Origin of the sequence: Rhizobium beringeri (assembly GCF_004306515.1) — a bacterium.
Taxonomy (GTDB): Bacteria; Pseudomonadota; Alphaproteobacteria; order Rhizobiales; family Rhizobiaceae; genus Rhizobium; species Rhizobium beringeri.
Map to the genome: position 1 here is coordinate 3,866,645 of NZ_SILG01000001.1, position 55,898 is coordinate 3,922,542.

General features: G+C 61.6%; 54 protein-coding genes and 1 tRNA gene. 26 read left to right on the top strand and 29 right to left on the bottom strand.

Annotated features, from left to right (window positions below):
- The first annotated feature begins 568 nt into the window (after positions 1-568).
- Entirely contained in the window at positions 569-2,509 is a 1,941-nt protein-coding gene (locus ELH03_RS19305; protein ID WP_128403908.1) for a M23 family metallopeptidase, read from the top strand.
- Between the two features lie 97 nt (positions 2,510-2,606).
- On the opposite strand, the gene clpB is transcribed toward ELH03_RS19305, so the two are convergent.
- From clpB to ELH03_RS19335, 6 genes are all read right to left on the bottom strand, one after another.
- On the bottom strand, positions 2,607-5,207 hold the full coding sequence (gene clpB / locus ELH03_RS19310; protein WP_128403907.1) for an ATP-dependent chaperone ClpB: 2,601 nt from the start codon (positions 5,205-5,207) through the stop codon (positions 2,607-2,609).
- A 252-nt stretch (positions 5,208-5,459) separates the two neighbouring features.
- On the bottom strand, positions 5,460-6,230 hold the full coding sequence (locus ELH03_RS19315; protein ID WP_128403906.1) for a DUF4167 domain-containing protein: 771 nt from the start codon (positions 6,228-6,230) through the stop codon (positions 5,460-5,462).
- A 341-nt stretch (positions 6,231-6,571) separates the two neighbouring features.
- On the bottom strand, positions 6,572-7,432 hold the full coding sequence (prmC, locus tag ELH03_RS19320) for a peptide chain release factor N(5)-glutamine methyltransferase (RefSeq protein ID WP_128403905.1): 861 nt from the start codon (positions 7,430-7,432) through the stop codon (positions 6,572-6,574).
- Positions 7,429-8,508 (bottom strand): peptide chain release factor 1, encoded by a 1,080-nt coding sequence (gene prfA, locus ELH03_RS19325; protein ID WP_097622052.1) that lies wholly within the window; start codon positions 8,506-8,508, stop codon positions 7,429-7,431. Before prfA ends, prmC begins: the two co-directional genes overlap by 4 nt.
- A 29-nt stretch (positions 8,509-8,537) precedes the next feature.
- Positions 8,538-10,805, bottom strand: coding sequence for a phosphoenolpyruvate--protein phosphotransferase (gene ptsP / locus ELH03_RS19330; RefSeq protein WP_128403904.1), 2,268 nt, complete (start codon positions 10,803-10,805; stop codon positions 8,538-8,540).
- Positions 10,806-10,894: 89 nt separating this feature from the next.
- Positions 10,895-12,169 (bottom strand): aspartate kinase, encoded by a 1,275-nt coding sequence (locus ELH03_RS19335; RefSeq protein WP_011653679.1) that lies wholly within the window; start codon positions 12,167-12,169, stop codon positions 10,895-10,897.
- A 294-nt stretch (positions 12,170-12,463) separates the two neighbouring features.
- Between ELH03_RS19335 and ubiG the strand changes: the two genes are divergently transcribed.
- Entirely contained in the window at positions 12,464-13,210 is a 747-nt protein-coding gene (gene ubiG, locus ELH03_RS19340) for a bifunctional 2-polyprenyl-6-hydroxyphenol methylase/3-demethylubiquinol 3-O-methyltransferase UbiG (protein ID WP_128403903.1), read from the top strand.
- 85 nt (positions 13,211-13,295) lie between these two features.
- On the opposite strand, the gene ELH03_RS19345 is transcribed toward ubiG, so the two are convergent.
- Genes ELH03_RS19345 through ELH03_RS19360 form a run of 4 tightly spaced genes read right to left on the bottom strand, consistent with a single transcriptional unit; the run spans position 13,296 to position 15,654 of the window.
- Positions 13,296-13,724 (bottom strand): DUF1178 family protein, encoded by a 429-nt coding sequence (locus tag ELH03_RS19345; protein WP_128403902.1) that lies wholly within the window; start codon positions 13,722-13,724, stop codon positions 13,296-13,298.
- A complete protein-coding gene (locus tag ELH03_RS19350) occupies positions 13,721-14,578 on the bottom strand; it encodes a carbon-nitrogen hydrolase family protein (protein WP_128403901.1) in 858 nt (285 codons plus the stop codon). The genes ELH03_RS19345 and ELH03_RS19350 overlap by 4 nt, the downstream gene beginning before the upstream one ends.
- Before the next feature lie 10 nt (positions 14,579-14,588).
- Positions 14,589-14,846, bottom strand: coding sequence for a glutaredoxin 3 (grxC, locus tag ELH03_RS19355; protein ID WP_011653683.1), 258 nt, complete (start codon positions 14,844-14,846; stop codon positions 14,589-14,591).
- Between the two features lie 31 nt (positions 14,847-14,877).
- Positions 14,878-15,654 (bottom strand): ComF family protein, encoded by a 777-nt coding sequence (locus ELH03_RS19360; RefSeq protein ID WP_128403900.1) that lies wholly within the window; start codon positions 15,652-15,654, stop codon positions 14,878-14,880.
- 77 nt (positions 15,655-15,731) lie between these two features.
- Here ELH03_RS19360 and ELH03_RS19365 point away from each other — a divergent pair, with 77 nt between their 5' ends.
- Entirely contained in the window at positions 15,732-16,616 is an 885-nt protein-coding gene (locus tag ELH03_RS19365; RefSeq protein ID WP_128410911.1) for a methyltransferase domain-containing protein, read from the top strand.
- Positions 16,617-16,631: 15 nt separating this feature from the next.
- Here ELH03_RS19365 and ELH03_RS19370 read toward each other — a convergent pair whose 3' ends face one another.
- From ELH03_RS19370 to argJ, 5 genes are all read right to left on the bottom strand, one after another.
- Positions 16,632-16,799 carry a Flp family type IVb pilin gene (locus tag ELH03_RS19370; RefSeq protein ID WP_105007493.1) on the bottom strand — a complete coding sequence of 56 codons (168 nt, stop codon included), beginning with the start codon at positions 16,797-16,799 and terminating at the stop codon, positions 16,632-16,634.
- A 74-nt stretch (positions 16,800-16,873) separates the two neighbouring features.
- Positions 16,874-17,191 carry a hypothetical protein gene (locus ELH03_RS19375; protein ID WP_128403898.1) on the bottom strand — a complete coding sequence of 106 codons (318 nt, stop codon included), beginning with the start codon at positions 17,189-17,191 and terminating at the stop codon, positions 16,874-16,876.
- A gap of 126 nt (positions 17,192-17,317) precedes the next feature.
- On the bottom strand, positions 17,318-17,731 hold the full coding sequence (gene mutT / locus ELH03_RS19380) for an 8-oxo-dGTP diphosphatase MutT (RefSeq protein WP_128403897.1): 414 nt from the start codon (positions 17,729-17,731) through the stop codon (positions 17,318-17,320).
- On the bottom strand, positions 17,728-18,534 hold the full coding sequence (locus ELH03_RS19385; RefSeq protein WP_128403896.1) for a GNAT family N-acetyltransferase: 807 nt from the start codon (positions 18,532-18,534) through the stop codon (positions 17,728-17,730). Before ELH03_RS19385 ends, mutT begins: the two co-directional genes overlap by 4 nt.
- On the bottom strand, positions 18,515-19,756 hold the full coding sequence (gene argJ / locus ELH03_RS19390) for a bifunctional glutamate N-acetyltransferase/amino-acid acetyltransferase ArgJ (RefSeq protein ID WP_128403895.1): 1,242 nt from the start codon (positions 19,754-19,756) through the stop codon (positions 18,515-18,517). The genes ELH03_RS19385 and argJ overlap by 20 nt, the downstream gene beginning before the upstream one ends.
- On the opposite strand from argJ, the gene ELH03_RS19395 reads away from it, so the two are divergent.
- Positions 19,686-19,946 carry a hypothetical protein gene (locus ELH03_RS19395; protein WP_233941668.1) on the top strand — a complete coding sequence of 87 codons (261 nt, stop codon included), beginning with the start codon at positions 19,686-19,688 and terminating at the stop codon, positions 19,944-19,946. The two genes, argJ and ELH03_RS19395, sit on opposite strands and share 71 nt — an antisense overlap.
- Positions 19,947-19,982: 36 nt before the next feature.
- Here the strand turns inward: ELH03_RS19395 and ELH03_RS19400 are convergent, their stop codons facing one another.
- Positions 19,983-20,864, bottom strand: a complete 882-nt coding sequence (locus tag ELH03_RS19400; RefSeq protein ID WP_128403893.1) for a peptidylprolyl isomerase — start codon at positions 20,862-20,864, stop codon at positions 19,983-19,985.
- Between the two features lie 246 nt (positions 20,865-21,110).
- Between ELH03_RS19400 and secA the strand changes: the two genes are divergently transcribed.
- From secA to ELH03_RS19415, 3 genes are all read left to right on the top strand, one after another.
- Positions 21,111-23,828, top strand: coding sequence for a preprotein translocase subunit SecA (secA, locus tag ELH03_RS19405; RefSeq protein ID WP_128410912.1), 2,718 nt, complete (start codon positions 21,111-21,113; stop codon positions 23,826-23,828).
- Between the two features lie 180 nt (positions 23,829-24,008).
- The gene (locus ELH03_RS19410) at positions 24,009-25,424 is read left to right on the top strand and encodes a lipopolysaccharide biosynthesis protein (protein WP_128410913.1); all 1,416 of its coding nucleotides are present in this window, start codon (positions 24,009-24,011) and stop codon (positions 25,422-25,424) included.
- On the top strand, positions 25,425-26,702 hold the full coding sequence (locus ELH03_RS19415; RefSeq protein ID WP_128403890.1) for a GNAT family N-acetyltransferase: 1,278 nt from the start codon (positions 25,425-25,427) through the stop codon (positions 26,700-26,702).
- Between the two features lie 46 nt (positions 26,703-26,748).
- On the opposite strand, the gene ELH03_RS19420 is transcribed toward ELH03_RS19415, so the two are convergent.
- Entirely contained in the window at positions 26,749-28,380 is a 1,632-nt protein-coding gene (locus ELH03_RS19420; protein ID WP_128403889.1) for an AMP-binding protein, read from the bottom strand.
- Positions 28,381-28,602: 222 nt separating this feature from the next.
- Here ELH03_RS19420 and ELH03_RS19425 point away from each other — a divergent pair, with 222 nt between their 5' ends.
- Positions 28,603-29,583 carry an aldo/keto reductase gene (locus tag ELH03_RS19425; RefSeq protein WP_128403888.1) on the top strand — a complete coding sequence of 327 codons (981 nt, stop codon included), beginning with the start codon at positions 28,603-28,605 and terminating at the stop codon, positions 29,581-29,583.
- 97 nt (positions 29,584-29,680) lie between these two features.
- Here ELH03_RS19425 and ELH03_RS19430 read toward each other — a convergent pair whose 3' ends face one another.
- Positions 29,681-30,259: a TetR/AcrR family transcriptional regulator gene (locus tag ELH03_RS19430; protein WP_128403887.1), complete on the bottom strand. Its 579-nt coding sequence runs from the start codon at positions 30,257-30,259 to the stop codon at positions 29,681-29,683.
- A gap of 128 nt (positions 30,260-30,387) precedes the next feature.
- Here ELH03_RS19430 and ELH03_RS19435 point away from each other — a divergent pair, with 128 nt between their 5' ends.
- Both ELH03_RS19435 and ELH03_RS19440 read left to right on the top strand, forming a co-directional pair.
- Positions 30,388-31,683 carry an MFS transporter gene (locus ELH03_RS19435; RefSeq protein ID WP_018243762.1) on the top strand — a complete coding sequence of 432 codons (1,296 nt, stop codon included), beginning with the start codon at positions 30,388-30,390 and terminating at the stop codon, positions 31,681-31,683.
- Positions 31,684-31,808: 125 nt separating this feature from the next.
- A tRNA-Leu gene (locus ELH03_RS19440) sits at positions 31,809-31,893 on the top strand.
- A 123-nt stretch (positions 31,894-32,016) separates the two neighbouring features.
- On the opposite strand, the gene ELH03_RS19445 is transcribed toward ELH03_RS19440, so the two are convergent.
- On the bottom strand, positions 32,017-32,475 hold the full coding sequence (locus tag ELH03_RS19445; protein ID WP_018069222.1) for a DUF3237 domain-containing protein: 459 nt from the start codon (positions 32,473-32,475) through the stop codon (positions 32,017-32,019).
- Positions 32,476-32,585: 110 nt separating this feature from the next.
- Between ELH03_RS19445 and ELH03_RS19450 the strand changes: the two genes are divergently transcribed.
- A complete protein-coding gene (locus ELH03_RS19450) occupies positions 32,586-33,443 on the top strand; it encodes a LysR family transcriptional regulator (protein ID WP_128410915.1) in 858 nt (285 codons plus the stop codon).
- Between the two features lie 239 nt (positions 33,444-33,682).
- Here the strand turns inward: ELH03_RS19450 and ELH03_RS19455 are convergent, their stop codons facing one another.
- Positions 33,683-33,970: a hypothetical protein gene (locus ELH03_RS19455; protein ID WP_012759154.1), complete on the bottom strand. Its 288-nt coding sequence runs from the start codon at positions 33,968-33,970 to the stop codon at positions 33,683-33,685.
- Between the two features lie 169 nt (positions 33,971-34,139).
- Entirely contained in the window at positions 34,140-34,424 is a 285-nt protein-coding gene (locus ELH03_RS19460; protein WP_105007503.1) for a hypothetical protein, read from the bottom strand.
- Between the two features lie 282 nt (positions 34,425-34,706).
- On the opposite strand from ELH03_RS19460, the gene ELH03_RS19465 reads away from it, so the two are divergent.
- Entirely contained in the window at positions 34,707-36,455 is a 1,749-nt protein-coding gene (locus ELH03_RS19465) for a cation:proton antiporter domain-containing protein (protein WP_128403885.1), read from the top strand.
- 47 nt (positions 36,456-36,502) lie between these two features.
- Here ELH03_RS19465 and ELH03_RS19470 read toward each other — a convergent pair whose 3' ends face one another.
- Entirely contained in the window at positions 36,503-36,787 is a 285-nt protein-coding gene (locus tag ELH03_RS19470; protein ID WP_128403884.1) for a hypothetical protein, read from the bottom strand.
- A 202-nt stretch (positions 36,788-36,989) separates the two neighbouring features.
- Between ELH03_RS19470 and ELH03_RS19475 the strand changes: the two genes are divergently transcribed.
- Positions 36,990-37,580: a YqaA family protein gene (locus ELH03_RS19475; protein ID WP_128403883.1), complete on the top strand. Its 591-nt coding sequence runs from the start codon at positions 36,990-36,992 to the stop codon at positions 37,578-37,580.
- 78 nt (positions 37,581-37,658) lie between these two features.
- Entirely contained in the window at positions 37,659-38,177 is a 519-nt protein-coding gene (locus tag ELH03_RS19480; RefSeq protein WP_018448094.1) for a disulfide bond formation protein B, read from the top strand.
- Positions 38,178-38,251: 74 nt separating this feature from the next.
- On the opposite strand, the gene ELH03_RS19485 is transcribed toward ELH03_RS19480, so the two are convergent.
- The gene (locus ELH03_RS19485) at positions 38,252-38,809 is read right to left on the bottom strand and encodes an HNH endonuclease (protein ID WP_011653702.1); all 558 of its coding nucleotides are present in this window, start codon (positions 38,807-38,809) and stop codon (positions 38,252-38,254) included.
- Between the two features lie 111 nt (positions 38,810-38,920).
- Positions 38,921-39,613, bottom strand: coding sequence for a DNA-3-methyladenine glycosylase family protein (locus ELH03_RS19490; protein WP_128403909.1), 693 nt, complete (start codon positions 39,611-39,613; stop codon positions 38,921-38,923).
- Here ELH03_RS19490 and gluQRS point away from each other — a divergent pair.
- Positions 39,612-40,493, top strand: a complete 882-nt coding sequence (gluQRS, locus tag ELH03_RS19495) for a tRNA glutamyl-Q(34) synthetase GluQRS (protein WP_128410914.1) — start codon at positions 39,612-39,614, stop codon at positions 40,491-40,493. The two genes, ELH03_RS19490 and gluQRS, sit on opposite strands and share 2 nt — an antisense overlap.
- Here the strand turns inward: gluQRS and ELH03_RS19500 are convergent.
- Positions 40,458-41,381 (bottom strand): YihY/virulence factor BrkB family protein, encoded by a 924-nt coding sequence (locus tag ELH03_RS19500; RefSeq protein ID WP_027682666.1) that lies wholly within the window; start codon positions 41,379-41,381, stop codon positions 40,458-40,460. The two genes, gluQRS and ELH03_RS19500, sit on opposite strands and share 36 nt — an antisense overlap.
- 76 nt (positions 41,382-41,457) lie before the next feature.
- Here ELH03_RS19500 and ELH03_RS19505 point away from each other — a divergent pair, with 76 nt between their 5' ends.
- The 7 genes from ELH03_RS19505 (at position 41,458) to ELH03_RS19540 (ending at position 46,852) form a co-directional block, all read left to right on the top strand.
- The gene (locus ELH03_RS19505; protein WP_128403881.1) at positions 41,458-42,291 is read left to right on the top strand and encodes an SDR family oxidoreductase; all 834 of its coding nucleotides are present in this window, start codon (positions 41,458-41,460) and stop codon (positions 42,289-42,291) included.
- Positions 42,292-42,309: 18 nt separating this feature from the next.
- The gene (locus ELH03_RS19510; protein WP_018243774.1) at positions 42,310-42,513 is read left to right on the top strand and encodes a twin transmembrane helix small protein; all 204 of its coding nucleotides are present in this window, start codon (positions 42,310-42,312) and stop codon (positions 42,511-42,513) included.
- Between the two features lie 21 nt (positions 42,514-42,534).
- Positions 42,535-43,113: a cob(I)yrinic acid a,c-diamide adenosyltransferase gene (locus ELH03_RS19515; protein ID WP_130766590.1), complete on the top strand. Its 579-nt coding sequence runs from the start codon at positions 42,535-42,537 to the stop codon at positions 43,111-43,113.
- A gap of 33 nt (positions 43,114-43,146) precedes the next feature.
- Entirely contained in the window at positions 43,147-43,932 is a 786-nt protein-coding gene (locus tag ELH03_RS19520) for a rhomboid family intramembrane serine protease (RefSeq protein ID WP_128403879.1), read from the top strand.
- 185 nt (positions 43,933-44,117) lie between these two features.
- On the top strand, positions 44,118-44,867 hold the full coding sequence (locus tag ELH03_RS19530) for an electron transfer flavoprotein subunit beta/FixA family protein (RefSeq protein WP_028734415.1): 750 nt from the start codon (positions 44,118-44,120) through the stop codon (positions 44,865-44,867).
- Positions 44,868-44,892: 25 nt separating this feature from the next.
- Positions 44,893-45,822 (top strand): electron transfer flavoprotein subunit alpha/FixB family protein, encoded by a 930-nt coding sequence (locus tag ELH03_RS19535; RefSeq protein ID WP_130766591.1) that lies wholly within the window; start codon positions 44,893-44,895, stop codon positions 45,820-45,822.
- A gap of 148 nt (positions 45,823-45,970) precedes the next feature.
- Entirely contained in the window at positions 45,971-46,852 is an 882-nt protein-coding gene (locus ELH03_RS19540) for a 3-hydroxybutyryl-CoA dehydrogenase (RefSeq protein ID WP_003543296.1), read from the top strand.
- Between the two features lie 53 nt (positions 46,853-46,905).
- On the opposite strand, the gene tlpA is transcribed toward ELH03_RS19540, so the two are convergent.
- Positions 46,906-47,568, bottom strand: a complete 663-nt coding sequence (gene tlpA, locus ELH03_RS19545) for a thiol:disulfide interchange protein TlpA (protein ID WP_128404931.1) — start codon at positions 47,566-47,568, stop codon at positions 46,906-46,908.
- A gap of 40 nt (positions 47,569-47,608) precedes the next feature.
- On the opposite strand from tlpA, the gene argH reads away from it, so the two are divergent.
- From argH to ELH03_RS19565, 4 genes are all read left to right on the top strand, one after another.
- Positions 47,609-49,012 carry an argininosuccinate lyase gene (gene argH / locus ELH03_RS19550; protein ID WP_128404932.1) on the top strand — a complete coding sequence of 468 codons (1,404 nt, stop codon included), beginning with the start codon at positions 47,609-47,611 and terminating at the stop codon, positions 49,010-49,012.
- A 153-nt stretch (positions 49,013-49,165) separates the two neighbouring features.
- Entirely contained in the window at positions 49,166-49,360 is a 195-nt protein-coding gene (gene lptM, locus ELH03_RS19555) for an LPS translocon maturation chaperone LptM (RefSeq protein WP_128404933.1), read from the top strand.
- A gap of 11 nt (positions 49,361-49,371) precedes the next feature.
- Entirely contained in the window at positions 49,372-50,640 is a 1,269-nt protein-coding gene (gene lysA, locus ELH03_RS19560) for a diaminopimelate decarboxylase (RefSeq protein WP_128404934.1), read from the top strand.
- A 369-nt stretch (positions 50,641-51,009) separates the two neighbouring features.
- Positions 51,010-53,664 (top strand): TIGR02302 family protein, encoded by a 2,655-nt coding sequence (locus ELH03_RS19565; protein WP_128410679.1) that lies wholly within the window; start codon positions 51,010-51,012, stop codon positions 53,662-53,664.
- Between the two features lie 145 nt (positions 53,665-53,809).
- On the opposite strand, the gene ELH03_RS19570 is transcribed toward ELH03_RS19565, so the two are convergent.
- The 3 genes from ELH03_RS19570 to ELH03_RS19580 form a co-directional block, all read right to left on the bottom strand.
- Positions 53,810-54,169 carry a response regulator gene (locus ELH03_RS19570; RefSeq protein ID WP_003543311.1) on the bottom strand — a complete coding sequence of 120 codons (360 nt, stop codon included), beginning with the start codon at positions 54,167-54,169 and terminating at the stop codon, positions 53,810-53,812.
- Between the two features lie 220 nt (positions 54,170-54,389).
- Entirely contained in the window at positions 54,390-54,932 is a 543-nt protein-coding gene (gene hpt, locus ELH03_RS19575) for a hypoxanthine phosphoribosyltransferase (RefSeq protein ID WP_130806777.1), read from the bottom strand.
- A gap of 132 nt (positions 54,933-55,064) precedes the next feature.
- On the bottom strand, positions 55,065-55,718 hold the full coding sequence (locus tag ELH03_RS19580) for a hypothetical protein (RefSeq protein ID WP_128404969.1): 654 nt from the start codon (positions 55,716-55,718) through the stop codon (positions 55,065-55,067).
- Positions 55,719-55,898: the final 180 nt, after the last annotated feature.

A 55,898-nucleotide genomic window follows, 5' to 3' on the forward strand; every position in this document is an offset into this window, starting at 1 on the left:
CCACGTTTCTCTTTCTTCACAATATTCAATTGTCAAATAACAGACAGCCTCTTCAGCCGTCGACAAAACCCGTTCCAAACTCGCGCCCAGAACACAAACCAGCAATCCGCTAATCCGCTTGAGTTTCTTCAGAACGAAAGACTTCGTCGCCAGCAGCGCCGCCGCCCTCGTTCAGTGAGTGGGCTTATAGAACTAACCCATTAGAACAGTCAACAGGGCTTTTTGAAAAAATTGATTTTTCTTTCAGGTCATTGTTTTTCCAGACAAAATTTCGGGCGACGCTCAAATGCGGTCATTTCCCGGATTCCGACCGGCCTTACACGGCCAGGAAAGTTGAACGTCTTTCGGCTTTTCGTGGAAACAACGCTCTTTTGTCTCCTGCGCCCCGACATCATCACAATCTGCTGGTCTTAAGAGACACATGATTCACACAGGCAAATGCAGGCAAACTGCCTTTTCCTGAGTGATTTGACTTCCATGCCCAAAATATGCACATCTTTTGCCCCAGCCAGGATGGCCGATACATGCTCCCACAGACGCCTGATGTAAGGACGCGGACCCGACTGCCATGATGACGGAGAAAATGATGATCCGCTCGTTGGGCAACGAGCCTCCGCTTCTGGCCGACGGCAGGCGCGCGCCCGACCGCCGCGAGGTTTCCTTGCGCTGGCTCTCGGGCACGTTCCTCACCGGCATTACATCATCCGTCCTGATGGGTGTCGCCCTTTTTGCCGCCCTTGATGGCCGCCAGCAACTGGCGATCCCCGCCGAAGCCTATGCCAGCGTTGCGGCGGACGCGCATGAGGATACGACGGTGGTCCGTGGCGGCCGACTGGTCGCGCCCGCCATTGCCGCAAAACCGTCCGACCGTGCCATCATGGAAGTTTCAACCGTCGTCCACGACGGCGAAAAGGAAGTGGTGCGCCGCCAGCCCTTCGCGCATGTGAAGATGACGCTGGCCGCCAATCATGTGGCGACGGAGGACTATCCCGACTTCGATCCCCTGGCGATCTTTTCCGCCGACGAACCGCAGCCCGCGCCGCAAAGCCGCACCGGCGCGCTTTACGGCTCCGATGTCGAATCCGAAGTCAGCCTGAAGACCATTCCGTTCCCGACCGGCAAGACCAGCATGCAGATGGCATCCGGCCTGTCGCTCGAAGAGGTCGAAGAGAATGTGCGCTCCAACGGCTCGGTGCTGACCGACGGCAATACTCAGCTCGCAGCGCTTTATTACGTCGATCCGCGTCGTTTCTCCAACGAGGATGCCGATGTCGATCTGACCGCCGGTCTGTCCGCCCGCGTGCTCGAACAGAACATGACGGTCTCCGCATCGGAATCGATCACGCCGCAGACCGAAGAATTCGCCGACGACATCCTTCCCGTGCGCGTCGACACGCCGATCGCCAAGGCGCTGACGGATTCAGGCTATCCGCAGCAATATGCCGATGGCATTGCCGGCTATATCGCGCAGCAACTGGGTTCCAGTGATCTCGACAAGGGCGACGTGCTGCGCATCGGCATCATTCAGAAGGGCGAACAGGCAAAAATCATCCGAGCCAGCGTCTATCGTGGCACGCGCCATCTCGTCACCGTGGCCGTCGACGATAAGGGCAGATATGTGCCCGGCAGCGAGCCGCCGATGCTGGATGCCATCGCCACCGCCTTCGATGACAATTCCTTCGCACCGCCCCCCGGCCAGAACCTGCCGCGCGTCTATGACGGGATCTATCGTGCTGCCCTTTCCTACGGCATGACCAAGGATATGACGGCGCTGATCATCAAGCTGCTCGCCAGCAATGTCGATTTCCAGGCGCAGCTGAGGCCGACCGACAGTCTCGAGGCTTTCTTCTCCGTCGCCGACAGCGCCGGTCAGGCGACCGAGGATTCCGAACTGCTCTATGTCAACGCCCGTTTCGGCGACACGCAGACGCGCTTCTACCGCTTCCAGGACCCCGACGACGGCACGGTCGATTATTTCGACGAGAACGGCAAGAGTATCCGCCAATTCCTGCTGCGCAACCCGGTGCCGAACGGCATCTTCAAATCGGGCTTCGGCATGCGCCGCCACCCCATCCTCGGTTTTGCCCGCATGCACACCGGCGTCGATTGGGCAGCGCCGCGCGGCACGGCGATCATCGCCGCCGGCAATGGCACGGTCGAAAAAGCCGGCTGGGATTCCGGCGGTTACGGCAATCAGACGATCGTCCGCCATGCCAATGGCTATGAATCCTCCTACAATCACCAGAGCGCCATCGCCAAGGGCGTCGTCCCCGGCGCCAAGATCCGCCAGGGCCAGGTGATTGGCTGGGTCGGCACGACGGGCGAATCCACCGGCCCGCACCTGCATTACGAGCTGATCGTCAACGGCACCAAGGTCGATCCGCTGCGCATCCGCCTGCCGGGCGGCAAATCACTGCAGGGCGAGGCGCTGGCGAAATTCGAAGACGAGCGCAAGCGCATCGATACGCTGCTGAACAACCAGACGCCAGACCAGGTGGCGAGCAAGTAGCGTCCATCTACGCTGCTTCCCCTCCAACAGACGCCTCGGCGACTGAACGAAAAATGGCGGCCGAAGCCGCCATTTCTCATTCATCCGGCAAACCGGTTTACGCCGCTTCGCTCACCGTCTGCCTCGTCCTGAACTGCAGCCGGTCCGAACCGCTCGTCACCTTTACCGTCGATCCGTCAGGCACCTGGCCCGACAGGATCTGCTCGGCCAGCGGATCCTGCACGAACTTCTGGATCACCCGCTTCAGCGGCCTTGCGCCGTAGACCGGATCGTAACCCTTGTTCGCCAGCCAGTGGCGGGCTTCCTCGTCGAGATCGATGACGATCTTGCGCTCGGACAGCAGGGCCACCAGCCGCTTCAGCTGGATATCGACGATTGCGCCCATCTCCTCGCGCTTCAGGCGATGGAAGAGGATGATCTCGTCGATGCGGTTCAGGAATTCCGGCCGGAAATGCCCGCGCACGACCTCCATCACCTGCTCGCGAACTGTGTCGCTGTCGTCGCCGTCCCTCAGCTGCGTCAGATATTCAGCACCGAGGTTCGAGGTCATGATGATCATCGTGTTGCGGAAATCGACCGTCCGGCCCTGGCCGTCCGTCAGACGTCCGTCGTCCAGCACCTGCAGCAATATGTTGAAGACGTCGGGATGCGCCTTTTCGATCTCGTCGAACAGCACGACCTGATAGGGCCTGCGGCGCACGGCTTCCGTCAGCGCTCCGCCTTCGTCATAACCGACATAGCCGGGAGGTGCTCCGATCAGCCGGGCAACGGAGTGCTTCTCCATATATTCCGACATATCCATGCGCACCATCGCCGTTTCGTCGTCGAAGAGGAAGCGGGCCAGCGCCTTGGTGAGCTCCGTCTTGCCGACGCCGGTCGGGCCGAGGAAGATGAACGAGCCGATCGGCCGGTTCGGATCCTGCAGGCCGGCGCGCGCGCGGCGGACGGCGCGCGACACGGCCTGAACCGCATCGCCCTGACCGATCACCGATTTCGCCAGTTCGTCTTCCATCCGAAGCAGCTTGTCGCGTTCGCCCTCCAGCATCCTGTCGACCGGAATGCCGGTCCAGCGGGACACGACATGCGCGATATTGTCGGGGATGACGACCTCCTGCACCATCGCGCCGCGGTCGCCATCCTGCTTCTCGGCATCGACGAGCTGCTTTTCAAGGTCGGGAATGACGCCGTAGGTCAGCTCGCCGGCACGCTGGAATTCGCCTTTGCGCTGGGCGATCGCCAGTTCGTTGCGGGCATCGTCGAGCTGCTTCTTCAGATCGGCGGCAAGGCCGAGTTTCTGCTTTTCCGCCTGCCAGCGGGCCGTCAGCGCATCGGCCTGTTCCTCGAGATCGGTCACTTCGGTTTCCAGCCGCTTCAGACGGTCGGCGGACGCGACGTCCGTTTCCTTTTTCAGCGCCTCGCGCTCAATCTTCAGCTGCATGATGCGGCGGTCGAGTTCGTCGAGCTCTTCCGGCTTGGAATCCACCTGCATGCGCAGCCGCGCCGCCGCCTCGTCCATCAGGTCGATCGCCTTGTCGGGCAGGAAACGGTCGGTGATATAGCGATTGGAAAGTGTTGCCGCAGCCACCAGCGCCGCATCGGCGATGCGCACCTTGTGATGCTGCTCATATTTTTCCTTCAGGCCGCGCAGGATCGAGATCGTGTCTTCGACCGTCGGTTCGTCGACGACTACGGGCTGGAAGCGGCGGGCAAGGGCCGGATCTTTCTCGACATGTTTGCGATATTCATCGAGCGTGGTCGCGCCGACGCAATGCAGCTCGCCGCGGGCAAGGGCGGGCTTCAGGAGGTTGGAGGCATCCATCGCCCCATCCGCCTTGCCGGCGCCCACCAGCGTGTGCATCTCATCGATGAACAGGATGATCTCGCCGTTTTCCGCCTGGACCTCATTGAGCACGGCCTTCAGCCGCTCCTCGAATTCGCCGCGGTATTTCGCGCCGGCAATCAGCGCGCCCATGTCGAGCGCCATCAGCTTCTTGTCCTTGAGCGATTCCGGCACGTCACCGTTGACGATGCGCAGCGCCAGGCCCTCGACGATCGCCGTCTTGCCGACGCCGGGTTCGCCGATCAGCACAGGATTGTTCTTGGTGCGGCGCGAAAGCACCTGGATGGTGCGGCGGATTTCGTCGTCGCGGCCGATCACCGGGTCGAGCTTGCCCTCGCGGGCTTCGGCAGTGAGATCGCGTGCGAACTTTTTCAGCGAGTCGAAACCCTGCTCGGCATTGGAGGAATCCGCCGTCCGACCCTTGCGGATGTCGTTGATGACCTGGTTGAGGCCCTGGGCCGTCACGCCTGCGTTCTTCAGCGTCGAAAAGGTTGAGGCCGAGGATTCGATCGCCAGCGCCTGCAGCAGGCGTTCCACCGTGACGAAGCTGTCGCCAGCCTTCTTCGCCGCTTCTTCGGCGGTCGAAAGGACCTTGGCGAGTGGTTGTGCCAGATAGATATTGCCGTTGCCGCCGGAGATTTTTGGCAATTTGGCGAGAGCCGCATCATTGGCAAGGCGGGCGGCCTTGGCATCGCCGCCGGCGCGCTCGATCAGCGACGCCGCCATGCCCTGATCGTCGTCGAGCAGGACTTTCAGCACATGTTCCGGCGTAAATTGCTGGTGACCCTGCGCCAACGCATAGGTCTGGGCGGACTGGATGAAACCGCGCACCCGCTCCGAATATTTCTCGATATTCATATTTTACCTCCATAAATCGCCCTGCCCTGACGAGGCGCAGACCGATGATTGAGATCGACCCCCTGAAAAGGCAGGTCGCGCTTTGCCCGTAAGGGATTCGGGCGAAGCAGTTCGAAGAGAATATGGTAGCCTGTCCTGTGAGTTTAAAGAGCCCATAAAATGAAAATCCCCGGCACAAGGCCGGGGATTTTCAAGCTAATTCGAGTAGATGGCATCTACGTCACGCTCTCCCCTGCAGGGGAAGCGAAATCCTCATTCCGATGCGACGTCAGCCAGCACCGGCGCCTCGGCAGAGGCGCCCTCGCCTTCAGCGGCGGCTTCTTCGCCCTCAGCACCGCGACGCGGGCGACGGGGACGGCTGCCGGTGCTGCGGCGGCGGGGCTGGCGTTCGCGCGGCTGGCCGCCGGCACCTTCCTCGTCCATCGCGACTTCAGCCGGAATGCCTTCGATCTCCGGCTGCGGGCCGGTTCCGTCAATGACCTCGGACTGGGGTGCCGGTGCAGGCGCCTGAGCGGCTACCGGCTTCGGCTGTGCCTGCGGCTGGTGTTGTCTGCTCTGCTGCGGCTGGTGCGGCCTGCTCTGCGGCGGCTGGACGATAACGACATCCTCGCCGTCATTGTCATTCTCGTTCTCATTGTTATCCATATCATCGCCGTCGCGGTCCGCACCGTCGCGATCATTGTACTCGCCGCGGTCGTCGCGCTGGAAGCGTTCCTGCATCTGCGCCTGGGCGCTGGCGATGATACGATTGTAATGTTCGGCGTGCTGGAGATAGTTCTCCGCCATCACACGATCACCGGAGCTATGGGCGTCGCGGGCCAGCTGCGCGTATTTTTCGGCGATATGCTGCGCCGTACCGCGAATCTTCACATCGGGGCCGGAGCTGTCATAGCTCCGGGTGAGCGGATTGCCGCCCTTGCGGTTGAAATTGTTGTTATTGTTATTTCCACCGCCGCCGCCACCGCCGCCGCCGTTATTGTTACCACGCCCTCGACCGCGCTTGTTCTGCTGTCCTGGCCTCATAGATCGTTCACCTGAATTCTCTGTTTGTGATGGATACATGGCACCAACCGCCATGACCGGAAACCGGGTCAGGACCTTTGTGCCGCGAGCATACTGCGCCTTTGCGCCGACCTGCCGCTTGGTTCTCAAGTCAGTTTGACTGATTCACGCATTGGGTCGTGTTCAACCGCTGAAACTCTCGTTTAAAAGAGCGGACCCCCGAGGCAAACCAAGTACCGAACGAATCTCGTTCATTCCTATCTGCCCAACACGTTACCGCAACCTATATTGCTTCACCGGGAAATCCAAGCCTTTTCTTCGCAATAACAATAATGTCCTGTTCAATGCCGCATTATCGTCTCTCACGCGAGCGCGAACACGAGCACCCTGTCGTTCTGACCATAATCTTTCACGGATTTGAGGCACCTGAAGCCTTTCGCTTCAAAGATCGCCGTCACGTCGTTACGCTGATCGTAGCCGATCTCCAGTCCAACGACCCCATCGGGCCTGATGAACCGTGCCGCATCCTTGGCGATGGCTTTGTAAGCGTCAAGCCCATCCGGGCCGCCATCCAGAGCCGCAGCCGGATCAAATTTCGTCACTTCGGGAGCGAGATCGTGAATGACATTGGAAGCAATATAGGGCGGATTTGAGACAATCGCGTGAAACGATCCCTGGATGTCCTCAAACCAATTCGACTGTACGGCCTCAAAACGATCCTGCAACCCGTTTCTTTCTGCATTCGATCTTGCCGTCAAAAGTGCATCCGCCGATATGTCGCTGCCGACACCTGACGCATCAGGACATTCGCTCAAAAGCGCAAGGCATATCGCCCCGGTCCCGGTTCCCATGTCAAGGATATGGAGACGGTTTTGCGCCTTTGCAAGGTCTTCGAGATAGACGAGAACCGTATCGACCAGGATTTCCGTATCCGGCCGCGGTTCCAGCGTTTCAGCCGAGAGCCGCAGCGGCAGGCCGTAGAATTCCCGCTCGCCGAGAATGCGATGGACCGGCTCATGACCGAGCCGCCGCTCCAGCGCCTTGAAAATCACTTCGGCCTGCTCAGGAGAAAGCCTCTCGGCCGATCGCGTCAACAGCTCGGTCGGCGACAATTTCAGAAGGCCGGCGACAAGCAGCCGCGCATCGGTCGCCGGGTCGACGATACCGGCTTCGGTGAAGCGACAGCGCGCTTCGACAAGCATATCGGCGACCGTCGAGCTCATTGTTGCTCGCCGAGCTGCGCCAGCTGGCTGGCCTGGTAGTCGGCCATCAGCGCGTCGACGACCTCCTCGATCTCGCCTTCCATCATTCGGTCAAGCTTATAGAGCGTCAGATTGATGCGATGGTCCGTCACCCGCCCCTGCGGGAAATTATAGGTTCGGATGCGTTCGGAGCGATCGCCGGAGCCGACCTGGCTTTTGCGATCGGCAGAGCGCTCGCTATCGGCCCTCTGCCGCTCGGCATCGTAAAGCCTGGAGCGCAGCACCTGCATCGCCTTGGCGCGATTTTGGTGTTGCGATTTTTCCGAGCTGGTGACGACGATGCCGCTCGGCAGGTGGGTGATGCGCACCGCCGAGTCCGTCGTGTTGACGTGCTGGCCGCCAGCACCCGAAGAGCGCATCGTGTCGATGCGGATATCTTCAGCCCGGATCTCGATGTCGATCTCCTCGGCCTCAGGCAGCACCGCCACCGTCGCAGCCGACGTATGGATGCGCCCGCCCGCCTCGGTTTCCGGCACGCGCTGGACGCGATGCACGCCGGATTCGAATTTCAGCTTGGCAAAGACGCCCCTGCCGGTGATCGTCGCGATGATTTCCTTGTAGCCGCCGGCTTCGCCCTCGCTCGCCGAGAGCACCTCCACCTTCCAGCCCTTTTCCGCCGCAAAGCGCTCGTACATGCGAAAGAGATCACCGGCGAAAAGGGCGGCTTCCGAGCCGCCCGTGCCGGCGCGGATTTCGAGGATCGCGCTCTTTTCGTCCGCTGCATCCTTCGGCAGAAGCAGGATCTGCATCTCCTGTTCCAGCGCCTCGATCTGCTCTTTCACCTCGGGCAGCTCCAGCTCGGCGAGGTCGCGCATCTCGCGGTCGACCGACCTGTCCTCGAGCAGCGTTTCGAGATCGGCAAGCTCGGCGACCGCCTTCTCATAGACGCGGATCTTTGTCACGACAGGCTGCAGCTCAGAATATTCGGATGCGAGCTTCACATAGACATCGGCAGCCGGGCCAGCCGACATGCGCGCCTCGATCTCGCTGAAACGACGTTCCAGCTCGCGCATCTTTTCAACGGGAAGCTTCGCCACCCTTCACTCCGATTCTTCTTAATCTCTGTCTAAAGGGGAATATTGTGGCTCTCGGCAAAGCGGGCAAGCACCTCGCGCATCGGCATCAAGGCGTGATGATCGTCCAGCACCTCGTCCATCGCCTTCGTCAGCGCCCCGACATCGAGCCCGAGCAGCATCGCCTTCACCGGTCCGATCGAGGCCGGCGACATCGAGATCGAGCGGAAGCCAATGCCGAGCAGCGCCATCGCCGAGATGGGTTTGCTGGCGAGCTCGCCGCAGAGCGTCACCGGCGTCTTGTTCCGCTCCGCCCCGCGCACGATATCGCGCAGGATGCGCAAAAACGGCTTGCCGAGCGGATCGAAGCGGTCCGAAACCCGTGCGTTGCCGCGATCGACCGCCATCGAGAACTGGAAGAGGTCGTTCGAACCGACCGAGACGAAATCGACCGCCTCCATCAGTTCGTCGAGTTGCCAAAGCAGCGCCGGCACCTCCAGCATCGCCCCGAATTGCAGCTTGCGCGGCAACCCGTGGCCGAAGCGCGAGAGATGCTGCACTTCCTTCTGCAAGAGCTCGCGCACCATCTTCAACTCGGAAACCTCGGTCACCATCGGCACCATCAGCTTCAGCTCGGTGTCGGCCGATGCCTTCAGCAGGGCGCGCAACTGGGTGCGCAACAGTCCCGGCCGGTCGAGCGACAGCCGGATGGCGCGCCAGCCGAGTGCCGGATTTTCTTCCTCATGGCCGCGGAAATAGGGCACCACCTTGTCGCCGCCGATATCGAGCGTACGGAAGGTGACGGTGCGGCCCGCCGCCTGTTTTATCACATTGCGATAGAACTGCTCCTGCTCGTCCGCCTTTGGCATGGTGGAGGCGATCATGAACTGCAGCTCGGTGCGGAACAGGCCGATGCCCTCGGCACCCGATTCCGAAAGCTGCGGCAGGTCGACCAACAGCCCGGCATTCATCATCAGCGAGATCCGCTGCCCATCCCTGGTCACCGGCTCGACGGCGCGCAGCGCGCGGAATTGTTCCTGCCGCCTGGCGCGGAAGCGGACCTTTTCCTCATAGGAACGCCGGTGATCGGCCATCGGCCGCAGATGCACATGCCCCTCGTCGGCGTCGATGATGACAGCATCGCCATTCTCGGCGAGCGCCACCACACCCGCCGCCTGGCCGATGACGGGAATGCCCATGGCGCGCGCGACGATCACCACGTGGCTCGTCACCGCCCCTTCTTCCAACACCAACCCACGCACATTGGCACGCGGATAATCGAGCAGCTCGGCTGCCCCCATGGCGCGCGCCAGGATGATCGCGTCGCTGGGGAAACCTTCGGCGGTCGTCCGGCCGGTATAACCCGTCAACTGTCTGAGCAGACGGTTCGCCAGATCCTCGAAATCATGCATGCGTTCGCGCAGATAAGGGTCGGTCAACCGCATCATCCGCGCCTTGGTGTCGCTCTGCACCTTCTCGACCGCCGCTTCCGCCGTCAGGCCGTTGCGGATCGCCTCCTCGAGCTTGCGCACCCAGCCCTGGTCATGGGCGAACATGCGATAGGTTTCGAGCACCTCACGATGCTCGCCCTCCATCGAGACGTCGCGACGCGACAGCATGTCGTCGATCGAAATCCGAAGTGAGCCCATGGCCTCGGCCAGACGCCGGATTTCCTTCTCGGCATCTTCGTTCAACAGATTGGTGACGACGATGCGCGGCTCGTGCAGCACGACGTAACCGAGGCCGATCCCGTCATTGTAAGTGTCGCCGTCGACGGTCACCGAGCGTGTCAGGTCGAGTTCGAGGCCCGGCTTGGTGATCTTCTTGAGCTCGCCGGTGGCGATCATCTCGGCAAGCACCATCGCCGTCGTCTCGAGCGCTTCCAGCTCTTCCTCGCGATAGTTGCGGCTCGCCTTGTTCTGCACGACGAGAACGCCGAGCGAGCGTCCGGTCCTGAGGATCGGCACGCCGAGGAAGGAATGGTAGATTTCTTCGCCCGTTTCCGGCAGGTAGCGGAAAGCAGGGTGCGACTGCGCGTCGGAAAGGTTCAACGGCTGGGCCGAAGCCGCGATGGTGCCGACCAGGCCCTGCCCCATCTTCAGTTGCGCCAGATGCACGGCCTCGCGGTTGAGGCCTTCGGTCGCGTAGAGTTCGAGTACGCCGTCGGCGCGCAGCACATAGACGGAGCAAACCTCCGCCACCATATTGCCGGCGATCTGGCGGACGATCCGGTCAAGACGCTCCTGCGGCTCCAGCGGCTCCGCCATCAACTCGCGCAGCCGCCTGAGCAGCACGCGCGGACCGCCGGAAAGGTCTCTCATGGCGTCTCAAGCTCCCGAAACAACGCACTCAGTCCCGGCAGGCCGGCCCTCGTCTCCTCAACCTGAAGGGGCAGGCCGCCCACTGGGAATCAATTCTTATCCAGACCGTAGCAGGAATGCAAAGTCCTGACAGCGAGTTCTGCATAGGGACCGTCGATCAGGATGGAAATCTTGATCTCGGAGGTGGTGATCGCCTTGATGTTGATGCCTTTTTCGGCAAGTGCACGAAATGCGGTCGCGGCCACGCCCGCGTGGCTGCGCATGCCGATGCCGATGACCGATACTTTCACCAGCCCCGATTCGTTCTGCACGACATCGTAGCCGATCTTCTCCTTATGGTCGCCGAGCACCTTGATCGCCTTCTCGACGTCGCCTGACGGCACGGTGAAGGTCATGTCGGTCTTCGACCCGTCCTCGGAGATATTCTGAACGATCATGTCGACATTGATATGGGATTCGGCGAGCGGCCCGAAGATCGCCGCGGAAACGCCCGGCCGGTCGGCAAGACGGCGAAGCGAGATCTGAGCCTCATCCTTGGCATAGGCGATGCCGGTGACTACTTCCTGTTCCACGATTTCATCCTCGTCACAAATCAGCGTTCCGGGTGGGTTCAGCAGATCACCCATGCCCGGAGCATCGGGGTCTTCGAATGACGAGCGCACGAAGGTGCGCACCTTGTGCACCATGGCAAGCTCGACCGAGCGCACCTGCAGTACCTTGGCGCCGAGCGAGGCCATTTCCAGCATTTCCTCGAAGGCGATCTTCTTCAGCCTGCGCGCCTTCGGCACGATGCGCGGGTCGGTCGTGTAGACGCCGTCGACATCGGTATAGATATCGCAGCGGTCTGCCTTGACAGCTGCCGCGATTGCGACGGCCGAAGTGTCCGATCCGCCGCGCCCGAGCGTCGCGATGCGGTTGTCGGGTCCCAACCCCTGGAAGCCGGAGATGACGGCGACCTGCCCCTCGCCCATGCGTTTGACGATATCAGAGCCGTCAATCTCCATGATCCGTGCCGCGCCATGCGCGTTGTCGGTGCGGATCGGGATCTGCCATCCCTGCCAGGAACGGGCATTGATATCCATCGCCTGCAATGCGATTGCCAGCAGCCCCGAGGTCACCTGCTCGCCGGAGGCGACCACCGCATCATATTCCCGCGCGTCGTAAAACGGAGAATTGGCGCCGATCACCTTCGGCGTGCCCTGGACCCAGCCAACCAGTTCATTGGTCTTGCCGGACATGGCCGACACCACCACCGCGACCTCGTGCCCGGCGTCGACTTCGCGTTTTACATGGCGGGCAACATTCTTGATGCGGTCCAGGTCAGCGACGGACGTGCCGCCGAATTTCATTACGATGCGTGCCATATGCCTCTACCACGACTGGCGCCGGGAAAGCGGAAAACCGGACCCGGCATCACGAAAGCTCTGGGGCAGACCGCTTGGCCAAAGAGCCGGATTCCCAATTTCCGGAACCGCTCTAAGCCCAGGTCCCCAAAGGCCCCAAGTTGCGGCGTCTCTTAGCGAGTTTGGCCGGGGGAGGCAAGCGCGGGGATAAAAGCTATTGGCGAGCGGTTCCGCCCTCGTCAGTCCTTTGGTCTGCACCCTTGACTTATGCCCCCGATCGTCCGACTTCACTTTTAGCGAATGAAGGAGTGGACGATGACGGAAGGCGCCAGAAGCACGATCGACCAGGGCGAAGTGGACCGCTTCTCGGCGATGGCGGCGGAATGGTGGAGCCCGACCGGCAAATTCAAGCCGCTGCACAAGTTCAATCCCATTCGGCTCGGCTATATCCGCGACAAAGCCTGCGAGAATTTCGGCCGTGATCCGAAAAGCGCGCGCCCGCTCGAGGGCCTGCGCGTGCTCGATATCGGCTGCGGCGGCGGTCTGTTATCCGAACCTGTCGCCCGCATGGGCGCTTCCGTCGTCGGCGCCGATCCGTCCGAGAAGAATATCGGCATCGCCTCCACCCACGCGAAGGCCTCCGGCGTTTCGGTCGACTATCGCGCCGTCACCGCCGAGGAGCTCGCTGAGGCTGGCGAGACCTTCGATATCGTCTTGAACATGGAGGTGGTGGAGCACGTCGCCGATGTCGAATTCTTCATGACGACCTGCGCGAAAATGGTCCGCCCCGGCGGCCTGATATTCGTTGCCACCATCAACCGCACGATGAAGGCGGCAGCGCTTGCCATCTTCGCCGCCGAGAACATTCTGCGCTGGCTGCCGCGCGGTACGCATCAGTATGAAAAGCTGGTACGCCCGGACGAGCTGGAAAAGCCGCTGGCCGCAAGCGGCCTCGAGATCACCGACCGCACCGGCGTCTTCTTCAATCCGCTGTCGAACCAATGGAACCTGTCCAAGGATATGGACGTGAATTATATGCTGCTGGCGAAGCGGCCGGCATAGTTCCCGCCGCCTGTAAGCCGGCTACACTTTCAGCAGCTCGACATGCAGGCTGAAATTGCAGACGGCCAGACGCGCGGACTGCATGTCAGTTCACGTCTTCCGGCAAAACGGGAATGGCTGCGATCTCGATGCCCTCTTCGAGGAGCGCCTGCGCCTCGTCGAACGTCGCCTGGCCGATGATGCCGCGGGCATCCGCCTCGCCGTAATGGATCTTGCGGGCTTCCTCGGGAAATTGCGTGCCGACGTCCTCGGAATTGGCCTTGACCGCAGCGACGGCTTCTTTGAGCTTTTGCAGGGCCTCCTGACGCATGGCATCCATCGCCAGCGTCTGCCTCTCGTCCTTTTTCCGCGCCGTCGACACCGAAGGCGCCATCAACAGCTTGGAAATGGCGGCGGAATGACAGACTGGGCAGGTCAGGAAACCGGTTTCGACCTGACGATCGAAATCGGCGCTTTCCGAAAACCAGCCTTCGAATTCATGGGCATTGTCACAGGTGAGGGAATAGCGGATCAAGCGGCGACGCCTCCGGCGACTGCTCCCGCAATCTTCTCGACCGAGAATTCCCGGCCATTCCTCAGGTTCGGGATCTTGTCATGCGCGGCCTTGACCGCGGCGGGATCGATCTCGGCGACGATAACCGCCTCACCGGTGGCGCCGGCCGACGCCAGCACCGTGCCCCAGGGATCGATGATTATCGAATGGCCGAAGGTCTCGCGCCCGTCCTCGTGCCGGCCGGCCTGCGCGGCGGCGATGACGAAGACACCGTTCTCGATCGCCCGTGCCCTGAGCAGGATCTCCCAATGCGCCTCGCCGGTCTGCTTGGTGAAGGCGGCGGGAACTGTCATCACCTCGGCGCCGGCCATGGCCTGGGCGCGGAAGAGCGCGGGAAAACGTACGTCGTAACAGATCGCAAAGCCCATTTCGGCAAAGGGCAGCGACAGGACGCGGGCCTCCGAGCCGGCTGTATAGGCGGCACTTTCACGCCAGCTCTCGCCATTGTCGAGATCGACGTCGAACATATGGATCTTGTCGTAGCGATTGAGAATCCTGCCGTCGGGACCGAACAGGAAGCCGCGATTGGCGATCTTGCCGTCGGCAAGGGCAATCGCCGTCGAACCGACATGCATGTGGATGCCGAATTCTCTAGCGAGATCTGAGCCTGTCTTGACGATGATGTCATGCGCCTCATCGGCAAGCACGGCGCGTGCCGCCGCACGGTCTCGCTGCAGCATGCCGGTCATCTCGGGTGTCTGCACATAGGTCGCGCCCTGGGCAGCGGCCTCGTGCACCAGCCGCGCCATGGCGGCCGCATTCTTCACCGGATCGACCCCGGAGCACATCTGGACAGCTGCGGCCTTGAAGCTCATCGGTTCTTCCTCAAGCCGCCAGCATCGGATCGAGCTTGCCGGCCCGATCGAGCGCAAAGAGATCGTCGCAACCGCCGACATGATCGGCGCCGATGAATATCTGCGGAAAAGTGGTACGGCCGTTCGATTTGCCGATCATCTCCTGGCGAAGATCCGGGGAAAAGGTCGCGTCGTGCTCGACATATTCGACGCCCTTTTCTTCGAGAAGGGACTTGGCGCGGGTGCAATAGCCGCAAAACTGCCGTGTATAGATGGTGACGGGTACCATAATCTCTCCAGACTGATGCCGGGTATTCCTGTCATATAGGCTCGGAGAGAGCCCTTGCAAAGGTCAAAACCGTTATGTCGGCCGCCCCCGCCTTGCGCAGTGTCCGGCTTGCCGCGGCGACCGTCGCCCCCGTTGTGTAGACGTCGTCGACAAGGACGATGCGCTTGCCGAAAATGTCGTTTTCGCAACCCTTGGCAATCGCAAAAGCGCCCCTGACATTGTCCTCGCGCGCCTTGGCGCCGAGGCCGACCTGCTGGCTGGTGCGCTTGACGCGAATAAGCGTGGCGGCAAGCAGCGGCTTGCCCGAGAGCCTTGCCATATGGCGGGCAAGCTCGGCTGCCTGGTTGAACTTGCGCGCCAGCATGCGGGTGCGGTGCAACGGCACCGGGATCAGCGCATCGCAGCTCTCGACCGTCCCGTCGGAAGCGCGTAGCATCCAGGCAGCCATCATCGGCGCCAGATCGGTGCGATCGCGATATTTGAGCCCATGAACAAGATCGCGGACGGCATGGTCGTGCGTTGCCGCCGACCGAAGCCGGTCGAAGGGCGGCGGGTTGGCGATCGCCTCGGCGCTGAGGATGCCGCCGCCGAGATCGTGCGAGAAGGGAATTCCGAGCACCTCGCAATAGGGCCGTTCGATGAAGCGGATGCCGGACCAGCATTTTGCGCAGAGCCCGCGATGCCCGCCTGTGGAAATACCGCAGACGGAGCAGGCGGGCGGATAAAAGAAATCGGCAAGCGCGGAAAACGGCCACAAGAGATGCGTCCGCAAGAACCCTGACGGTTTTTCAACGTTGATCAGTCCCATGCCGTGGAGACTAGCCTGTTCTTCGCGAAAGGAAAATCGTCTTGCCGCACAGGCGGCACGGGACTAAGGACATCGCCATGGAAACGATCTTCGACAGAGCCCTGATCGCCGCACATCGCCATCGCGCGCTTGTAAACAACGACCGGAAAGCCGCCTTCCTGCTCGACATTGCCGCTGAGGAAATGGCCGAGCGGCTTACTGTGGTCGAGCGGACTTTCGAGACCGCCGTCGAACTGCATGGCGCAACCGGTGCTGCCGCCCGTTCCGCGCTGGCGACGGGCAAAATCGGCACGATGATCCGTATCGAAAGCGAGAATGCCTATGCCGGGCCGGGCGAAACCTTGATCGAGGCGCCGCTCGAGGACGTGCCGCTTGAATCGCAATCGGCCAATCTTATCCTTGCGCCGCTCAGCCTGCATCTGACCAACGATACTCCGGGTGTCTTCATCCAGATCCGCCGCGCCCTGAAGCCGGACGGCCTGTTCATGGCCGCGATCCCCGGCGCCGGCACGTTGCAGGAGCTGCGCGATGTGCTGCTGGCCACCGAGGTCGAGATGACCGGTGGCGCAAGCCCGCGTGTCATCCCCTTCGCCGATGTGCGCGATGTCGGCAGCCTCATGCAGCGCGCCGGCTTCACGTTGCCGGTGATCGACGCGGAAAACTATACGGTGCGATATGATTCGCTCTTTCCGCTGATCCGGGATCTAAGAGCGATGGGCATGAGCAATCCGCTTGCGGCCCGCGCCCGGATGCCGCTGACACGCGCCTTCTTCCTGCGCGCAGCGGAGATCTACGCCGAACGTTATTCCGATCCCGATGGACGTATCCGCGCCACCTTCTCGATCATCTATGTCTCGGGATGGGCTGCCCATGAGAGCCAGCAAAAGCCGCTCAGGCCGGGTTCGGCCAAGGCGCGCCTTGCCGATGCACTGAAGGTGGACGAACACAAGCTCAAGCAGTAAGGGCCGGCTGCTTCTTCAATTCACCGTCATATTGTTGTTGATCACGTTGAAGACGTCCTGCAAGGCGCCGGTGAAGACCCCGAGACCGGAGACGAGAGCGCCACAAATGAGGGCGGCGATCAAGCCATACTCAATTGCCGTCGCACCGCTGTTATCTGCAAGAAATGCTTTCAAAATACGCATTATTTCGCGACCCTCTGAGCGAAACCGACGGCAAACGACCAATTCCACGACCATCGGGCGACGGCCGGCATTTTTCAGCAACCGGCGCCGACGCCATAGCCCTGGACGACGCAGACCGAACCGGGCGTATCCTGGAGGACGCTGCGGCGGATCGTATAACGCTTGCCGCTGTCAGTCTTGGGGATCGATCCTGTCGTGATCGTATCGAAATCCGCCGGCGCGCTGGCAAAGACGCTTTTCTTCGAGGAATCCGCAAGCATTGGCGTCAGAATGAGCGTCAGCGCGACCACCGCCGTGCCGAACAGAAGGGCGATATTCAGCGCACCCGTCCTGCGCGAGGCAGACGAGGCCCGTTCCTTTTCCCGGACAGCTTTCCAGAAATCATCGTCCATGACGTCAAGCCTTTTAATACACGCACGCCAGATGCTTGATTGAGGCCGATCTTTGGCAGAAGGTGTTAAACGATCCATTAATATCCACAGCCGAAAAGGGTGTGGCACAATAATAATCAGATAACGCTAAAGTAAATCTTGCAACATCGGGATGAGCGGCTCGTCGGCCGGCGGCATCGGGTAATCGCGCAGCGCCTGCGGACGCACCCATTTCAGCGCCTGCCCCTCCCGGCCCTGGGGAATGCCCTCATAGCGCCGGCAGATATAAAGCGGCATCAAAAGGTGGAAGGTCTCGTAGGAGTGGCTGGCAAAGGTAAGCGGCGCAAGGCAGGCAATCTTGGTGTTGATGCCGAGCTCTTCCTCGAGCTCGCGTACCAGCGTTTCCTCCGGCGTCTCACCGGGCTCGACCTTCCCGCCGGGAAACTCCCAGAGCCCGGCAAGCGACTTTCCCTCGGGACGCTGTGCCAACAGGATACGCCCATCGACATCGATCAGCGCACAGGCGGCGACCAGCAATATCTTCCGGCCTGCCTCGCTCATCGCGGCTCCTGCTGCCAATAGCAATAATGATAGGCGTCGCGAAAACCGAGGCGCTCATAGAGTGCGATGGCCGGGCGGTTGGACAGCTTCACTTGCAGCCAGGCCGAACGGGCGCTGCGCATGCGCGCCCAGCGCAGTGCCGAGGTCAGGATTTCGATGCCGAGCCCCTCGCGCCGCCGCGCCTCGGAGACCGAAAGCGACATGATGCCGGCAAGGTCATTGTCCTGGACGCAGAGCACGGTCGCGAGCGGGCCGTCGGCCGCGTTCTCGATCATGAACAGGCCGGATGGCGGCTTGATCGCCGAAATGATTTCGGCAAGCGCCGGCTTCAGCGCCGGCGGCGCCCGGTCGACGGCGAGGTTGGCGTCGACGAAACGGCCGACATCATGGGTCGGCAGGTGATCGAGCGTATCCGGCAGCTCCGCCTCGGCAAGGTCGCAGGTCATCACCACCGTATCGTCGAAGCGCGTCCAGTTCTGCGCGCGCAGAAGTTCGATCAGCACCGGCGAGGCAAGCGGCGTCTGGCGGACCACGGCGGCGCGGCCATAGGCCTCGAACTTTCGGCGCGCCTTTTCCAGGCGGATTTCGACGTCACGATGATCCGAGGGATCGAGCGGCACGATCGAATTCAGCCGGTTGGACGGGTGACCGGCCGTCAGCCGCACCTGCCAGCTGCCGTCATATTGCACGGATGCCGCCGGCCAGGCGCGAAAGCCGACGGCCTCCAGCCTGCGCACCAGCGGCAGATTGTGTGAGAAAATGGATACCTGCGCCAATGAACGATCAGCTCCGATAGTCGCCATTGATCGCAACATATTCCTTGGTGAGGTCGCAGGTCCAGACCGTTGCTGTGCCGGCGCCGAGCCCGATATCGACTTTGACGGGGATATCCTGCGCCTTCATGACGTCCGAGGCGGCCTCCTCGGAATAATCGGGATCACGCTCGCCATTGACGGCGACCCTGATGTCGCCGAACCAGATGGCGAGCCGGTCACGGTCGGCCATCTCGCCGGACTTGCCGACGGCCATGACGATACGGCCCCAATTGGCGTCTTCACCGGCGGCCGCCGTCTTGACCAGCGGCGAATTGGCGATCGACAGCGCGATACGCTTGGCGGCAGCATCACTCTCGGCACCCATCACGGTGATTTCAAGCATCTTGGTGGCCCCCTCACCGTCACGCACCACCTGCAGCGACAGGTCCTTCAGCACTTCGTTGAGTGCGGCCCGGAAGGCGGCAAGACGCGGATCGTCGGCACGTTCGATGCGGGCCTGGCCGTCCTCGGCCGCGGCACCCGTCGCAAACAGCATCAGCGTGTCGGAGGTGGACGTGTCGCTGTCGACGGTCATGGAATTGAAGGTCGGGCCTACGCCGTCAGACAGAAGCGTCTGCAGCGCGGTAGGCGCAATGTCGGCATCGGTGACGACGAAGGATAGCATCGTCGCCATATCAGGCGCGATCATGCCAGCGCCCTTGGCGATACCGTTGATCGTCACGGCCACGCCGCCGATCTCGGCGCTGCGGGTGGAGACCTTCGGATAGGTGTCGGTCGTCATGATCGCCTTGGCGGCCTCGAACCAGAAATCGCCGGTCGCTTCGACCTGCATCCGGTCCAGAACGCCTGAGAATTTGGTGGCATCGAGCGGCTCGCCGATGACGCCGGTCGAGGCCAGGTAGACCTCGTTTTCGGCGCAGCCGACGGCAGCGGCAGCCGACTTCGCCGTCAGCGCGGTCGCCTGGCGGCCCTTCAGGCCGGTGAAAGCATTGGCATTGCCGGAATTGACGACGACGGCGCGGGCGCTGCCACGGGGGAGATTGGCCCGGCAGAAATCCACCGGCGCCGACGGGCACTTCGAGCGGGTAAAAACGCCCGCAACAGTCGCCGGCCGGTCGAAGACCATCATCAGCACGTCTGTGCGGTTCTTGTACTTGATGCCGGCGGAAGCCGTCGCCATGCGCACGCCGCGCAACGGTGGCATCGAGACGAAGGATTTCGGGGCGAGCGGAGAGACGGAACCGGACATGATGAGACCTGCCAATGAGCATTTCCAGGCGAAATGGAAACCGGTTCGCCGTCCGGAAATGCGACAACAAACGATGCCAGAGCACGATGCCGAAAAGTGTCAACGGTTTTCGGACGACACCATGCTCACCTTCTTTGATTTAGATCCGGATGATTTTAGGCCGATCAGGCCCAAAATCATCCGGATCTAATGAAGGGCCCGGAAGAACCGGGCCCTGATGCGATTATTACTGCTGCGGCGCCGGGGCGACGGGCTCACTGCCCGGCTCCGGCTGCTTGTTGGCCTGGTCGTAACCCTTGCGCAGCGTCTCGTCCGTGATCTCGATCTTGGCGGAGGCCTTCGCCTTGTTCAGGAGCTCAAGATACTTGTCGCGCATGACAAGCTGACGAACCTGATCCTGCACCTGCTCGAAGGGCGGCGGCGGAGCGTCGCGCTTATCCTCGACCTTGATGACGTGGAAGCCGAAATCGGTCTTCACCGGCGTCTTGGAATAGGTGCCCTTCTCAAGCGCGAAGGCTGCGTCTTCGAATTCCTTGACCATGCGGCCGCGCGAGAAATAGCCGAGATCGCCGCCTTCCGACTTGTTCGGATCGGTGGACTTTTCCTTGGCGAGTTCGGCGAAATCCTTGCCGGCGTCGAGCTGCTTGATGATGTCCTTGGCTTCGTCCTCGGTCTTGACGAGGATATGACGGGCGTGGACTTCCTCCTGCTTCGGCAGGGCGGCGACTTCCTTGTCGTAGCGGGCCTTGACTTCGTCAGGCGTCACGATGTCGACGACATGCTTCTTGAAATAGGCATTGTGCAGCTCGCGGTCGGTGAGATACTGCATGCGCTTCTTGAATTCGTCGGTCTGATCGAGCTTCTCGGCCGCAGCGTCGGCGGCGAGCAGCTTCACGTCGATGGCGGCGGAAAGGGCTGCGACCTTCTTCTGGTCATCGGGAAGCTGCGCCAGCTGCGGGTCGAGATTGGCGACCGCGAGGTCGAGTTCCGACTGGTGGATCTCCAGGGTGCCGACCTTGGCGATGACGGCGTCATCGGCATAGGCCGGGGCCTGGAGCGCAACAAAAGTTGCAAACGCCAGAACGGCAAGTTTGTTGGTGCTCAACATGAAATACCCTTCACAGTTACATCGCCGGTTTCAGCATCCCCTGAATCCAGCTCAAAATAGCCATCAACACCGGATTGTGGCCTTTCTGTATCCGCCAAATCCGTTGACATCATTCGACCCCCCTCTTATCTGTCACGCAACCTCGCGTCCAGAACAGTTTCCGGGCGTTTTAAGGCGCGCGCCTGATTTTCGGCTGGGCCGCGGACAAGAAACGCCGGGGATGAATATTGAGAAAGGGCCAGTCATATGGTCAGCTTTGGCGGTATAGCCCGCAAGTTATTTGGGTCTTCCAACGACCGCCGCGTGCGGTCCTATCAGCCGAACGTCACTGCCATCAACTCTATCGAAGAGAAGACGAAGGCCCTGACGGACGAGCAGCTCGCGGCAAAGACCGTGGAGTTTCGCGCCCTGCTCGCCGAGGGCAAGACGCTCGACGACATTCTGATCCCGGCCTTTGCCGTCGTGCGCGAAGCCTCGCGCCGCGTTCTTGGCCTGCGACCTTTTGACGTACAGCTGGTCGGTGGCATGATCCTGCATTCGAATGCGATCGCCGAGATGAAGACCGGCGAAGGCAAGACCCTCGTCGCCACCCTCCCGGTCTATCTGAACGCGCTTTCCGGCAAGGGCGTGCACGTCGTCACCGTCAACGATTACCTCGCCCAGCGCGATGCCGCGACCATGGGCCGCGTTTACGGCTTCCTCGGCATGACCACCGGCGTCATCGTCCACGGCCTTTCCGACGAGGAACGCCACAAGGCCTATGCCTGCGACATCACCTACGCCACCAACAACGAACTCGGCTTCGATTATCTGCGCGATAACATGAAGTACGAGAAGAACCAGATGGTTCAGCGCGGCCACAACTTCGCAATCGTCGACGAAGTGGACTCGATCCTCGTCGACGAGGCGCGCACGCCGCTGATCATCTCCGGTCCGCTCGACGACCGCTCCGAACTCTATAATACGATCGACGCCTACATTCCGCTGCTGGTGCCCAGCGATTACGAGATCGACGAGAAGCAGCGCTCGGCCAACTTCTCCGAAGAGGGCACCGAGAAGCTGGAAAACCTGCTCCGCCAGGCCGGCCTCTTGAAGGGCAACGCGCTCTACGACATCGAGAACGTCGCGATCGTCCATCACGTCAACAACGCGCTGAAGGCCCACAAGCTCTTCCAGCGCGACAAGGACTATATCGTCCGCAACGACGAAGTCGTCATCATCGACGAGTTCACCGGCCGCATGATGCCGGGCCGCCGCTATTCGGAAGGCCAGCACCAGGCGCTCGAAGCCAAGGAAAAGGTGCAGATCCAACCGGAAAACCAGACGCTGGCCTCGATCACCTTCCAGAACTACTTCCGCATGTACGACAAGCTCGCCGGCATGACCGGCACGGCGCAGACGGAAGCGGAAGAATTCGCCAACATCTACAATCTCGATGTCATCGAAGTCCCGACCAACCTGCCGATCAAGCGCCTCGACGAGGATGACGAGGTCTACCGGACCTTCGACGAGAAGTTCAAGGCGATCATCGAGGAGATCCTCGACGCCCACAAGCGCGGCCAGCCGGTGCTGGTCGGCACCACCTCGATCGAGAAATCGGAACTGCTTGCCGAGCGCCTGCGCAAGCAAGGCTTCGACGACTTCAAGGTGCTGAACGCCCGCTACCACGAGCAGGAAGCCTATATCGTCGCCCAGGCCGGCGTGCCGGGCGCCATCACCATCGCCACCAACATGGCCGGCCGCGGCACCGACATCCAGCTCGGCGGCAACCTCGACATGCGCATTGAGCGTGAACTCGGCGAAGTCGAAGCCGGTCCGGAGCGTGACGCCCGGATCCAGGCGATCATCGAGGAGATCAAGGCACTCAAGCAGAAGGCACTCGAAGCCGGCGGCCTCTACGTCATCGCTACCGAACGCCATGAAAGCCGCCGCATCGACAACCAGTTGCGCGGCCGCTCCGGCCGTCAGGGCGACCCCGGCCGCTCGAAGTTCTACCTCTCGCTTCAGGACGACCTGATGCGCATCTTCGGCTCCGACCGCATGGACAGCATGCTGACCAAGCTCGGCCTCAAGGAGGGCGAGGCGATCGTCCATCCCTGGATCAACAAGGCCCTGGAGCGCGCCCAGAAGAAGGTCGAAGCTCGCAACTTCGATATCCGCAAGAATCTCTTGAAGTATGACGACGTTCTCAACGATCAGCGCAAGGTGATCTTCGAGCAGCGCCTCGAACTGATGGAATCGACCAATATTTCCGAGACTGTTTCCGACATGCGCCGTGAGGTGATCGAGGATATGGTCGAAAAGCATATCCCCGAACGCGCCTATGCCGAACAATGGGATGCCGCCGGCCTGAAGACCGGTGCTTTGAACATCCTCAATCTCGACCTGCCGGTCGAGGACTGGGTGAAGGAAGAAGGTATCGGCGAAGACGATATCCGTGAGCGCCTGACGGAAGCCACCAATGCGGCCTTCACGGAAAAGGCCGAGCGTTTCGGCGACGACATCATGCATTATGTCGAACGCTCGATCGTCATGCAGACGCTCGATCATCTCTGGCGCGAACACATCGTCAACCTCGACCATCTGCGCTCCGTCATCGGCTTCCGTGGCTATGCCCAGCGCGATCCGCTGCAGGAATACAAGTCGGAAGCCTTCGAGCTCTTCACGGCGCTGCTCAACAATCTGCGCGAGGCCGTCACCGCCCAGCTGATGCGCGTCGAATTGGTGCAGCAGGCGCCTGCCGAGCCTGAACCGCCGCTGATGCAGGCCCATCACCTGGATCCGACGACCGGCGAGGACGATTTCGCCCCGGCGATCTACCAGGCATCGGAAGTCATCGTTTCTCCTGAAAACCGCAACCCGGATGATCCATCCACCTGGGGCAAGATCGGCCGCAACGAGACCTGCCCCTGCGGCTCCGGCAAGAAATACAAGCATTGCCACGGCGCCTTCGAGCAGGTCTGAGGCAAGCCGCAAAGATCCGCGAAAATGCCGCCTCCGGGCGGCATTTTCTTTTCTGCGGCAACGCCGGAAAACCGGAATTTCGGCGTCCGACGGCAACCCCAAACCAGAACCGTTTCTTAACCCTGTTCTGTCAAGACTTCAGGGGCGATTTGCCTGACCTCAGAGTTTTGCGTGTTCATCATGGCGGTCATAGAAACAGCGGAGAAGATGCTGCCCGCGGGCCTGCGCCCGATCGGCGGCCGCACGCTGCGCATGCTTGCGGCCGTGCTCACCGAACGCGGTGAGAAGGCGGCCGCCCAGCGCATGGCGCTGACGGCCTTTTCGATCCGTATCCTCAGCGCCGCACTCGCCTTCGTCTCCCAGATCGTGCTCGCCCGGCTGATGGGCGAATATGAATATGGCATCTTCGTTTTCGTCTGGGTGCTGGTCGTCGTCTTCGGCGATCTCTCATGCCTCGGTTTCCACACCGCGATCATCCGCTTCCTGCCGCAATACAGGGCAGCGGGCGCTTTCGAGGAAATCCGCGGCCTGACCGGCACGGCGCGCATCTTTGCGCTGCTTTCCGGCACGGCGGTGCTCGCCGCTGGCATGCTCGGCCTGCATTTCTTCGGCGATAAGATCCAGGTCTATTATCTCGTCCCGATCTTCATCGGCCTGCTCGCCATGCCGATGATCGCGCTCGGCGACATTCTGGAAGGCACGTCGCGGGCCAACCACTGGCCGGTGATGGCGCTGAGCCCGGTCTATATCGTCCGGCCGATCCTCATCATCCTTTTCATGCTGATCGCGATTGCCATCGGCGCCGAGCATACGGCCGTCACCGCGATGCAGGCAGCACTCGTCGCCACCTTCGTCACCGCCCTCGGCCAGTATGCCGCAACGCTCTACCGCCTGCGCCGGCATTATGACGAAGGCCCGCGCAAGGTCGATTTCATCGCCTGGTTCAGCGTCGCCTTTCCGATTTTCCTGATCGAGGGCGTGAGCTTCCTGCTGACCAATTCCGACGTCGTCGTCGTCGGCATCTTCCTCGAGCCGCACGACGTCGCCATCTACTTCGCCGCCGCCAAGACGATGGCACTGGTGCATTTCATCAATTTCTCGGTCAAGGCAGCCTCCGGCCCGCGCTTTTCCTCGATCATCGCCGTAGGCGACCACGCCCAGCTCGCAACCGCTGCCATCGACGCCGCCCGCTGGACCTTCTGGCCGGCGCTCGGGGTCGGTCTTGTCGTGCTTGCGGCTGGTCATTTGCTGCTGTCGCTCTTCGGCGGCGCCTTTACGTCAGGTTATCTGGTGATGGCAATCCTGCTCGCCGGCATCCTCGCCAAATCGCTGGTCGGCCCAGCCGAAACGCTGCTGATGATGGCAGGCAAGCAGAACCTCTGCGTCGCGCTCTATGCCGGCGCACTGACGGCCAATGTCAGCCTCAACCTCGCTTTAATCCCGCATTACGGCATCGAGGGCACGGCGATCGCCACGGCCTCGGCCATGGCCGTCGAGGCGATCCTGCTGCATGTCGCCGTGCGCCGCACGCTCGGCATCGTCCTTTTCGCCTTCGCCAGCCCCTCCGCCGCAACGCCAGAAATGAGAGTTCGATAGATGGTGCGTGTTCCCCCCGTTACCGAAAGCACCGACAGCACCGCGAACCGCATGGTGCATGATCTCGCCTCGCTGAATTTCGAAGCGCCGCAGGCCGAGGCTCGCACCGAGATCGGCCGACCGGGGCGCGAGCTCTGCCTCTATCCCGGCAAGCTCGGCTATGAACTTCAGGATGAGCTCGATTTCCTCTCCAACCGGGCGATGGAACCGAACGTCTTTTTCTCCGGCCGCTTCCTCGCCCCCGCCATGCCGCGGCTCGAAGATCGGCAGGTGAACTTCGCCCTCATCCGCGATCACAATGCCGGCCGCAGCCGCATGCGCTTCCTCTTGCCGTTTTCGGTCGACAAGCCGGGCTTCGCGGTCGGTCCGTCGATCATCCGCGGCTGGTCGAACAGTTTCGGTCCGCTCGGCACGCCGCTCGTCGATGGCGAGGATGCCGCCGAGACCCTCGACAATCTTTTCGAGGGACTGACCGCTCACGATCTCAATCTGCCTGGCATACTGGTTCTGCCGGATCTGCGGCTGAACGGTATCTTCGTGCGCATGATCAAGGCCGTGGCGCTTAGCCGCAATCTTCCCGTCACCGTCACCAATCCTTACCAGCGCCCGATGCTGCAGAGCGAGGAAGAGGCGCCGGCCTATCTCGGCAAAACCATCTCCTCCTCGCATATGCGCGAGATGCGCCGCCAATGGCGCCTGCTGGAGGAGTTGGGAACAGCGGTCTATACCGTCGCCCGCCAGCCGCGCGAAATCCATATCCGCTTCGAGGAATTCCTGGCAATGGAAGCCGGCGGCTGGAAGGGCAAGCGGCGAAGCGCTCTCGTCACCGATCGTTATCATACGGCCTTCGCCCGCGAGGCGGTGTCGAACCTTGCCGCCGTCGATGCCGTGCGTATTCACACGATCGATCTCAACGGCAAGGCGATTGCCGCCATCGTCGTGCTGATGATGGGCGGCGAGGCCTATACCTGGAAGACCGCCTATGACGAGAACTATGCCCGCTTTTCGCCTGGCAAGCTGCTGATGAGCGAACTCACCGAATGGCATCTCGACGATGCCAACATCGTCCGCTCCGATTCCTGCGCCGTCGCGGATCATCCGATCATGAGCCGCTTCTGGCAGGAGCGCGAGGAAATGGGAACGCTGGTAATCGGCCTGACGCAGAACAGCGATCGCGACATGCGCCAGGTCACCGCTCAGCTTCACATGTACCGCAGCACCCGCAACATGGCGAAGATGCTGCGCGAAAAGATCATGTCGCTCGCCGGGCGGGGCTAAAGCAATTCCAGCAGAAGTGCCTAGCGGTTTTGCGTCCGGAAATGCTCTATCGCTCGCTGGCCGCCCTCTCCCGCAGCAGCCGGCGGATCACCTTGCCGGTGGTCGTCAGCGGCAATGCATCGATGAATTCCACCTCGCGGGGATATTCATGCATCGAAAGCCGCGTCTTCACCCACTCCCTTATGTCGGCGGCCAGCGCCTCGCTTGGGTGATGGCCTGGTGAAAGCACGATATAGGCCTTGACGATCTCGGTGCGCACCGTATCGGGCTTGCCGACGGCGGCGGCAAGCTGCACGGCGGAATGGCCGATCAGACAGTCCTCGATCTCGGCCGGGCCGATGCGGTATCCCGACGAGGTGATGACGTCGTCGTCGCGGCCTTCGAAGGTCACATAGCCCTCGGCGTCCTGCCGGCCGATATCGCCGGTAAGCAGCCAGCCCTTGGCGAATTTTCGTTTCGTCGCCACCGCATCGTCCCAGTAGCCGAGGAACATGACAGGATCGGGACTGGCGATGGCGATCTGGCCCGGTTCGCCGACGGGCAACTCGTCGCCCGTTTCGCTGACGATCGCGACGCGATGCCCCGGCACTGCCCGTCCGATGGCGCCCGCCTTGGTGACGCCATAGGCAGCGCTAGAAGCGAGTACGAAATTGCACTCCGTCTGGCCGTAGAATTCGTTGACGGTGATGCCGAGCGTACCACGCGCCCACTCATAGGTCTCGCGGCCGAGCGCCTCCCCGGCTGAGCCGATGGTGCGCAGCACCAGATCATATTTCGAGCGCGGATCGGAAACGGATCTCATCAACCTTAGCGCCGTCGGCGGAATGAAGGCATTGCGCACTTTCATCTCCGCCATGATGCGATAGGCCATGTCGGCATCGAATTTCTGCGCTGGCGACGAGACGACAGGAATGCCGAGCAGAAGGCTCGGCAGCAGCGCATTGAGCAACCCACCCGCCCAGGCCCAGTCGGACGGCGTCCAGACCTTGTCACCGGCTCGCGGAAAACCCTCATGGGCGAACTGCATGCCGGGAATATGGCCGGGCAGGACACGGTGGCCATGCAAGGCGCCCTTGGGCGGCCCCGTCGTTCCCGAAGTGAAGATCATCAGCGCCGGATCGTCCGGACCGGTTTTGGCGACGTCGAATACAGAGGGATAGCCATCCACCAGTTCGGCGAAAGCGGCCGCATCGGCACTCGCCCCGTCGATGCTGATGACATGTTTCAGCGCCGGCAGGCGCCCGCGGATCTGCCGGATGCGTTCGAGACCGAAGCCATTGGTGACGACGGCCACAGCACCTGCCGCCTGCAGCCGGTATTCCAGCGCCTCGACACCAAAGAGCAGCGCCAGAGGCAGCGCAATCGCGCCTGTCTTGTAGATCGCCACATGTGCGATCACCGTTTCGAAGGACTGCGGCAATAGCAGCGCGACGCGATCGCCGCGTTTGATATCAAGCGAAACGAGCGCATTTGCAAAGGCCGAGGAACGGTCGGCGAGTGCCTGATAGGTCATCACACGGTGATCGCCGTCCGGGCTGAAATGTTCGAGACAGACGCGCTCGGGCGCCCGGGCCGCCCAGTCGTCGCTGACGGCGCGGCCGATATTGAAATCCTCCGGAATCCGCCAGGAGAAATCGCGATAAAGATCGTCGTAGCGATCGTGGGACGGCAGTTGCATGGTCGGATTCCGGTAAAATGCTGCATCAGCTAACACCTTGCAGCTCGGATGTGCAAGCTGAAGCCAGAAGCGGCAGTGACGAGCGCGGCTTCAAAAGCCGATCACGGATCATTGTGCGCATGCAGCAAAGATTCTTCATTTGCCGCCCCTGCGACTTTCGCCATCTCGCGCTAAATCATCGAAGGCAGCCTGGGATCATCGAATTCATCACGGAGTCGTTTCATGGAATATGCAAAATTTGGGAAGACTGGCCTCGAAGTGTCGAAAATCTGCTTGGGCTGCATGACCTTCGGCGATCCCGGCCGCGGCAATCATGCCTGGAGCCTGCGGGAAGAAGAAAGCCGGACGATGATCAAGCAGGCGATCGACCTCGGCATTAATTTCCTCGACACCGCCAACACCTATTCCAACGGTTCATCAGAGGAGATCGTCGGCCGCGCCATCAAAGATTTCGCCAAACGCGAGGACATCGTGCTGGCGACCAAGGTGTTCAACCGCATGCGGCCGGGGCCGAACGGCGCTGGCCTGTCGCGCAAGGCGATCTTCGACGAGATCGACAATAGTCTGCGTCGTCTCGGCACCGACTATGTCGATCTCTATCAGATCCACCGCTTCGACTACACGACGCCGATCGAGGAAACGCTGGAAGCGCTGCATGACGTCGTCAAATCTGGCAAGGCGCGTTATATCGGCGCCTCCTCCATGTATGCTTGGCAATTCGCCAAGGCGCTTTACGTCTCGAGGCTGAACGGCTGGACCGAATTCGTCAGCATGCAGGACCACCTGAACCTGCTCTACCGTGAGGAAGAGCGCGAAATGCTGCCGCTCTGCGAGGATCAGAAAATCGCCGTCATCCCCTGGAGCCCGCTTGCCCGCGGCCGCCTGACCCGCGACTGGGACGAGACGACGGCGCGCAGCGAGACGGACGAATTCGGCAAGACGCTCTACACGCAGTCCATCGATGCCGACCGCACGATCGTCGGGGCCGTGGCCGAAATCGCCAAGGCCCGCAACATCTCCCGCGCCCAGGTCGCAACCGCCTGGATCCTGCAGAAGAGTGCGGTAACCGCCCCGATCATCGGTGCGTCCAAACCCAACCACCTCAGAGACGCCGTTGCCTCACTCTCGGTCAAGCTCACCGCCGAGGAAATCGCGGCACTGGAAGCACCCTACATCCCGCACGCCATCGCCGGCTTCAAGTAGTCGCTGGCTTCTCGGTCCTCAGGCATATGCAAGGCAGATCCTCTCTCCCTCTCCGCCTGGAGAGGGAGATCGAAACCAAGGCTTTCCGCGACTGAGATTATGTCCGATTGCCGGAATCGAGCTGCCGGCGCATCGTCACCAAAAACTGCTCGGCAAGCGCCCTGTCCTCGACCGCGCGGGCAAGAATGACAGCACCCATCATCGACGAGAGCGTCGTCGTCGCATTGGCGCGACGCTCCTCTTCCGTTTCGCCGGGAACGATATCGGCGAGCGTATCGACCAGCACGGACAGACCATCGCTGAAGACCTCACGGACCGCGCCGCGGCTGCGGCTCACCTCCTGGATCAGCGTTGCGAAGACGCAGCTGCCGCCCGGATCGTCAACCGTGCGCCAGTGGATATAATGGTCGAGAAGCGCGGCCAGCGGTCGGTCCGGCGATTCGGCGATATGTTCCTTCCAGCGCGTTTCGACCCTGTCGATCAGCTTGCGGCTGACCTCCAGCGCCAGGTCGTCCTTCGAATCGAAATGACCATAGAAGCCGCCATGCGTCAGCCCCGCCGCTTTCATGATGTCGGCAACGCCGACCCCGTCGAAACCGTTTTCGCGGAAAAGCACGCCGGCAACGCTTAGGATCTTTTCGCGGTTTTCGGCAAATTTTTCGCGGCTGACCCGCATCGTCATCTCCAGAAATAGTCGCTTGACAAAATATATGACGTCCATCATCAATACGCAAGAAATATGATGACCATCATGTAAATCGATCCGGTATCTTCTCGAACCTGAATTCAAACGGAATCTTGCCCATGGTTTCCACAGCCCTCGCCTCCACCCTTGCCCGGCGCAACATCCATTACGGCTGGGTCGTCGTTGCCGCGACCTTCCTCACCATGTTGGTCACCGCCGGCGCCATGGGCGCACCTGGCGTTCTCATCAAGCCGCTGCAGGATGAGTTCGGCTGGGAGACCTCGCAGATTTCCTCGGCCCTTGCGATCCGCCTGATCCTTTTCGGCTTCATGGGTCCGTTCGCCGCCGCCTTCATGAATTATTTCGGCGTGCGCAAGGTCATCGTCTTCGCACTGGCACTGATCGGCGCCGGCTTCGTCGGTTCGCTGTTCATGACGACGCTGTGGCAGTTGCTGCTGCTCTGGGGTATCGTCGTCGGCTTCGGCACGGGTCTGACGGCCATGGTGCTCGCTGCAACGGTCTCCAGCCGTTGGTTCACCAAGCATCGCGGCCTCGTCGTCGGCATGCTCTCGGCAAGCTCAGCCACCGGCCAGCTCGTCTTTCTGCCGCTGATGGCGGAGCTGACGGAACGTTACGGCTGGCGATCGACGGTGTTTTTCGTCTGCGCCATGATCATGGTCGCAGCCCTTGCCGTCCTTGCCTTCATGCGCGACCGCCCCGCCGACCTCAACCTGCCCTCCTTCGGCGAGACGCAGGTGACGCCGCCACCGGCAAGCACCTCCCTCGGCGCTGCGCTGATGACGCCGATCACCGTTCTCAAGGAAATCTCGAAGACTTCGACCTTCTGGATCCTCTTTGCCACCTTCTTCATCTGCGGTCTCAGCACCAACGGCCTGATCCAGACCCATTTCGTCACCCTCTGCGGCGATTTCGGCATCGTGCCGGTGGCTGCCGCCAGTGTGCTGGCCGTCATGGGCATCTTCGATTTCTTCGGCACCATCGGTTCCGGCTGGCTTTCCGACCGCTTCGACAACCGTTGGCTGCTCTTCTGGTATTACGGCCTGCGCGGCCTGTCGCTGCTTTACCTGCCCTTCAGCGATTTCAGCTTTTACGGCCTCTCCATCTTCGCCGTCTTCTACGGCCTCGACTGGATTGCCACCGTGCCGCCGACCGTCAAGATCGCCGCCGACCGCTTCGGCCGCGAAAAGACCGGCCTCGTCTTCGGCTGGGTCTTTGCCGGACATCAGCTCGGAGCCGCCACCGCCGCCTATGGCGCCGGCCTGTCGCGCACCGAGCTTTCGAGCTACCTGCCGGCTTTCTTCGTCGCGGGCGCCTTTTGCCTGCTGGCCTCGATCCTGGCGATCACGCTGAAGAAGTCCGGCCTGAGCAACCCGGCACCGGCCGCCGCCCATTGATATCAGACAGGATCCGGCCTCGAAGCGAGGCTGGATCTCTCTACCGGATCAGTCCGATAACTTCGCTTGCCCGTCTTGCGCGTCCGGGCGCTCGCATGTTAGACAGCCGCCCGTTCGTATCCGTTGCCCCATTGGCGGAATTGGTAGACGCGCTCGACTCAAAATCGAGTTTCGAAAGAAGTGCTGGTTCGACTCCGGCATGGGGCACCATCAAAATCTTCAAGCTCTTCGTCAGATAGTTCAAGCAACGCAAGCGGACTGCGTGGTCTCGCGTGGACGATCTGGGAAAACCCCGCCCGCAATGTGAGAGAGCGGCGAGGACCAATATCGCGGTCATAGAACTTCAAAGACTTCGTATTCGACACCGCCCGGACACCTGCCGCCCTTTGCAACCGCGACAATGCTGTTGAGCCACGCATGCGCAGGCGCGGCGGTCTCGAAATACGGTGTCGTGCGCAGATAATATTCCGAAGCGTCGACCGTTTCACCGCGCGCCAAACGCTCGTCGACGGCCTGTGACGCACGCCTTATGCCGCGATAGGTCATGAGGACGAGACCCCCGTCGTCGGCGACGAGGAGGAGCCTGACATCTTGCTGAAATGTGCCGTCGGTACGAGCGAGCAGGAGATCCGAGCCGATCAGCGGCGATACTTCTCCTTTCAGGCGCTCCCCTTGGAAATGTCCGCCCGAGACAGGAAAAATGCGCCGGCCGCCGGCTGGCGTCTGCCCAAGCTCCAGCGTCGGATGAAGCGCGATAAAGAGTGTAAACAGGTGCTGAGATTGCAGGGACACAGTAGATCTCCTATTCTTGGCTCCCAAATTGCACCAGAGCGTTCCGCCTTCAAAACGCGCTTTGCTTGTCGTCACCGCAAGATAAAATTGATCGTGAAGGGAAGCTGATCATGCGACCGTCATTGGAGTCTCTGCGCGTATTGGAAGCCTGTGTCTCGGCCGGCAGCTTCGCGCGCGCAGCCGAACGCTTGTTTCTGACACCGGCGGCGGTCAGCCTTCGTATTCGCACCCTGGAGGCTGAACTCGGTCAGCCGCTATTTATCCGCGCCGGTCGGCGAGTGGTCCCGACGGCCGCCGCCTCCGTTCTGGCAAACCGGGTCCGGGAGGCATTAACCGGGATCGGTGAGGCGCTCGCAGAATTTCAGGCGGCGACGCCGCCACTCAGGCTCACGGCGCCGCCGACCTTTGCGTCACGCTGGCTTGCACCGCGTCTGGCGCGCTATCCTACGCCCGGAGCTTCCGTCATCGAGGTCGACGTCTCGACGGAAACACGTGACACGGGCGCATTCGACGTCGCCATAAGGACGGGTCGCGGTGGATGGGCCGGGCTGGAAGAATATCGGCTCGGTCCCGTAGAAGTGACGCCGATGCTGTCGCCTTCCCTGCTTGGAACGCGGACGCTTGCCGCGCCGGAGGCGCTGGCTGACTTCGAGCTTTTGCCGCACCCTGATTGGGAGCAATGGTTTAAGGAGGCTCAATGCGCGACCCCGCAGGGTTTGCGCTTTTTGGCGGTCGATTACCCCACGCACGAGTTGGATGCCAATGCGGCGCTGGCAGGCGTGGGTGTTGCGCTGTTGTCGCCGTCGCTGTTTCGGCCGCTTTTGACCGAGGGCCGGTTGATCGCGCCGTTCCCCTACGTGCTGAGCGGGCCAGCCTGGCATTTTGCGCTCATCCGCGCCAATGACGCGCGCCAGGCGCCGCGGCAGCTCTGCGCATGGCTTTGCGAGCAGGCAGGTGAGGCCGCATAATTCCGAACCAAGACACTGTGAAGGCTTGGGCGGGATCATGGGCGCCGTCGCTGGCGGCCGTGCGCCAGCGAAAGACGACACGGCATTACCGCCTCGACCGCCGCCCGTACCCGATAGAATTCTTATTGGCCAGGTCGCTTTGGCTGCGATCTCAAGTCCCTCCCGTAAAGTCGGATATGAGGCCGACATATCCCGTTAGGCTGGGAGGCTTGTGAAAATACTCAGCGCCTAAGCGGAGCTTACTTGTTTTTCAGCAGCCACATCTTGCCGGCCATCGTGATGCCGTAGACGTCTTTTGTTGCATCGTCATCCAGATGCCGCCGCTCCAGAAAACCCGGCTCCTTCAACTCGCCCAGCGTCTTGGCAGTGACCGACTTTATTTTCTGAGGCCGCTCTTTCCACCGGTCAGTTTTTGCATAAGTCACCGTCGCGTTCTCGTGCGTCCATTTATTGGCTGGCTGAGGATAAAGGTCTCCATCCCTGGCGAGTTTAAGTGCGGCGATCTGGGACGGCGTAAGCTCAATCATACTAAAAGATCCTGTGCGGGCGGTGTTTGCGCTGGGAACGCGCTGTTACCAAAGGCGTGCTCATAACACCGACGGACGACTTTCACCACTGCATTGAAATATTCGTGCCACAAAAGGCGAAAACCCGGCTCGTCGGAACCGGGCTTCGTCCTTATCGCACATTTTTTCGTTAATTGCAGCGCCGGACCGTCTTGGTGACCTCGCCTTCGTCGGTCTGTCGGGTGACGCTCCTGGTTTCGCAGCCATTATCGCGATAGCGACGGTGCTCACGTTCGCGCACGGCACCGAAAGTGACGCCACGCTCGCTGATGGTGATGCCGGGTCGTACCCGCTCATGACGATAGCCGTCGTCATAGGAACGCTCCCTGACATAGACGCTGTCGGCAAGAACAGGCGCTGCAAACGAGCAGGCGGCAAGGGCCGCCACAGTACAGTTCAAGATCATCTTTCGCATGTCGTTCTCCTTTCGTGATGAAAGGGCAACGAGGCAAGACACAAGTGGTTCCAACATCGTGACGGCCCGACCGTGCCGCGAAAAAGGGCTGCGCCTACAACGCCGCGCATCTTTTTAGACCTGAGAATGACGCTTTAACATTTGGAATTGCAGCATTATTCTATCCTACCCGACAAAATGAGAGCGAAGGCCCCCGAACAGTAGCCGGTCTTCCAAATCAACTGTTTAATTTTGCTTGCGCTTCGTCCAAAGTGGCCGCCGCTATCACAAGAGAGGGCGGACGTGCATCAGGAAGTAGGACTTATCGCGACGGTCGCCGTCAGTTTCGTTTTCGCAGCGATCCTGGGCTATGCCGCCGACCGGCTTCGGCTGCCGCCACTCGTCGGTTATTTGATGGCGGGCATCCTGATGGGGCCGTTCACGCCGGGCTTCGTCGCCGATACCGCCCTTGCCGGCCAGCTCGCCGAGATGGGCGTCATTCTGCTGATGTTCGGCGTCGGCCTGCATTTTTCCGCCTCTGACCTGCTCGCCGTGCGCGGCATCGCCGTGCCTGGTGCAATCGGACGGATCATCCTCGCCACCCTGTTGGGCATCGGTCTTTGCAAACTCTGGGGCTGGAGCCTCGGCGCCGGCATCGTCCTCGGCCTCAGCCTGTCGGTGGCGAGCACTGTCGTGCTCCTGAAGGCGCTGGAAGAGCGTAATCTCGTCAACGCGGCAAGCGGACGCGTCGCCGTCGGCTGGCTGATCGTCGAGGATCTGGTAATGGTGCTGGCGCTGGTGCTGCTGCCGGCGCTGGCAGAGCTTCTGGGTGGTAACGCCAGCGATACGACCAATCACGGCCTCGGCGAGCTGCCGCTGGTGCTGACGATCGGGCTGACGCTGCTGAAGGTGGCAGCTTTCGCCGCCATGGCGATCTTCCTCGGCCCTCGTATTGTGCCCTGGCTGCTGACGATGATCGCCCGCACCGGCTCGCGCGAACTGTTTACGCTGACGGTGCTGGCGATCGCACTCGGCATCGCCTTCGGTTCGGCGGCGATCTTCGGCGTCTCGTTTGCGCTCGGCGCATTTTTCGCCGGCGTTGTCATGAGCGAATCCCAGCTCAGCCACAGGGCGGCGGCCGACTCGCTGCCGTTGCAGAATGCCTTCTCCGTGCTGTTCTTCGTCTCCGTCGGCATGCTCTTCGATCCCTCGATCCTGGTGCGCCAGCCGCTGGCCGTGATCGGCGCGCTGGCGCTCGTGATCCTGGGCAAGGGCATTATCACCTTCCTCATCGTCATCCTGCTCAGATATCCGATCAGCATGGGGCTGACATTGGCCGGCGGCCTTGCCCAAATCGGCGAATTTTCCTTCATCCTCGCGGGCCTCGGCGTCTCACTCGGGCTCCTGCCGCATGAGGGCCAGGATCTGATCCTGGCTGCCGCGATCCTGTCGATCACGCTCAACCCAATCGTGATCTTCGCGACCGACGGCCTGAAGAAATACATCCATTCGAAATGGCCCTCCCTCTGGGAAAGCTACGGCAGGAGCAGGCAGAAGGCGCTCGGCAAGGAACTGGAAAAGATCAGGGCGCTCGGCGAAGAGCGCGAACGCCAGCATCAACTGAAGATGCAGCAGCTGATCGAGACGTTCCCGCTGTTCTCGGAGGTCGATGAGGACGCGCAGGAGGAGCTGCTGCTGCTCTTCAAGGCGAAATCCGCACCGCCCGGCGAACGCGTCATCCGCCGCGGCGACCGGGGCGATAGCATGTATTTCATCTCCTCGGGCGCGGTGGAAGTGCGGCTCGCCAGTGGCGCGATCCGCCTGGAACCGGGAGCCTTTTTCGGGGAAATGGCGCTACTGACCGGCGGACGGCGCACAGCCGACGTCATCGCCGTCGACTTCTGCCAGTTCGAGGTGCTCGAACGGCGCGACTTCAACATGTTCATGTCGCACCATCCCCATCTGCGCGCCGCCGTTAGCGAAATGGCCCAGCAGCGGACGGAAATGAACGTCCTGCGGCAGCAACGGGAAAAGTCGATGGACCTGTCCTGACGTAAACACCACCGCATTTTAGCGGCAATCACGCTAGCGTGTTTGCTTCAGCCCACCGGCCAATAGCCATCGGAGCGGAAATCCTCCGGGATCGGGTCGAGCCGCGACAATGTCTCGGCCGCGAAATCGATCTGCAGCGACAGGTGTTTGAGAGACGCCAGCATCGGCACGCCGGTCACGAATTCCCGGATGCGGGACAGATGATAACCGCTCTCGCTGATCCGTCGCGCAGCCTCGCGGCGCACGTCGTCTTTGCTTGGTCCGCGCCGCTCTTCGGACCAGTCATCTATTTGCGCGGCCTGCCCACGGCCGCCTTCAATCACTTTGAACATTCTCTTACCACCCTGCACGTCGACCCCAAACTAGCTTGCCGCAGAATGGCCGATTCGCAATCCCGTGAAATCTTGGGAGAGGCGCCGCCACCCCGCATCACGAAAATTTTTGGACGGCGGTGGCAGGAAGGACACGGGCGAGCATTTACAGCGCCGCGCACGGCCCCTAAAGCTTTTTGCACCGCAACAGGAAGGAAACGGAATGCTCCGCAGACTTTACGACTGGACCATGTCTTTGGCCTCGCGCAAATCGGCCGAAGTCTGGCTCGCCGTCATCGCCTTCGTCGAAAGCTCCGTCTTTCTCGTCCCCGCCGATGTGCTCTTTCTGCCGATGGCGCTTGCCAAGCCGGAACGCTCCTATCGCTATGCGTTGATTGCGACCGTCGCCTCGGTACTCGGCGGCATCGCCGGCTGGGCGCTCGGCTATTACGCCTATGAGACGGTGGCGCGGCCGATCCTGGAATTCTACGGCAAGTTCGAAGCCTTCGAGCAGATGAAGGCCTATGTCACCTACGAGTGGATCCTGCTGCTGCTCGTCACCTCGGGTCTTGCGCATCTGCCGCCGATCAAGATCGTCACCATCCTGTCCGGCGTCATCCACGTCAATCTGGGGCTTTTCATCGTCTCGGCGATCGTCGCGCGCGGCGCGCGTTTCTTCTTCCTCGCCTGGCTGCTGCGCCGCTACGGCGAGCCGATCCGTGATTTCATCGAAAAGCGGCTCGGCCAGATCGTCGGCGTCGGCGCCGCCGCCGTGCTCGTGTTATATCCCGCCTACCGCTATCTCGCTCACTAGGCGAGAATGATTTTTGGCCGAATAGGCCTAAAATCTGAATTCGCATCTCATGCTCTACCAACGTCGCGGAGCTCAGCCATGACTGCCACTTCCTCGCCGCTCGCCCGCCCCGGCTTTATCTATTCCCTGTTGCTCGCCATCGGCATGGCGGCGGCAGTCGGCACCGCCCTCGGCTTCCAGTATATCGGCGGTTATATCCCCTGCGCGCTCTGCCTGTTGCAGCGCCAGCCCTATTATTACGCCATCCCGATCGCGATCCTGGCCGCCATCTCCGAGCTCGTCGGCCTGCCGAACTGGATCACCCGGGCGCTCATTCTCGCGGCCGGCATGCTGATGCTGGTGACGGCAGGCATGGGTGTTTATCACGCCGGCGTCGAATGGCACTTCTGGCCCGGCCCGGCCACTTGCTCGACGACGGCAAGCAGCATGACGACCAATGCCGGCGATCTGCTCGGTGAGCTCAACACCATCAAGGGCCCGTCTTGCACCGATGCGGCGCTGCGCGTGCTCGGCCTGTCTTTTGCGGGCTGGAATGTGATTGCCGGAATCCTGCTCGCAGCCTTCGCCTTTGTCGGCGTTCGCAAGGCGGCCTCGTAAAATTATCCAGCAATTCAAAGCGCTGCAGCATCCTTTGCGCGTCTGAAAGGATGCGCAGCGCGTAGGTCGTTCGATCAGGGCTGCAGTTCGGTATCCCAGTAGAGATAGTCGAGCCAGCTTTCATGCAGATAGTTCGGCGGGAACAGCCGGCCGTTATTGTGCAGATCCTGCACCGTCGGCTGATAAGGCTTCTGCGCCGGGAACATGCCTGCCTGCTTCGGAAGCTTGCTGCCCTTGCGCAGATTGCAGGGCGAGCAGGCTGCGACGACATTTTCCCAGGTGGTCTCGCCGCCATGGGCGCGCGGGGTGACGTGGTCGAAGGTCAGGTCGTCATGGGCGCCGCAATACTGGCACTCGAACCGGTCGCGCAGGAAGACGTTGAACCGGGTGAAAGCGGGATTGCGGGACGGCTGAACGTAAGTCTTCAAGCACACGACACTCGGAAGACGCATCGAAAAGCTCGGCGAAGAAACCGAATGTTCATATTCTGCAATGATGTTCACACGGTCGAGAAATACCGCCTTGATCGCGTCCTGCCAGGACCACAACGACAAGGGGTAATAACTCAGCGGCCGGTAGTCAGCGTTCAGGACGAGCGCCGGCAGGGCCTGTGGGGAGACTGCAATCGTCAAGGGACTCTCCTGATCGATTCGGCATCTGCACCTGTATATTAGGCCGGTTGTTACAGGATTGTGAAGTCCAATAAATTCAGAGGATAAAGGCAATTTGAAGAGTGTTGCCGATCAGCCGATCGGCACCATGTCACGGCGCATCTTCGTGGCGTAGTAGGCCCAGAAAAGCCGTGCCGCCACCGAGCGCCACGGCGACCAGACTTCCGAAAGCTCAGCAAGCGCCTTCGCCTGCGGCCGTGCTGCAAGACCGAATGCCGCCCCCACGGCATTCTGCAGCGCGACATCGCCGGCCGGGAAAACATCGGCATGGCCGCCGCAAAACATCAGATAGACCTCTGCCGTCCACGGCCCGACACCCTTCAACGCCGTGAGTTCGCCAAGCGCCTCGCCCGGCGGCTTCAGGCAGAGTCCGGAGAGATCGAGGCGGCCGGAGGCGACCGCGTCGGCGATCCGCGACAGCGTCTCGGCCTTGGCGCGCGACAGGCCGAATTCGCGCCAGGCCTCGGCGTGAAGCAGTGCGTAACCTTCGGCCGTCAGCGAACCGTCCTCCGGCAGCATGCGCCGCCAGATCGCGTCGGCGCTGGCGCGCGACACCATCTGCGAGACGATGATATGGGCAAGGCCGGCAAAGCCGGGCTCGCGCAACCGCAGCGGAATAGGCCCGGCCTCCGCGACGATCGGCGCAAGGCGCGGATCGAGGCGAAGCAGCGCTTCGAGCCCCTGCCTGACATCGTCTTCGTTGCGGATGATCTGCACTTTGCCTCGCAGTGGTTCAAAAACCGAATCCATGGCAGAAGAAAGCATGACCACGAGTGAGCGTCAAAAACCCGTCTTCCGTTTTGCGCCGAGCCCCAACGGACCGCTGCATCTCGGACATGCGCTCTCGGCCCTGCTGAACCGCGACATGGCGGAGGCCGAACAAGGCCGCCTGCTGCTGCGCATCGAGGATATCGACCAGGCGCGCTGCACACCTGAGTTCGAGGCCGGCATCCATAGGGATCTCGAATGGCTTGATATCAGTTGGGAAAACCCGGTGCGGCGGCAGTCGGAACATTTCCCCGAATATCAGGCGGCGCTGCACACGCTGATCGAGCGCGGGCTGGTCTATCCGGCCTTTCTGACGCGCGGCGAGGTGAAGGCGCGTGTCACTGCCTACGAGGCGGCGGGGGAACCCTGGCCGCGGGATCCCGACGGCACTCCGCATTATCCCGCAAATGACCGCGAGCGTCCGGCAGACGAATGGCGGGACATGCTGACCTCGGGAAAGAAACATGCCTGGCGGCTCGATATGCGCAAAGCGCTCGACCTGATCGGCGAGCTGCTGTTCTGGACGGAAACCGGCGACGGCAGGACAGGTGAGATCGCCGCCGAGCCCGACGTCTGGGGCGATGTCATCCTGTCGCGCTCGGATGCGCCATCGAGCTATCATCTGTCGGTGGCCATTGACGATGCGCTGCAGGGCGTCACCCACGTCGTGCGTGGGCTCGACCTCTTCCACGCGACATCGGTGCACCGGCTGTTGCAGGTGCTGCTCGGCCTGCCGCAGCCGGTCTATCACCATCATCGTCTCGTTCTCGACGCCGACGGCCGCAAGCTTTCGAAAAGCCAAGGCGACAGCGGGCTTGGCGAATTGCGTGCCCGGGGCATGTCAGGGGCGGATATTCGCCGCCTTGTCGGGCTCTGATTGCCTTTCGACACGCTCTCTGCCGACGATCGAAAGCGTGTGGGAGAACATCCGGAAGACGCGGAACTTGATCAGCGCCGCATTGATCTCCGCGCCGATGATGAAGATGACGCCGACCATGTAGAGGAAGATCAGCACGATCATGACAGAGGCGAGACCGGCATAGGTTGCCGTATAGTTGGCGAAGGTCACCAGGTAATAGGCAAAGATCAGCGCGCCGGCGAGCCAGAGAAGCAGCGTCAGCAGCACGCCGGGAATGACGTCGAAGACCCGCCGCTTGCCGGCTGGCAGCCAGAGATGCATGACCAGCAGTCCGACCGTCAGAACCACCAGCGTGCCGTAGATGCGCCAGCTGAAGACGATGTCGAGCGTATCGGCAAACAGCGGAAACCACTTCCTGGCATAATCGAGTGCCAGCGGCAGGGCGACGAGCAGGATGCTGATTGCCGCGAAGATGATGACCGCGATCAGCACGTAGCCCAGGCTGGCGAGACGCGTGAAATACCAGGGCCGCGTCTCCTGCACCCGGTAGGCGCGGTTGAGCGAGATGCGCAGCGCCTCGACGCCGTTCGAGGCGAAATAGGCGGCCGCCAGCACCGAGATCGTCAGCAGCCCGCCGCGTGGAATGGTCAGCACCTGCAGTACCTGGTCGGCGAGCGGCTTGGCGATCGCCTCGGGCCAGGTGTCGAAGATCAGGTGGATGGCGGTCGAGGAAAACTGATCGGCGCCGAGGAAGTTTGCAAGCGCCGTGCCGAAGATCAGGAAGGGAAAAACCGCAAGCAGGCTCGACAACGCTACGTGACTTGCCATGGCGAAGCCGTCGTCTTCGACCATGTGACAGATGGCGTCATAGACCACGTCGTAGATCGTGCGTAGCACCTTCAGCATTCCGTCTCCGGCTTTCCAGATTGTATCCTCTGGCCGAATATGGGAAACGAGTCCCATTTTGTACAGGAATCATTCCATGGCGGAGCAGCGCACCATCGTCGTGACCGGATGTTCGTCCGGTATCGGCGCTCATTGCGCACGGGCGCTGAAAGCCGATGGCTGGCGCGTCTTCGCGACAGTGCGCAAGCCGGACGATCTCAAGGGGTTGGAAGCGGAAGGCATCGAAGCCTTCCTGATGGACTATGCCAGGACCGAGACGATTTCCGAGCTGGTCGGCGCAGTTCTGGAACGCAGCAGCGGTCGTATCGACGCGCTCTTCAACAACGGCGCCTACGGCCAGCCGGGCGCCGTCGAGGATCTGTCGACGGCAACGCTGCGCGCACAGTTCGAGGCGAATTTCTTCGGCTGGCACGAGCTGACGCGGCAGATCATTCCGCCGATGCGTAAACGCGGAGAGGGGAGGATCGTGCAATGCTCGTCGATCCTCGGCATCGTCCCCTATCGCTATCGCGGCGCTTACACCGCTTCCAAATTCGCGCTCGAAGGTCTCAGCATCACCCTGCGCATGGAGCTGCAGGGCAGTGGCATCCATGTCAGCCTGATCGAGCCGGGACCGATCGCCACGCGGTTCACCGCCAATGCGCTCGCCAAGATCAAGGAGCATATCGACCTCGAGAATTCGCCGCACGCGGGCGACTATATCAGTCAACTGGCAAGGCTCGACGGATCGGGGCCGGTCAACCGCCATAAACTCGGCCCGGAAGCGGTCTATTCCGTATTGAAACACGCATTGAACTCGAAAAATCCGAGGCCACATTATCCTGTAACGACTCCGGCTAAGCAGGGCATGTTCCTGAAGCGGCTGCTTCCGGCAGACCTCTTCTACCGCCTGATGCGCTGGACGGACTGACTGAGAAAGCTGAACGCCATGTCCACAGTCACTTATATCCTCGCGATCATCGTCATGGGCGTCGTCGCCCTCGTCCTGATCCGCGGTCTCTTCAACATGATGAAGGGCGGCGATGCCAACCGTTCCAACAAGCTGATGCAGCTTCGTGTCCTGTTGCAGGCGATCGCCGTCGTCCTGATCATGTTGACGCTCTGGCTGACCGGCGGTGGCCGCCCGACCTGACCGGACTTCAAGGGGGAAACCATGGTCAAGCTCAACAAGATCTACACGAAAACAGGCGATGACGGCACGACCGGGCTGGTTTCCGGCCCGCGCCGGCTAAAGGGCGATCTGCGCGTCGAGGCCTACGGCACGATCGATGAGGCCAATTCCGCGATCGGCCTGGCGCGGCTGCACACGGCTGGCTTGCCTGAACTCGACGCCATGCTGATGTCGATCCAGAACGATCTCTTCGATCTCGGCGCCGATCTCGCCACCCCTGACACCGGTGAGCCACCGGCCTACGAGCCGCTGCGGATCGCCGAGACGCAGGTCGACCGCGTCGAGCACGATATCGACCAGCTGAACGCCGATCTCGAGCCGCTGAAATCCTTCATCCTGCCAGGTGGCAGCCCGGCTGCAGCACATCTTCATCTCGCCCGCACGATTGCGCGGCGCGCCGAGCGTTTGATGGTGGCGCTTGCCCGCACCCACGGCGAAATCGTCGGCGAGCCGGCGATGAAATACGTCAACCGCCTCTCCGATTTCCTCTTCGTCGCCGCGCGTTATGCAAATGATCAGGGCCATGCGGATGTACTTTGGGTTCCGGGAAAAAACAGATAGGCTTGCCGCGTTCACGATCGCCGGGGCGCCTTTATGTTCATACCACTTCACGACGCCAATACGCTGAAACATATCAAGGTTCAGTGGGTGACGCTCGCACTGATCGCGCTGAATATTGCGGTCTGGCTTTTGACCAGCCTGGAGAGCGAACAGGCAGCCCAGGCGACGACCGTCGGGCTCGGCTATATCCCGGCGATTGCCTTCGGCCATGCGATGCTGGCGCAGGGACTTGAAATCGTGCCGGAACCGTTGACCTACCTCACCTATGCCTTCGTCCACACCGGCTTCTGGCATTTGGCCGGCAACATGATCTTCCTCTGGGTCTTCGGCGACAATGTCGAGGATGCGATGGGACATCTGCGCTTCCTGATTTTCTATCTCGTTTGCGCCGCCGCCGGTGCGCTCTGCCACGGCCTGCTGACCATGACCTCGGAAGCACCGTTGGTCGGCGCATCGGGGGCGGTCTCCGGCGTTGTTGCCGCCTATGTCATGCTGCATCCGCGCGTCCGGGTCTGGGTGCTGGTGTTTTTCCGTGTGCCGTTGCCCCTGCCGGCCTTCGTGCCGCTGCTTCTGTGGATCGGGCAGCAGTTTTTCATGCTGGCGATCGCACCTGACGGCGACGTTTCCTGGGGCGCGCATGTCGGCGGCATCCTGGCCGGGGCTTTTCTGATCCTCGTGTTGCGCCGGCCTGGTGTGCCGCTCTTCGACCGGCAGATCGTCACGCCCCGCGCCGTCAGAAACGACCCAGGCGCCGGCCCGGCCATCGCAGCCGGCACGGGCGGGCGGACGGCACAGCGATTTCCTTGGGGCCGCCGCTGACGACAATATTGACGTGAACGTAAACGTCCATATATTGCCGAGGCAAATTGCCTGCCGGCGTCATGCAAGCGTTGAATTTGGAGGAAAAACGCGTATCCATGTCGCCATTCGACAATCGGAGCGGCGCCCAAGCGCGCATTTTCTAAAAAGCCTCTGAAGCCAGTTTCTCCTGAAGGAAGGACCCCATGAAGATACTCGTCCCAGTCAAACGGGTTGTCGACTACAACGTGAAGATCCGGGTGAAGCCGGATGGCACGGGTGTCGAGCTTGCCAATGTGAAGATGTCGATGAACCCGTTCGACGAGATCTCGGTGGAAGAGGCGCTGCGGCTGAAGGAAGCCGGCAGGTGCGAGGAAGTGGTGGTCGTCTCGATCGGTCCTGCCAAGGCCGAGGAGACGCTGCGGACCGCACTTGCGATGGGCGCCGACCGGGCGATCCTGGTCGAGACCGACGATGCTGTAGAGCCGCTCACGGTTGCCAAGATCCTCAAGGCTGTGGCGGACGTCGAACAGCCCGGTCTGATCATCGTCGGCAAGCAGGCGATCGATGACGATTCGAACCAGACCGGCCAGATGCTGGCGGCACTGCTGGGCATGCCCCAAGCGACCTTCGCCTCGAAGATCGAGATCGGTGATGGCAAGGCTCAAGTGACCCGTGAAGTCGATGGCGGCCTGCAGACGATCGAGATCAAGCTGCCGGCGGTCGTCACCACCGATCTGCGCTTGAACGAACCGCGCTATGCCTCGCTGCCGAACATCATGAAGGCGAAGAAGAAGCCGCTCGACAAGAAGACGCCGAGCGACTTCGGTGTCTCGACCACACCGCGCCTCAAGGTCTTGAAGACCGAGGAGCCGTCGGGCCGCAAGGCCGGCGTCAAGGTCAAGTCGGTCGCCGAACTCATCGACAAGCTCAAAAACGAAGCCGGCGTGCTGTAATCAGCTTGGAACAGGAACCATCATCATGACCATTCTTCTTCTGGCTGACCACGACAATGCAAGCCTGTCCGACCAGACCGCCAAGACGCTGACGGCTGCATCCAAGATTGGCGGCGACGTGCATGTGCTGGTTGCCGGCAAGGCTGCCAAGCCTGCTGCCGATGCCGCCGCCAAGCTTGCCGGCGTCTCCAAGGTGCTGCTGGCCGAAAGCGACGAACTCGCCAACAATCTGGCCGAACCGCTGGCCGACCTGATCGTCTCGCTGGCGGGAAGCTACGACACGATCATCTCGGCTGCCACCTCGGTCGGCAAGAACGTGCTGCCGCGGGTGGCCGCCCTCCTCGATGTCGCCCAGGTCTCGGAGATCATCGAGGTAATTTCCTCAGATACCTTCAAGCGGCCGATCTATGCCGGCAATGCCATCCAGACGGTGCAGGCGACCGATGCCAAGAAGGTGATCACCGTGCGCACCGCATCCTTTGCCTCTGCACCGGAAGGAGGCTCGGCCGCTGTCGAGGCGATCCCGGCGGTTTCCGATCCGGGGTTGTCGACCTTCGTCAGGGACGCGCTGTCGGCCTCCGACCGTCCGGAACTGACGTCTGCGAAGATCATCATCTCCGGCGGCCGCGCGCTCGGTTCTGCCGAGAAGTTCAGGGAGGTCATCCTGCCGCTCGCCGATAAGCTCGGTGCCGCCGTCGGCGCATCGCGTGCCGCTGTCGATGCCGGCTATGCGCCGAACGACTGGCAGGTCGGCCAGACCGGCAAGGTGGTGGCGCCGCAGCTTTACATTGCCTGCGGCATTTCAGGCGCCATCCAGCATCTGGCCGGCATGAAGGATTCGAAGGTCATCGTCGCCATCAACAAGGACGAGGAGGCGCCGATCTTCCAGGTCGCCGACTACGGATTGGTCGCCGATCTCTTCGACGCCCTGCCGGAATTGCAAAAGGCGCTCTGACCGCGCCAAATGCTTTTCTTTCGCACTTGCGAATGACTGGAAAATTATCTTTTATCGGGCTACTACTGCTGCCGGGCGATCCTTCGTCCGGCAGTATTGCTAGAAAAATGCGGCGGCGCGGGGGCGAATGCCGTGCGGGGGTTTGGAGATGAATGCGGTGTTGAAGAATATTGGTATTATCGGTGCCGGTCAGATGGGCTGCGGCATCGCGCATGTTTCGGCCGCCGCAGGTTACAGGGTTCACATCTACGATCTCTCGCAGGACCGCATCGAATCTGGCCTTGCCACCATCAACGGCAACCTGGCCCGCCTGGTGACGAACGGCAAGATGACCGAAGAGGAGCGCAAGTCGACCTTGTCGCTCATCACAGGCTCGTCCGATGTCAATGATCTCGCCCCCTCCGATCTCGTCATCGAGGCCGCCACCGAGGATGAAACGGTCAAGCGCAAGATCTATACGCAGGTCTGTCCGGTCCTGAAGCCGGAAGCACTGCTTGCCACCAACACCTCTTCCCTTTCCATCACCCGGCTTGCTGCCGCCACCGACCGCCCCGAGCGCTTCATGGGCATACATTTCATGAACCCGGTGCCGGTGATGAAGCTGGTTGAACTGGTGCGCGGCATCGCGACCGACGAGAAGACCTTTTCCGCCGCCAAGGAATTCGTCGGAACGCTGGAAAAGACCATCACCGTCGCCGAGGATTTCCCGGCCTTCATCGTCAACCGCATCCTGCTGCCGATGATCAACGAAGCGATTTACACGCTCTATGAGGGCGTCGGCACGGTCGACGCCATCGATACGGCGATGAAGCTCGGCGCCAACCATCCAATGGGACCGCTGCAGCTTGCCGATTTCATCGGCCTCGACACCTGCCTCTCGATCATGCAAGTGCTGCATGACGGCCTGGCAGATTCGAAATATCGTCCCTGCCCGCTGCTGGTAAAATATGTCGAAGCCGGCTGGCTCGGACGCAAGTCCGGCCGCGGCTTCTATGACTATCGCGGTGAAGTACCGGTCCCGACGCGGTAAACACCTGTGCTCGAAGCACTATTTTCATGCAGGAGGGTTGGCCGTTCGCGGCCCTACGACCCGATCGCGCCCTTGATCAAAGCCTTGGCATCCTCGCTGTCCCAGGCAGCCGGCCCGTTCATCGCCGAAATCAGGCATCCCTTGTCATCGATCAACAGCGTCACCGGCAGCCCCATGGCGAGGCCCTCTTTTTTCAGGCTGTTGAACACCGAAATCGTATTGTCGCGATAGAGCTGCAGCGCATCGACGCCGATCTCCGCAAGGAAAGTCTTCGGCTTCTCGTCGTCGCCGGTGTCGATATTGACCGGCACGACCTGGAACCTGTCGCTGCCCATCTCCTTCTCAAGCGCGTTCAGCGCCGGCATCTCCTCGCGGCAGGGAACGCACCACGTGGCCCAGAGATTGAGAAGCACGGTCTTGCCGGCGAAATGATCGAGCGTCAGCGGCTTGCCATCCGGCCCGTTGAAGGAGACTGCGGTCAGTTTCCGTGGCTCATAGGCGGCGACCATGGCGGCCACCTGCCCTTTCATCAGCGGTGTGACGCTGGCGACGCGATCCTTGGCAAGCTTGCATTCGGCCGACGCCGTTTCGCCGCCGCCATTGCCAATCCCCGTCTCCTTCACGTATACCGCTGCCGCACCGGCAACGACACCCGCAACGGCGGCCATCGCGATCCATTTCAGGGATGGCAGCCCGAGGGGTTTTCTTGTCGTCATTTCATTCTCCTGGACATGCATCCTCAAGGCGGACACCTTCATGGCCGACGACACCACGGACACCAAATCCTCCAACCAGATGTGGGGCGGTCGCTTCGCCTCCGGCCCGGACGCGATCATGGAGGAGATAAATGCCTCGATCGGTTTCGACAAGAAGCTATTCGCGCAGGATATCCGCGGTTCGATTGCCCATGCGACGATGCTCGCCCATCAGGGGATCATTTCCGCCGAAGATAAGGACAAGATCGTTCACGGGCTAAACACGATCCTGTCAGAAATCGAAAGCGGCAATTTCGAATTCTCGCGTCAGCTCGAAGACATCCACATGAATGTCGAGGCACGCCTGGCGACGCTGATCGGACCGGCGGCCGGCCGGTTGCACACCGCCCGCTCGCGCAATGATCAGGTGGCGCTCGACTTCCGTCTCTGGGTGAAGGAAGAGCTGCAGAAGACCGAGCAGATGCTGACTGGCCTGATCGCGGCCTTCCTCGACCGCGCCGAAGAACATGCCGAAAGCGTCATGCCGGGCTTCACCCATCTGCAGACCGCCCAGCCCGTTACCTTCGGCCATCACTGCATGGCCTATGTCGAAATGTTCGGCCGTGATCGCTCGCGTGTGCGCCACGCCATCGAGCATCTGGATGAAAGCCCGATCGGTGCCGCCGCCCTTGCCGGCACCGGCTATCCGATCGACCGCCACATGACGGCCAAGGCGCTCGGTTTCCGCGAGCCGACCCGCAACTCCATCGATACCGTCTCCGACCGCGATTTCGCCATCGAATTCCTGTCGATCGCGGCGATTGCGGGCATGCACCTGTCGCGTCTGGCGGAAGAGATCGTCATCTGGTCGACCCCGCAATTCGGATTCGTACGTCTCTCAGACGCCTTCTCGACCGGCTCGTCGATCATGCCGCAGAAGAAGAACCCGGATGCTGCCGAACTGGTGCGCGCCAAGACCGGCCGCATCAACGGCTCGCTGGTGGCGTTGCTGACGATCATGAAGGGTCTGCCGCTCGCCTATTCCAAGGACATGCAGGAAGACAAGGAACAGGTCTTTGACGCAGCCGAGAGCCTGGAACTGGCAATCGCTGCCATGACCGGCATGGTGCGCGACATGACCGTCAACACCGCGCGCATGAAGGCGGCGGCCGGCTCCGGCTATTCGACGGCGACCGATCTTGCCGACTGGCTGGTGCGCGAAGCAGGCCTGCCTTTCCGCGACGCCCATCACGTGACCGGCCGCGCCGTAGCACTCGCCGAAAGCAAGGGCTGCGACCTTGCCGAACTGCCGCTCTCCGATCTGCAGGCGATCCATCCCGACATCACCGACAAGGTCTATGATGTGCTGACCGTCGAGGCCTCGGTCGCAAGCCGCAAGAGCTTCGGCGGCACGGCGCCGTCCGAAGTGCGCAGGCAGATCGCCTTCTGGCGCGCGCGCAACTAAGAGATACTTGGCGTGACGAAAAGCCGCCGCGCCCTTCCTGCAGGCGGAAAGACCGTCCAACAATCAGGGTGCACAAGGCGGATAAACTTCGCTATGAAGATCTCCATCATTCGGTATGAATGATGCCATCATAGGCTGCAGAAGAGGATTTCCATGCAGAAGAGCTTGCCGCATCTCATCCGCCTGACGGCGATTGTCGCCGTCATCGGCCTTGCCGTTGCCGGATGCGGGCGCAAGGGCGACCTCGATCCGCCGAGCGCTGCGGCAACCAAGGAAGGCGACGTGTCCAAGCCGACGAAACAGCCGGGAACCGTCGACAAGCCCTTCCTTCTCGATCCCCTTCTTTAAGGCACAAGCCCGTGAACCATTTCGAGTACCGTGACGGCGTCCTTCATGCCGAGAACGTTCCCGTTCCCGAGATCGCCAAGGCGGTCGGCACACCTTTCTACGTCTATTCCACCGCCACCTTGGAGCGTCACTACCGCGTCTTTTCGGAAGCCTTCGCCGACATGGACTCCATGGTCTGCTATGCGATGAAGGCGAATTCGAACCAGGCGGTGCTGAAGACTCTGGGCCGCCTCGGCGCCGGCATCGATGTCGTCTCGGAAGGCGAGCTGCGCCGCGCGCTTGCCGCCGATATTCCGGCGAGCCGCATCATGTTTTCAGGTGTCGGCAAGACGCCGTCCGAGATGGATTTCGCGCTTGAGGCCGGCATCTACTGCTTCAACGTCGAATCCGAGCCTGAACTCGAGATCCTCAATCAGCGCGCCATCAGCGCGGGCAAGAAAGCCCCGGTCTCCTTCCGCATCAACCCTGACGTCGATGCGAAGACGCATTCCAAGATCTCGACCGGCAAGAAGGAAAACAAGTTCGGCATCTCCTGGGAGCGCGCCCGCGCCATCTATGCCCATGCCGCCAGGCTGCCGGGCATCGAGGTCACCGGCATCGATATGCATATTGGCAGCCAGATCACAGAACTGCAGCCCTTCGACGACGCCTTCAAGCTGTTGCACGACCTTGTCGCGACGCTCCGCGCCGACGGCCATACCATCCACCACGTCGATATCGGCGGCGGCCTCGGCATCCCCTACAAGGACGACAACAATCCGCCGCCGCTGCCGGACGCCTATGCGGCAATCGTCAAGAACCAGCTGCGCGGCCTAAACTGCAAGATCATCACCGAGCCCGGCCGCCTGATCGTCGGCAATGCCGGCATCCTCGTGACCGAGGTCCTCTATGTGAAGGATGGCGGCGAAAAGACCTTTGTCATCGTCGACGGCGCGATGAACGATCTCATCCGCCCGACGCTCTACGAGGCCTATCACGAGATCCGCCCAGTGACGATTTCGGCGGCAAACGCGCCCCGCATCCGCGCCGATGTCGTCGGCCCCGTCTGCGAGACCGGCGATTATCTGGCGCTCGACCGCGAGATGGCGATGCCGAAGCCCGGCGACCTGATGGCCGTCAGCACTGCCGGCGCCTATGGCGCGGTCCAGGCCGGCACTTATAACAGCCGCCTGCTGGTGCCCGAAGTTCTGGTCAGGGGCAGCGATTTCCATACGATTCGGCCGCGCAGAACCTATGCCGAACTGATCAGCCTCGACTCCGTTCCGGCTTGGCTCGACTAGCGCATCGGCCCGAAAATCGGAATCGATTTTCGGAAAGCACGATGCGAGGATTGAAAGAGTTAGAGCGTCCTTGGTGCGTCCGAAAGGACGCACGGCGCTCTAAAGCATGTTGCGCAAAAGTGCGCAGCGGTGTTGCGATCACGACATACGTAAAACAAAGACTTAAAGCGCGCGAAGCAAGCTGAAACATCGCGACGCGCTTTGAGTTGCCATCACTTTTTGGCGAATAGGCGTGAAAAGCCGGTATTACCGGCCGCTCGCCCTCGCCTTCGCCACAAAGAGTGTTATCCTTTCGTTCATGAGCGTATTGCCCTGCAATCGCCGGAAGCGCCCTCTGTTCCAGAACGCCAGATCGCGGAGACCGGACCGATGACAAGCCCCTCGAGGCAGAAGAAAGGTGCATTTGCGTTCCGGCCCTCGCTTGCCCGGCTGGTGACGACGAAACGCCTGCTAGCGCGCATCGTGCTCTTTTTCGAGCAGCTGCTGCCGCCTCTGATGCCGGTACTATCCGTTATCGCCTTTTATCTCTCCGCCTCCTGGTTCGGTCTCTTCCGTAGCGTGCCGGACTGGCTGCGCATCCTGCTGCTCATCGCTTTTGCCGGTGCTTTTCTCGTCTCGCTTGTCCCCTTCCGCACCCTGCGCTGGCCGAAAGTCGCAGAAGCCGACCGCATGCTGGAGGAGCGCAACGGCCTGCCGCACCAGCCGGTCACCGTCCAGGAAGACGAGCCGGCCTTCGACACGCCCTTCGCCCGAGCGCTCTGGCGCGAGCACCAGACGCGCATGGCCGAAAAGATCGCAGCACTCGATGCCGGACTGCCGCGGCCTGATATCGCCGCGCATGACCGTTTCGCGCTGCGCGCCGTCCCGGCACTGCTGCTCGTCACGGCCTTCGGTTATTCGCTGTCGATCAACGGCGGCTCGATCCGCGACGCATTGCAGGCGGCACCCGAGCAAGTGGTCAGCGATCCGGCGGTGCGCATCGACGCCTGGGTGACGCCGCCTTCCTATACCGGCCGCGCCCCGATCTATCTGACGGCTGACGGCAGCGAGCAGGCGCCGATCGGCATTCCGCAGTTTTCGGGCCTTACAGTACGGGTCAGCGGCGGAAAGACTGCCGAAAAAGTCGTGTTCCGCAAGGCGAACGGCGAGGCACAGGATATCGCCGTGCAGGCGGATACCAAACCGCAGCAGACGGCGGCATCTGGCAGCGAGCAGCAGACGGCGGCACCTGCCAGCCAGGCTCTCGTCGCGCAGACGCATATGATGAAGCTCCAGGAGAACGGTGCACTCGAGGTCAACGGCCGGCGCTGGAGCTTCGACGTGCTCCCTGACAAGGCGCCAGAGATTGCCTTCGATGGCTTGCCGAAGCGCAGCGTCAACGGCGCGCTTGAAATCGCCTTCACCGTCAAGGACGATTACGGGGTCCAGGAGGCGCATGCGGAGATCGTTCCCGTCGACACCGATCCGACGGCAACGCCGCTCTATCCGCTGCCGGAATACCGGCTGGATATTCCCCGCCGCAACGCCCGCGACGCCAAGGGCGTGACCAGCAGGAACCTGACGGAACATCCGCTTGCCGGCAAGCGCGTGCGCATCACGCTCGTCGCCAAGGATGCCGCCGGCCAGACCGGCCGCAGCCCGCCGCATGAGATGGTGCTGCCGTCGCGGCCCTTCAACGAGCCGCTTGCCGCGGCCGTCGCCGAGGAGCGGCAGGTTTTCGCGCTCGATACGCGCAAGATGCCGCAGGCGATCGCGCTGAACGAGGCGCTGACCATCCGTCCCGAGGAGACAATCCCCAAACTCACCAACTATCTGCTCTTGGAATCCGCCTTGACGCGCATGAAACTTGCAAGGGGCGAGGATGCGCTGAAGGATACGGCCCAATATCTCTGGGAGATCGCCCTCGGCATGGAGGACGGCGATCTTTCGCTGGCCGAGCGCAAGCTGCGCGAGGCCCAGCAGAACCTTGCCGACGCGTTGGATCGCAACGCTCCGGACGCGGAGATCAAGAAGCTCATGGATGAGCTGCGTAAGGCGATGCAGGACTATATGACCGAGCTCGCCCAACGCATGCAGAACGCGCCGATGCAGCCGAACCAGAACGCGCAGAATATCTTGCGTCAGCAGGATCTGGAACGGATGATGGACCAGATCGAGAATCTCGCCCGCTCCGGCAATCGTGACGCCGCCCAGCAGATGCTGTCGGAATTGCAGCGGATGATGAACAACCTGCAGGCAGGCCGTCCGCAGCGCGGCCAGCAGAGCCAGGAAAACAGCGAGGCCCGCAAGCAGATCGACAAGCTCGGCGAGATCCTGCGCGACCAGCAAAAGCTGATGGAGCAGACCTTCCGGCTCGACCAGCAACTCAGGGACCGCATGCAGCGCGGCGAGCCCGACATGGGCGAGAACGATCCGCTGCTCGACGAGATGAACCCCGGAGAGAACGGCGAGCCGCAGGATCAGCAGCAGGGCCAGCAAGGCAAGGATGGACAGCAGCCCTCCGACCAGATGACGGCCGAGCAGCTGCGCGAGGCGCTGAAACAGCTGCGCGCCCAGCAGGATGCGCTGGGCAAGCAGCTCGGCGAATTGCAGAAGAGCCTCGGCGAGATGGGCATGAAGCCTGGCCCCGGCTTTGGCCAGGCGCAGCGGGAAATGGAAGGCGCCGGCCGTGAACTCGGCCAGGGCCGCGGCCAACCCGCGGTCGAGGGCCAGGGCCGCGCGCTGGAAGCGCTTCGCCAGGGCGCCCGCGACATGATGAACCAGATGATGCAGGCGCAGCAGGGCCAGCAGGGTCAAGGTCCGAATGGCCAGGTGGGTCAAGGAGACCAGAACGGCCGCGACCCACTCGGCCGACCGCGCCGGACCCAAGGGCCGGATTTCGGCGACAACAGCGTGAAGGTGCCTGACGAAATCGACGTTCAGCGGGCGCGAGAAATCCTTGACGCGATCCGCGAAAAGCTCGGTAACAATCCACCGCAGGAAATGGAACGGCGCTATCTCGAGCGGCTGCTGGACATCCAGTAGGTCCTACGCCACCGCACAATGGATCGCAGTCGCTCTAACAGAATGATTTTAGGTCGGATCGACCTAAAATCTAAATCTGGATCTCAATCAAGGAAGGTGAGCACCATGTCGTCCGACGACCGCTCACACCTTTCGGCATCATGCTCTAAGCGACGAGCGCCCGGGCGACTGCCTTGCGGATATCGGGAAGCGCGAATGGCTTGGCGACGACGTCGATGATCTTTTCGGCAAGATCGTCGGCCCGTTCGCGCTGTTCGGCATAGCCGGTCATCAGCAGGATTTTCAAACCAGGAAAAGCGTCTTTTGCCTGATGGGCGAGTTCAATGCCGTCCATCACGGGCATGCGGATATCTGAAAGCAGCAGATCGTAGACCCCGTCTTTGAGCTTCTCCAAGCCCTCGGCCCCATCGGCCGCCTCATCGGTCTCGTGGCCATCAAGCCGCAGGGCCCGGGCCACGAAGGACCGCAGGGAGTCCTCGTCTTCCGTAATCAGAATTCTTGCCATATGTGCATCGCTCCGTATCAGCCCCGCGACGGAAATCACCAGACTTTCCTTTTCGATCGGTAAAGATGAGGAAGCGATGGACGAGATGGTTAACAACCCGTCTCGAAAGGCAGTACAGCGCCCGCGCGTCTTTCAGACGCGCAAAGGACGCTGTGACACTTTGAACCGCTAGACAATTTGATCCTTAAATCGAATTGAATTTAAGGACTTATGCAGTCGCTCAGGCGTCCTCGGTCACCACGCCGACGAAGGGCAGTTCGCGAAAGGCATAGGCGACATCCATGCCGTAGCCCACGACAAAATAATCGGGGCATTCGAAGCCGACATAGTCGGCCTCCAGCTTTTCCTTGCGCTTGACGCGCTTGTCGAGCAGCACGGCGATCGTGACGTTGCGCGCACCGCGCTCGAAGAGCAGTTCCTTGGCAAACAGCAGCGTCCGGCCGGATTCCAGGATATCATCGATCAGCAGGACGTCGCGGCCATGCACGTCGCTGTCGATATCCTTGACGATGCGCACGCCCTGCGAAACCGTGCCGATGCCGTAACTCGACAGGGTGATGAACTCGACCTCAGGGGCAAGCCCGCTATCATGCAGGGCGCGGATCAGGTCGGCGGCGAAGATGAAGGAGCCCTTCAGAACGGCGATGACGAGCAGGTCCTTGGTCGGGCCATTGGCGATCTCCCGCGCCATCGAATGATTGCGCTCGGCGATCTGCTCGGCGGTGAAGAGCGGCTCGATGTTTTTTCCGCGCACGACAGGCATAAGGGCTTGCTCCATGAAAAGAAGGGTAAGCCGTTAGCACATATGCGAGCCTGAAACAGCCTCGTCGGCTATGAAATTAACGGGATTGGGCGACCTGTGGCGGGAAAGTCGGCCATTCCATGTCCTGTTACATCATGGCAGGAAGGAAAGTCGGACCTCCGGCATTTTTCCGCCAGCATGCTGGACGCGAGCCGAGAAGCCCCGGCTCTGGCCGCTATAGATCACATCCGCCGGCGGGTTGATGACGATGCTGGCGGTCAGCCGTTCGTCGGTCACGAGATCGGCACGGATCGGATGCACCGTCTGCGTCGTGCCACTCTCGTTTTCGATGATGCCGTTGATGACGAGAACGCGCATGCCGTTCGCATCACGCGGCGTTACCGTGACATGGGTGAAATGCAGCGGCGCTCCGGAAGTGGCTCGCTCGCCGGAAAGGCCGGAAAAACCACCAGCAAGCCCGAAGACGAGCACGACGAGCACCAGCACCAGCGCTGCAAAGCTCCGCATCGACGCGCGCTGCAGCCAGGATTCCACCGTCCGCAGAACGGAAGCAGCTATCGCCGGCATGAGCGGCGGCTGCGCGGCCTGTGCGGCGGCCATGCGCTTGCGGTTGTCGTTATAAGTCCTTGCACTGAATTCCCTGGGCCGAACTTTGCCGAGCGTGACGAATTCAGCGTCGGAGATATCGGCAGGACGCGCCGAGCGGTACTGGCGGTTGGCGGGTTCCGGCGGCAGGAAATCATAGGCCTGGCCCGGCGTCCGGCGACTGAAGGAGGGTGCTTCCATGGTGGCTGCCTCGCAGATGTCCACATGGTTTCGTTGCCAGGAGAAATCTGGCATTGAAACGAATCCTGCTCAGTCGTAAATTTTAATGGTTAATGCTTCGCAAAGATCGCCATCAAACGGGCGTCTTTCCAGCAAAATTTACCGGCTGTTAACGGTGTTGGTTAACAAGTCGTGCGGTGA

Bases quoted from the DNA above. Each gene is read 5' to 3' on its own strand.
- ELH03_RS19305 (WP_128403908.1), top strand. From the start codon at position 569: ATGATGACGGAGAAAATGATGATCCGCTCGTTGGGCAACGAGCCTCCG.
- clpB (WP_128403907.1), bottom strand. From the start codon at position 5,207: ATGAATATCGAGAAATATTCGGAGCGGGTGCGCGGTTTCATCCAGTCC.
- ELH03_RS19315 (WP_128403906.1), bottom strand. From the start codon at position 6,230: ATGAGGCCAGGACAGCAGAACAAGCGCGGTCGAGGGCGTGGTAACAAT.
- prmC (WP_128403905.1), bottom strand. From the start codon at position 7,432: ATGAGCTCGACGGTCGCCGATATGCTTGTCGAAGCGCGCTGTCGCTTC.
- ptsP (WP_128403904.1), bottom strand. From the start codon at position 10,805: ATGAGAGACCTTTCCGGCGGTCCGCGCGTGCTGCTCAGGCGGCTGCGC.
- ELH03_RS19335 (WP_011653679.1), bottom strand. From the start codon at position 12,169: ATGGCACGCATCGTAATGAAATTCGGCGGCACGTCCGTCGCTGACCTG.
- ubiG (WP_128403903.1), top strand. From the start codon at position 12,464: ATGACGGAAGGCGCCAGAAGCACGATCGACCAGGGCGAAGTGGACCGC.
- ELH03_RS19350 (WP_128403901.1), bottom strand. From the start codon at position 14,578: ATGAGCTTCAAGGCCGCAGCTGTCCAGATGTGCTCCGGGGTCGATCCG.
- grxC (WP_011653683.1), bottom strand. From the start codon at position 14,846: ATGGTACCCGTCACCATCTATACACGGCAGTTTTGCGGCTATTGCACC.
- ELH03_RS19360 (WP_128403900.1), bottom strand. From the start codon at position 15,654: ATGGGACTGATCAACGTTGAAAAACCGTCAGGGTTCTTGCGGACGCAT.
- ELH03_RS19365 (WP_128410911.1), top strand. From the start codon at position 15,732: ATGGAAACGATCTTCGACAGAGCCCTGATCGCCGCACATCGCCATCGC.
- ELH03_RS19370 (WP_105007493.1), bottom strand. From the start codon at position 16,799: ATGCGTATTTTGAAAGCATTTCTTGCAGATAACAGCGGTGCGACGGCA.
- ELH03_RS19375 (WP_128403898.1), bottom strand. From the start codon at position 17,191: ATGGACGATGATTTCTGGAAAGCTGTCCGGGAAAAGGAACGGGCCTCG.
- mutT (WP_128403897.1), bottom strand. From the start codon at position 17,731: ATGAGCGAGGCAGGCCGGAAGATATTGCTGGTCGCCGCCTGTGCGCTG.
- ELH03_RS19385 (WP_128403896.1), bottom strand. From the start codon at position 18,534: ATGGCGACTATCGGAGCTGATCGTTCATTGGCGCAGGTATCCATTTTC.
- ELH03_RS19395 (WP_233941668.1), top strand. From the start codon at position 19,686: ATGCGCACGCCGCGCAACGGTGGCATCGAGACGAAGGATTTCGGGGCG.
- argJ (WP_128403895.1), bottom strand. From the start codon at position 19,756: ATGTCCGGTTCCGTCTCTCCGCTCGCCCCGAAATCCTTCGTCTCGATG.
- ELH03_RS19400 (WP_128403893.1), bottom strand. From the start codon at position 20,864: ATGTTGAGCACCAACAAACTTGCCGTTCTGGCGTTTGCAACTTTTGTT.
- secA (WP_128410912.1), top strand. From the start codon at position 21,111: ATGGTCAGCTTTGGCGGTATAGCCCGCAAGTTATTTGGGTCTTCCAAC.
- ELH03_RS19410 (WP_128410913.1), top strand. From the start codon at position 24,009: ATGGCGGTCATAGAAACAGCGGAGAAGATGCTGCCCGCGGGCCTGCGC.
- ELH03_RS19415 (WP_128403890.1), top strand. From the start codon at position 25,425: ATGGTGCGTGTTCCCCCCGTTACCGAAAGCACCGACAGCACCGCGAAC.
- ELH03_RS19420 (WP_128403889.1), bottom strand. From the start codon at position 28,380: ATGCAACTGCCGTCCCACGATCGCTACGACGATCTTTATCGCGATTTC.
- ELH03_RS19425 (WP_128403888.1), top strand. From the start codon at position 28,603: ATGGAATATGCAAAATTTGGGAAGACTGGCCTCGAAGTGTCGAAAATC.
- ELH03_RS19430 (WP_128403887.1), bottom strand. From the start codon at position 30,259: ATGCGGGTCAGCCGCGAAAAATTTGCCGAAAACCGCGAAAAGATCCTA.
- ELH03_RS19435 (WP_018243762.1), top strand. From the start codon at position 30,388: ATGGTTTCCACAGCCCTCGCCTCCACCCTTGCCCGGCGCAACATCCAT.
- ELH03_RS19450 (WP_128410915.1), top strand. From the start codon at position 32,586: ATGCGACCGTCATTGGAGTCTCTGCGCGTATTGGAAGCCTGTGTCTCG.
- ELH03_RS19455 (WP_012759154.1), bottom strand. From the start codon at position 33,970: ATGATTGAGCTTACGCCGTCCCAGATCGCCGCACTTAAACTCGCCAGG.
- ELH03_RS19460 (WP_105007503.1), bottom strand. From the start codon at position 34,424: ATGCGAAAGATGATCTTGAACTGTACTGTGGCGGCCCTTGCCGCCTGC.
- ELH03_RS19470 (WP_128403884.1), bottom strand. From the start codon at position 36,787: ATGTTCAAAGTGATTGAAGGCGGCCGTGGGCAGGCCGCGCAAATAGAT.
- ELH03_RS19475 (WP_128403883.1), top strand. From the start codon at position 36,990: ATGCTCCGCAGACTTTACGACTGGACCATGTCTTTGGCCTCGCGCAAA.
- ELH03_RS19480 (WP_018448094.1), top strand. From the start codon at position 37,659: ATGACTGCCACTTCCTCGCCGCTCGCCCGCCCCGGCTTTATCTATTCC.
- gluQRS (WP_128410914.1), top strand. From the start codon at position 39,612: ATGACCACGAGTGAGCGTCAAAAACCCGTCTTCCGTTTTGCGCCGAGC.
- ELH03_RS19490 (WP_128403909.1), bottom strand. From the start codon at position 39,613: ATGCTTTCTTCTGCCATGGATTCGGTTTTTGAACCACTGCGAGGCAAA.
- ELH03_RS19500 (WP_027682666.1), bottom strand. From the start codon at position 41,381: ATGCTGAAGGTGCTACGCACGATCTACGACGTGGTCTATGACGCCATC.
- ELH03_RS19505 (WP_128403881.1), top strand. From the start codon at position 41,458: ATGGCGGAGCAGCGCACCATCGTCGTGACCGGATGTTCGTCCGGTATC.
- ELH03_RS19510 (WP_018243774.1), top strand. From the start codon at position 42,310: ATGTCCACAGTCACTTATATCCTCGCGATCATCGTCATGGGCGTCGTC.
- ELH03_RS19515 (WP_130766590.1), top strand. From the start codon at position 42,535: ATGGTCAAGCTCAACAAGATCTACACGAAAACAGGCGATGACGGCACG.
- ELH03_RS19520 (WP_128403879.1), top strand. From the start codon at position 43,147: ATGTTCATACCACTTCACGACGCCAATACGCTGAAACATATCAAGGTT.
- ELH03_RS19530 (WP_028734415.1), top strand. From the start codon at position 44,118: ATGAAGATACTCGTCCCAGTCAAACGGGTTGTCGACTACAACGTGAAG.
- ELH03_RS19535 (WP_130766591.1), top strand. From the start codon at position 44,893: ATGACCATTCTTCTTCTGGCTGACCACGACAATGCAAGCCTGTCCGAC.
- ELH03_RS19540 (WP_003543296.1), top strand. From the start codon at position 45,971: ATGAATGCGGTGTTGAAGAATATTGGTATTATCGGTGCCGGTCAGATG.
- tlpA (WP_128404931.1), bottom strand. From the start codon at position 47,568: ATGACGACAAGAAAACCCCTCGGGCTGCCATCCCTGAAATGGATCGCG.
- argH (WP_128404932.1), top strand. From the start codon at position 47,609: ATGGCCGACGACACCACGGACACCAAATCCTCCAACCAGATGTGGGGC.
- lptM (WP_128404933.1), top strand. From the start codon at position 49,166: ATGCAGAAGAGCTTGCCGCATCTCATCCGCCTGACGGCGATTGTCGCC.
- ELH03_RS19565 (WP_128410679.1), top strand. From the start codon at position 51,010: ATGACAAGCCCCTCGAGGCAGAAGAAAGGTGCATTTGCGTTCCGGCCC.
- ELH03_RS19570 (WP_003543311.1), bottom strand. From the start codon at position 54,169: ATGGCAAGAATTCTGATTACGGAAGACGAGGACTCCCTGCGGTCCTTC.
- hpt (WP_130806777.1), bottom strand. From the start codon at position 54,932: ATGCCTGTCGTGCGCGGAAAAAACATCGAGCCGCTCTTCACCGCCGAG.
- ELH03_RS19580 (WP_128404969.1), bottom strand. From the start codon at position 55,718: ATGGAAGCACCCTCCTTCAGTCGCCGGACGCCGGGCCAGGCCTATGAT.